Consider the following 57,671-nt stretch of genomic DNA (forward strand, 5'->3'; position numbering starts at 1 on the left):
AACGCATGAAGCAGGTCGGTAACGTGGAGATTCCACAGGAAGCCTTCCTTGCGGTGCTCAGGTTGGATAGTTAGGTCCTATGTCGCTAAATTTCCCGCTGTTGCTGGTCATCGCCGTGTTTGTCTGCGGCCTGTTGGCGTTGATTGATCTGTTGTTCCTGGCGCCTCGGCGCCGGGCGGCCATTGCCTCTTATCAGGGCAGCGTCAGCCAGCCCGATGGTGTGGTGGTCGAGAAACTCAACAAGGAACCGCTGCTGGTCGAATACGGCAAGTCGTTCTTTCCGGTGCTGTTCATCGTGCTGGTGCTGCGTTCGTTCCTGGTGGAACCGTTCCAGATCCCGTCCGGCTCCATGAAGCCGACCCTGGACGTGGGCGATTTCATCCTGGTGAACAAGTTCTCCTACGGAATCCGCCTGCCGGTGATCGACAAGAAGATCATCGAGGTGGGTGATCCGCAACGCGGCGACGTGATGGTGTTCCGCTTTCCCAGCGACCCTAACGTCAACTACATCAAGCGCGTGGTCGGCCTGCCGGGCGACAAGATCCGCTACACCGCCGACAAGCGCTTGTACGTGAATGGCGAGCTGGTGGCTGAGCAGCTGCTTGGCTCCGAGCCGGGCACCCTGGGCAGCGCCGAGCTCTACCAGGAAAAACTCGGCGAGGTCGAGCACCTGATCCGCAAGGAAATGAGCCGCTACCGCGCCACGCCGGACCATTCGTGGACCGTGCCCGCCGAGCACTATTTTATGATGGGCGACAACCGCGACAACTCCAACGACAGCCGGTACTGGGATGATCCGAACATTCCCAAGGACATGCTGGGCATGGTCCCCGACCGAAATATTGTCGGCAAGGCCTTCGCGGTCTGGATGAGCTGGCCGGAGCCCAAACTCGGACACCTGCCGAACTTCTCGCGGGTTGGCCTGATCAAGTAAACACACACGGCGCTGTTGAACACAGCGCCGAATGCATTTCTGGAGCCTGTACAAGGCGCCAACGATAGTCAGGACGTCATTTTTGAACACAGCGTTAATTGTCCCAAGCCAACGGCGCCTTGCCGACCTGGCGGTGGAATCCAGCCACGAACTCAGCGTGGGTAAACCGTGAGCGTTTCTCTAAGCCGCCTCGAGCGCCAGCTCGGCTACACCTTCAAGGACCCGGAGCTGATGCTCCTGGCCCTCACTCACCGCAGTTTTGCCGGGCGCAACAACGAACGCCTGGAATTCCTCGGTGACGCCATCCTCAATTTCGTCGCCGGCGAGGCGTTGTTCGAGCGCTTCCCGCTGGCCCGCGAAGGCCAGTTGTCGCGTTTGCGCGCACGGCTGGTAAAAGGTGAGACCCTGGCCGTACTGGCCCGTGGTTTCGACTTGGGCGATTATCTGCGCCTGGGCTCCGGCGAGTTGAAAAGCGGCGGTTTTCGTCGCGAGTCGATTCTGGCCGATGCCCTGGAAGCCCTGATCGGTGCGATCTACCTGGATTCGGGCATGGAAAAGGCCCGTGAGCGCGTGCTGGCCTGGCTGACCTCCGAAATCGACAGCCTGACGCTGGTGGACACCAACAAGGATCCGAAAACCCGTTTGCAGGAATTCCTGCAATCGCGCAGTTGCGAGCTGCCGCGCTACGAAGTCGTGGATATCCAGGGCGAGCCGCACTGCCGAACCTTCTTCGTCGAATGCGAAGTGGTCCTACTGAATGAAAAAAGCCGTGGCCAGGGCGTGAGCCGTCGTATCGCCGAACAGGTGGCGGCCGCCGCAGCATTGATCGCCCTGGGCGTGGAGAATGGCAATGACTGATACAACCGTTACCCGTTGCGGCTATGTCGCCATCGTTGGCCGGCCGAACGTGGGCAAGTCCACATTGCTGAACCATATCCTCGGCCAGAAACTGGCGATCACCTCGCGCAAGCCCCAGACCACCCGCCACAATATGCTGGGTATCAAGACCGAGGGCGATGTGCAGGCGATCTACGTCGACACCCCGGGCATGCACAAGGGTGGCGAAAAAGCCCTCAACCGCTACATGAACAAGACCGCTTCGGCGGCGTTGAAAGACGTCGATGTGGTGATCTTCGTAGTCGACCGTACCAAGTGGACCGAAGAAGACCAGATGGTCCTCGAACGCGTCCAGTACGTGACCGGCCCGCTGATCGTGGCCCTGAACAAGACCGATCGCATCGAGGACAAGGCTGAGCTGATGCCGCACCTGACCTGGTTGCAGGAACAGCTGCCCAATGCCCAGATCATCCCGATCTCGGCCCAGCACGGCCATAACCTCGATGCGCTGGAGCGGGTGATTGCCGAGCACCTGCCGGAAAACGATCACTTCTTCCCTGAAGACCAGATCACCGACCGCAGCAGCCGCTTCCTCGCCGCTGAACTGGTGCGCGAGAAAATCATGCGCCAGCTGGGCGCCGAGCTGCCGTACCAGATCACCGTGGAAATCGAGGAGTTCAAGCAGCAGGGCAAGACGCTGCACATCCACGCGTTGATCCTCGTCGAACGTGACGGCCAGAAGAAAATCATCATTGGCGACAAGGGCGAGCGCATCAAGCGCATCGGCACCGAGGCGCGCAAGGACATGGAGCTGCTGTTCGACTCCAAGATCATGCTCAACCTGTGGGTCAAGGTGAAGGGCGGCTGGTCGGATGATGAACGGGCGTTGCGTTCGCTGGGTTACGGCGACTTGTAATCCGTCCGGCAGTACACCACGGACCTTGTGGGAGCGGGCTTGGTGGGAGCAAAGCTTGCTCGCGATACAAGCGACTCGGTTTCAAGAAGACCGCGTTGTGTTCATCGCGGGCAAGCCTTGCTCCCACCAGGCTCGCTCCCACAGTGGTTTCTGGTTGTTGGTAATACTGCGTTTCCTTATTGAGAACTGCGACTTCCATGTCCCCCACCCATCCCATCGCCCAAGCCGCCTACGTCCTGCACTCGCGCGCCTACCGCGAAAGCAGTGCCCTGGTGGATTTTCTCACGCCACAAGGACGGTTGCGGGCGGTGTTGCGCGGGGCGCGAGGCAAGGCCGGGACGCTGGCGCGGCCGTTCGTGCCCCTGGAGGTCGAATTCCGGGGGCGGGGCGAGCTGAAGAATGTCGGGCGCATGGAAAGCGACGGGGTCGCGGCCTGGCTCAACGGCGAAGCCTTGTTCAGCGGTCTGTACCTCAACGAACTGCTGATCCGCCTGTTACCCGCCGAAGATCCCCATCCCGCCGTCTTCGATCACTACGCCGCGACGCTGCTGGCCCTGGCCGAAGGGCGGCCGCTGGAGCCCCTGTTGCGATCCTTCGAGTGGCGGCTGCTGGATGACCTGGGCTACGGTTTCGCCCTCGACGCCGACCTGCACGGCGAGCCCATTGCCGCCGATGGCCTGTACCGCTTGCAAGTGGATGCGGGCCTGGAGCGCGTCTACCTGCTGCAGCCCGGTCTGTTCAACGGCGTCGAGCTGCTGGCCATGGCCGAGGCCGACTGGAGCGCGCCGGGTGCCTTATCCGCGGCCAAGCGTCTGATGCGCCAGGCCTTGGCGGTTCACTTGGGCGGCAAGCCGCTGGTCAGTCGCGAGCTGTTTCGCAAGCCCTGATCAACCCGTATGCTGTGGGCCGAATCTCTGTCCATTCAAGGAGCGCTTTTCGTGAGCACCAGCAATCGCATTCTTCTCGGCGTGAACATCGACCATGTCGCCACCCTGCGCCAGGCCCGCGGTACCCGCTACCCGGATCCGGTCAAGGCCGCACTGGACGCCGAGGAGGCGGGCGCCGACGGCATCACCGTGCACCTGCGCGAAGACCGTCGTCATATCCAGGAACGCGATGTGCTACTGCTCAAGGATGTGTTGCAGACCCGCATGAATTTCGAGATGGGCGTGACCGAAGAAATGATGGCATTCGCCGAGCGCATCCGCCCGGCGCACATCTGCCTGGTCCCGGAAACGCGTCAGGAACTGACCACCGAAGGCGGCCTGGACGTGGCAGGGCAGGAAGCGCGGATCAGGGCGGCGGTGGAGCGGCTGTCGAAAACCGGTGCCGAGGTGTCGTTGTTTATCGATGCCGACGAGCGGCAGATCGAAGCCTCCAAGCGGGTCGGTGCCCCAGCCATCGAACTGCACACCGGCCGCTACGCCGATGCCGAAACTCCCACGGATGTGGCCGATGAGCTGCAACGAGTGGCTGACGGTGTCGCCTTCGGCCTGGCCCAAGGCCTGATCGTCAACGCCGGCCATGGCCTGCACTACCACAACGTCGAAGCCGTGGCGGCCATCAAGGGCGTCAACGAGCTGAACATCGGCCATGCGCTGGTGGCCCATGCGTTGTTTGTCGGGTTCAAGTCGGCGGTGGCGGAAATGAAAGCGCTGATCCTGGCGGCCGCCAGGCCCTGATATCACTGTCAGGCCCCTGTGGGAGCAAGGCTTGCCCGCGATGAAGTGGATGCAGTCCTTCTGATAGACGCGGCGCCTGTATCGCGAGCAAGCTTTGCTCCCACAGCAAGTCCCCACATTCGGCTGGTGTGGTGCCGTCAGAGCTGCGGGCTTTCCTGGTTCGGCTTGCTCTTGTCGACGCCCGGCACATGCAGGTTGCCTTCGGCCACCTGGTTGCCTTCGAGCTGCGGCTGCGTGACCCAGGTCAGAATGTCGTAGTAGCGCCGGATGTTGGCGACGAAGTGCACCGGCTCGCCGCCCCGGGCGTAGCCGTAGTGGGTCTTGCTATACCACTGTTTCTGGGACAGGCGCGGCAGGATCTTCTTCACGTCCAGCCACTTGTTCGGATTCAGCCCTTCCTTGGCCGCCAGTTTGCGGGCGTCGTCCAGATGACCGCTGCCGACGTTATAGGCGGCGAGGGCGAACCAGGTGCGATCCGGCTCCTGGATGCTCTCGTCCAATTGATCCTTCATGTAGGCCAGGTACTTGGCGCCGCCCATGATGCTTTGCTTCGGGTCCAGGCGGTTGGACACGCCCATGGCCTGGGCGGTGTTCTGGGTCAGCATCATCAGGCCGCGCACACCGGTCTTGGACGTGACCGCCGGTTGCCACAGCGATTCCTGGTAGCCGATGGCGGCCAACAGGCGCCAATCGATTTTTTCCTGCTTGGCGTAGGCCTTGAAGTGCTGCTCGTACTTGGGCAACCGTTGCTGCAAATGCTGGGCAAAGGTGGTGGCGCCCATGTAGCCGAGGACATCGACGTGTCCGTAATAGCGGTCTTTCAGGCGTTGCAGGGTGCCGTTCTTCTGCACTTTGTCGAGGTAGGCGTTGATTTCGTTGAGCAGGCTGTTGTCTTCCCCAGGCGCCACCGCCCAGCTCTGGCTGCGGGCATCGCCCAGGTCGAAGGCCACGCGGACGTTGGGGAAGTACACCTGGTTCATCGCCACTTCGTTGGAGTCCACCAGGGTCAGGTCGATCTGGCCCTCATCGACCATGCGCAGCAGGTCGACCACTTCAACGGCGTCGGATTCTTCGTATTCGATGCCCGGATACTGCTGTTTCAGTTGCGCCAGTTGCTCGGCGTGGGTGCTGCCCTTGAGCACCATGATCTTCTTGCCGGCCAGGGCTGCCGCGTCGGTGGGCCGTGACTGGCCGTTGCGGTAGATGACCTGGGGCGTGACTTCCAGGTAGGAATGGGAGAACCGTACCTGTTTCTTGCGCGCCTCGCTGCTGACCAGGCCTGCGGCGGCCAGTACCGGGCCGTTGGGTTTGCCGATCTGGCTGAACAGGTCGTCGAGGTTGTCGGCGGTCTCGATTTTCAGTTCCACACCCAAATCGTCGGCGAAACGCTTCACCAGCTCGTATTCGAAGCCGGTTTCACCGTTGCGATCCTCAAAGTAGGTGGCAGGGCTGTTTCGGGTAACCACCCGCAGCACGCCATCCTCCTTTACGCGCTCCAGTGTGTTGGGTTTCTCAACACAACCACTGAGCACCAGGAAGAGTCCGGTTGCGATCAGCCATCTGGCGTACCGCGGACGCAAAGCCGTTGGGGAAAACATCTGCGCAGTATACGCAAACGGCCCTTACCGCCATATCTCGACAGCGAAAGGCCAGTCTGCTAGCGGTTGCAAAACATGTCTGCAACACAAGCCGGCCGGCGTGTGGCGGGTTTTATGCCGATTAAAAATATTGGTGCTGGCACATTGGAACGGACGTTCGACAAGGGGTTTGGCGTAAAGACCGACATTCGGCCAGCATCGCAGATGCCGTTTCGGGTGCCGTTGCCGACGGTTTAGGCTAGAATGCACGGCCTCAAAGCACACCCCCTTCCCGAGGCTGTCCCGAAGATGTTGATCCTGCGCGGCGCTCCTGCCCTTTCTGCCTTTCGCCACAGCAAACTCCTTGAGCAACTGAGCCAGAAAGTTCCGGCTGTCAGCGGCTTGTATGCTGAATTCGCTCACTTCGCCGAAGTCACCGGCGGTTTGACCGGCGACGAACAGCAGGTGCTCGCGCGCCTTCTGAAATACGGTCCCAGCGTTCCCGTCCAGGAGCCGGCCGGTCGCCTGTTCCTGGTACTGCCGCGCTTCGGCACCATTTCGCCGTGGTCGAGCAAGGCCAGCGACATAGCCCGCAACTGCGGCCTGGCGAAAATCCAGCGCCTGGAGCGCGGCATTGCCTTTTATGTCGCCGGTGAGTTCAGCGAGGCCGAAGCCCGACTGATCGCCGACAGCCTGCATGACCGCATGACCCAGGTCGTTCTGGGCAACCTGGAGCAAGCCTCCGGCCTGTTCAGCCACGCCGAGCCGAAGCCGCTGACCGCCATCGACGTGCTGGGCGGTGGCCGTGCCGCGCTGGAAAAAGCCAACGCCGAGCTGGGCCTGGCCCTGGCCGAAGACGAGATCGACTACCTGGTCAACGCCTTCCAGGGCTTGAAGCGCAACCCTCACGACATCGAACTGATGATGTTTGCCCAGGCCAACTCCGAGCACTGCCGCCACAAGATCTTCAACGCCAGTTGGGACATTGACGGCCAGAGCCAGGAAAAAAGCCTGTTCGGCATGATCAAGAACACCTACCAGATGCACAGCGAAGGCGTTCTGTCCGCTTATAAGGACAACGCTTCGGTGATCGTCGGCAGCGTTGCCGGCCGCTTCTTCCCGAATCCCGAGACTCGCCAGTACGGTGCGGTCCAGGAGCCGGTGCACATTCTGATGAAGGTCGAGACCCACAACCACCCGACCGCGATTGCGCCGTTCCCGGGCGCATCCACCGGTTCCGGTGGCGAGATCCGCGACGAAGGTGCCACCGGTCGCGGCGCCAAGCCCAAGGCTGGCCTGACCGGTTTCACCGTGTCGAACCTGCAGATCCCGGGCTTCGAACAACCGTGGGAAAAACCGTATGGCAAGCCTGAGCGCATCGTCAACGCCCTGGACATCATGATCGAAGGCCCGCTGGGTGGCGCCGCGTTCAACAACGAATTCGGCCGTCCGGCCCTGACCGGCTACTTCCGTACCTTCGAACAATCCATCACCACGCCCCGTGGCGAAGAAGTGCGCGGCTACCACAAGCCGATCATGCTCGCCGGCGGTATGGGTAACATTCGCGCCGAACACGTACAAAAAGGCGAGATCGTGGTCGGCTCCAAGCTGATCGTCCTCGGCGGCCCGGCCATGCTGATCGGCCTGGGCGGCGGCGCGGCGTCCTCCATGGCCACCGGCACCAGCTCGGCGGACCTGGATTTCGCGTCGGTCCAGCGGGAAAACCCGGAAATGGAACGCCGTTGCCAGGAAGTCATCGACCGTTGCTGGCAGTTGGGTGACAAGAACCCGATCAGCTTCATCCACGACGTGGGCGCGGGCGGCCTGTCCAACGCCTTCCCGGAACTGGTCAACGACGGTGGCCGTGGTGGCCGCTTCGAGCTGCGCAATATTCCGAACGACGAGCCGGGCATGGCCCCGCATGAAATCTGGAGCAACGAATCCCAGGAACGTTACGTCCTGGCCGTCGGCCCGGCCGATTTCGAGCGCTTCCAGGCCATCTGCGAGCGCGAGCGCTGCCCGTTCGCCGTGGTCGGCGAAGCCACTGCCGAGCCGCAACTGACCGTCACCGACAGCCACTTCGGCAACAGCCCGGTGGACATGCCACTGGAAGTGCTGCTGGGCAAGGCCCCTCGCATGCACCGTTCGGCCGTTCGCGAAACCGAGCTGGGCGACGATTTCGATCCGTCCACCCTCGACATCGCCGATTCCATCGAACGCGTCCTGCACCACCCGGCCGTGGCGAGCAAGAGCTTCCTGATCACCATCGGTGACCGCACCATCACTGGCCTCGTGGCCCGTGACCAGATGGTCGGCCCATGGCAGGTGCCGGTGGCTGATGTCGCCGTGACCGCCACCAGTTTCGATGTCTACACCGGTGAAGCCATGGCCATGGGCGAGCGCACGCCGCTGGCCCTGCTGGACGCCCCGGCGTCGGGCCGCATGGCGATTGGCGAGGCGCTGACCAACCTCGCGGCCTCGCGCATCGGCAAGATTTCCGATATCAAGCTGTCGGCCAACTGGATGTCCGCCGCCGGCCACCCAGGTGAAGACGCTCGGTTGTACGACACCGTCAAGGCCGTCGGCATGGAGCTGTGCCCGGAGCTGGGCATCACTATTCCGGTGGGCAAGGACTCCATGTCCATGGCCACGCGCTGGAACGAAGACGGCGTGGACAAGAGCGTGACTTCGCCGCTGTCGCTGATCGTGACCGGCTTCGCCCCGGTCACCGACATCCGCCAGACCCTGACCCCGCAACTGCGCATGGACAAGGGCACCACCGACCTGATCCTGATCGACCTGGGCCGTGGCCAGAACCGCATGGGCGCCTCGATCCTGGCCCAGGTGCATGGCAAGCTCGGCAAGCAGGCGCCTGACGTCGACGATGCCGAAGACCTGAAGGCGTTCTTCGCCGTCATCCAGGGCCTCAATGCCGACGGTCATCTGCTGGCCTACCACGACCGTTCCGATGGCGGCCTGCTGACCACCGTGATGGAAATGGCCTTCGCCGGCCACTGCGGCCTGAGCCTGACTCTCGACAGCGTGGCGGAATCCGCCGCCGAGATCCCGGCCATCCTGTTCAACGAGGAACTGGGTGCGGTGATCCAGGTTCGCCAGGACGCCACTCCGGACATCCTCGCCCAGTTCAGCGCGGCAGGCCTGGCCGAGTGCGTCTCGGTGATCGGCCAGCCGATCAATAACGCTCACGTCAACATCACCTTCAATGGCGATACCGTCTTCGAAGGCCAGCGTCGCCTGTTGCAGCGCCAGTGGGCTGAAACCAGCTACCAGATCCAGCGCCTGCGGGACAACGCCGATTGCGCCGATCAGGAGTTCGACGTCCTGCTCGAAGAAGACAACCCGGGCCTGAGCGCCAAGCTCAGCTATGACGTCAACCTGGACGTGGCCGCGCCTTACATCAAGAAAGGCATTCGTCCACAAGTGGCGGTACTGCGTGAGCAGGGCGTCAACGGCCAGGTGGAAATGGCGGCGGCGTTCGACCGTGCCGGTTTCAATGCGATCGACGTGCATATGAGCGATATCCTCGCGGGTCGTGTCGACCTGAACGACTTCAAGGGCATGGTGGCCTGTGGCGGCTTCTCCTACGGTGACGTGCTGGGTGCCGGTGAAGGCTGGGCCAAGTCGGCGCTGTTCAACAGCCGCGCCCGCGATGCGTTCCAGGGCTTCTTCGAGCGTACCGACAGTTTCACGCTGGGTGTATGCAACGGTTGCCAGATGATGTCCAACCTCCACGAACTGATCCCGGGCAGCGAGTTCTGGCCGCATTTCGTGCGTAACCGTTCCGAGCAGTTCGAAGCCCGCGTGGCGATGGTCCAGGTGCAGGAATCGAATTCGATCTTCCTGCAGGGCATGGCCGGTTCGCGCATGCCGATCGCCATCGCCCACGGTGAAGGTCATGCGGAATTCGAAAGCGAAGAGGCGTTGCTCGAAGCCGACCTGTCCGGTTGCGTGTCGCTGCGGTTCGTCGACAACCACGGCAAAGTCACCGAAGCCTACCCGGCCAACCCGAACGGCTCGCCACGCGGGATCACTGGCCTGACCAGCCGCGACGGCCGCGTGACGATCATGATGCCGCACCCGGAGCGGGTCTTCCGCGCGGTGCAGAACTCGTGGCGTTCGGACGACTGGAACGAAGACGCGCCATGGATGCGCATGTTCCGCAACGCTCGCGTCTGGGTGAACTAAAGGCGTGTACAAGCTCTGCTTCTTTGTCCCGGCCAGCCATGTGGAAGAGGTCAAAAGCGCCGTATTCGCTGCCGGTGGCGGAAGGATCGGCGACTATGACCACTGCGCCTGGCAAGTGCTGGGCCTGGGCCAGTTTCGTCCCTTGGATGGCAGCCAGCCGTTCATGGGCGAAGTGGGGCAGGTCGAGCAGGTCGAGGAGTGGAAGGTGGAGCTTGTGGTGGCCGATGAGTTGATTCGTGGGGTGGTGGAGGCCTTGAAACAGAGCCATCCCTACGAGACACCGGCGTATGAGGTGTGGCGGTTGGAGGATCTCTGATCCTGCCCGTTGAAATGAGAAACCCGCTGATTGATTCAGCGGGTTTTTTATTGGGCGAACAAATTGTTGCAGTCAGTGCTGGCCCCATCGCGAGCAGGCTCGCTCCCACAGGGTAGGGTGCAGGTCACGACTTCTATGAGCACCGCAAATCCCTTGTGGGAGCGAGCCTGCTCGCGATGACGCCCGACCAGACAATGACGTCCCGACCTGCGGCGACGCCCGGCCCATCTACTGATGCCGATACTCCAGTCGGCAAACTTCCTTCTCGATACCAATGCACTCGACCGGCTCACCTATCCCTTTCTCGAACCGCCGCGCATTCATCAACAGCCCGCCCTTGATACCCCCGATGAACGCGAAGGCGCCTTCACGGTTGCCGGTGTAGCGCCCGGACAGATCCACTGCCACGCTGTTGGGCCTGACTTCATACACCCAGCCCCCGTTTTCCGCTTCCGTGACGGCCCAGATCTTGGCGTCGCTATAGTCGCGGAACGCCATGACGAGTGATCGCGCAAGAGAGGACTCCGGGTGGGACGCCAGGCGCAAATCAGGTGGCAAGGAATTCCAGCTTCGCAAGCCTTGGGCCAGCGCATCTGCACCCTGTACCGGATTGATCTTCACAGAACCCACCGCCCACAGAGGCTGCTTGTTCGTGACCCAGGCCAGCCCTTCGACAGGCACGAGCTTGCTCCAATCTATGGGGGTCGCGGCAATCTCCTGCATCGTCTCGTGGCCAGTGGGTTCATGGTAATCCGGGTTCGCGACGCAGTCGTGCGGGTCGGTTTTCTTGCAGGCCTGCTTGATAAAGCTCCCCTTGACCCCGCCTGGATAGCTGATCTCTTCCTCGGCGGGAATGGGCCCGCCCGATTTCACCTGGTCGATGCCGTGGGGTGCCTTGAACTCGAACACCCACTCCTTGGCGAATTTCTGGGCGATCTCTTGGCTGCGGGTCGTACTGCTGTAGACCGACCGCGGAGCGCCAGCCCCATGAGCGAACCAGTCGTACATCCATGTATTCACGGGGAAGGCGACGGATTTAGGCAGGAGCCCTTGCTGGAACGCTTCCAGCCCTTGGCTGGTGGTGTCGCCCCGATAGAGTGTGTCCATGTCGGTCCGCCAGCGCAGGGAGGGGGTGGTCGCACGGATGTCTACGCTGGCGTCTGCCGTGACCTGAAGCCAGGCCTGGTACCAGGGATCCTCGTTCCGCGCGGAATCCTGGGCAGTTGCCCACGCATAAGGGCCGGGCTGCCAGGCGCTTGTAAGTACCACCGCGACAGTCGCCGCCCGTATGAAAGTGCTTTTCCTAGTCATGATTGAATGCCTCAGCTGGAACGAGGAGCCAGTCGAATCACATACGTCATGACTGCCTATTCTTCGACGTGACGGGGTTGATGATCGATGGCGGTGGGAGGGCGCCGCTGGGCTGCGCCTCGGTCCACCGCGTGAATTCTGAGAATAGATAACGACAGGTTGGTCAGTCGTCTTTTTGGATCCGATCTTGTAACAAGCTTCTCCGGCGGAGATCGCTAGAGGGATTGCGCGCAGGTTTTCCGGTTGTTCAGCATTGCCCTTAGCGCTTCGCTCATTGCAGTGGCCTGATTTCCCACCAATACATGCCAGATGCCGTCTTCCATCTGGCTGACACCCTGGCAACCCAAGGCTTTCAGATCCGCTTCGGATAACCGTCGGGCGTCATCGAGCTGCACCCGCAGCCGCGTCTGGGCGACGCATTCCAAGGCCAGCACATTGTCTTTGCCGCCCAGTGCGTTCAGCCATTGACCGACCTGCTCGGTGCCAAGCGAGGCCGGCTCGGCCTGCACCGGTTCACTCACCGGCTTGTCGATCGAGGCGGTCATAGGCAAGGCCAGGCGGATTTCATCGGCAATGCTATCGGCCATCGGCCCCACCACCACCTGTAGGCTGCCGCCGTTGCCGGGGCGCACCACGGCCATGGCGCCCAGAGCCTTGAGTTGCGCATCGGAGGCCTTGTTGCGATCGACCATGTCCAGTCGCAGGCGCGTGGTGCAGGCGCCGACGGTGATCAGGTTGTCGGCGCCGCCGAGTGCTGCGATATAGGCCCCGGCTCGCTCATTCTGGGTAAAGACCGGTTTGTCTGCGGTCGGGACGTCTTCACGACCGGGAGTCTTCAGGTCGAAGCGGCGGATGCAGAAGTCGAACACGGTGTAGTAGATCACCGCGTAGGCCAGGCCTACCGGCACCACCAGCCAGCCGTTGTTCGATTTGCCCCAGCCCAGGACCATGTCGATGAAGCCGCCGGAGAAAGTAAAGCCCAGACGGATGTTCAGCCAGTCGGTAATCGCCATCGACAGCCCGGTGAGCAAGGCATGCAACAGGAACAGCAGCGGCGCGAGGAACATGAAGGCGAACTCCACCGGCTCGGTGACCCCGGTGAGAAACGACGTCAGCGCCATGGACAACAGGATTCCGCCCATGACTTTGCGCCGCTGGGGCAGGGCGTTGCGGTACATCGCCAGGCACGCGGCGGGCAGGCCGAAGAGCATCACCGGGAACATGCCGGTCATGAACTGGCCGCCGTTGGGGTCGCCGGCAAAATAGCGGGTCAGGTCGCCGGTCACCACCGCACCGGTGTGCGGGTCGGTGAAGCTGCCGAAGATGAACCAGGCCATGTTGTTGAGGATGTGGTGCAGGCCGGTGACGATCAGCAGCCGGTTGAACACCCCGAATACGAATGCCCCCACGCTGCCGCTCTCCATCAACAGCGCACCGAAGCTGTTGATGCCCTGCTGGATCGGCGGCCAGATCAGGCCGAACACCACTCCCAGGCCCACCGCGCTGAAGCCGGTGACGATCGGCACGAAGCGTCGGCCGCCAAAGAACGCCAGGTACTCCGGCAGCTTGATGTCCTTGAATCGGTTGTACAGTGCCCCCGCAAGCAGGCCACTGATGATCCCGGCGAGCATGCCCATGTTGATGCTGGCGTCGAGCACCTTCAGCGTGGCGATCATCACCAGATAACCGATGGCCCCGGCCAACCCCGCCGTACCGTTATTGTCCCGGGCGAAGCCCACGGCGATGCCGATGGCGAAGATCATCGCCAGGTTGGCGAAAATCGCCTGCCCGGCATCATGGATGATGGCGATGTTCAGAAGATCGGTGTCGCCCAGGCGCAGCAACAGGCCGGCGATCGGCAGGATTGCGATGGGCAGCATCAGCGCCCGGCCGAGACGTTGCAGTCCTTCGATGAAATGCTGGTACATGGCGGTTCTCCTTGTTGTTCTTCGACGTACTCAGCCCAGGGGCCAGTGTTGATGACAGGCCTGGCGCACGGCAGCGGCACTGCCCAGGCCCAGCAATTCGGCGCTGAGGCAGGCGCACTTGACGGCATCGAGGTCGCGCACCCGCGCCTTGATCTCGCCGATCTGCGCCGGGCTCACCGACAGTTCGCGCACGCCCAGCCCCACCAGCACCGGCGTCGCCAACGGATCGGAGGCCAGGGCGCCGCACACGCCGATCCAGCGCCCATGCCGGGCCGCGCCGGCGCAGGCCTGGGCGATCAGCCGCAGCAATGCCGGGTGCAGGGCATCGACCCGGGCGGCGAGGCCGGCGTGGTCGCGGTCCATGGCAAGGGTGTACTGCGAGAGGTCGTTGGTGCCGATGGACAGGAAGTCCGCATGCTCGGCCAGTTGTTCGGCCAGCAAGGCGGCGGCCGGCACTTCGATCATCACCCCCAGTTGCGGCCGTTCGCTCAAGCCCAACTCGCTGGCCAATGCATCCAGGCGCTGGCGGATGTGCAGCAGTTCGCCGACTTCGGTGACCATCGGCAACAGGATCCGGCAACGGTCCAGCGGACGGGTTTGCAACAACGCGCGCAGTTGCTGGTCGAGCAATTCCGGGCGCACCTGAGCCAGGCGAATACCCCGCAGGCCCAGCACCGGGTTGGCTTCGCTCGGCAGTGGCAGGTAGTCCAGTTGTTTATCGCCGCCGACATCGATGGTGCGGATGATCACCGGCTTGTCGCCCATGGCGTCGAGCACGGCTTGGTAGCTTTGGCGCTGTTCTGCTTCGTCCGGGGCGGTGTGGCGGTCAACGAAAAGGAATTCGGTGCGCAACAGTCCCACACCGTCGGCGCCGTTAGCCAAGGCCTCGGCCGCATCGGCGCTGGAGGCGACGTTGGCCGCCACTTCGACCGTCACGCCATCAACGGTGCGGGCCGGGGTGTGGGCCAGGGCTTGTTGTTGAGCGCGGCGGGCGGCTCGCTGGGCGTGCGCCTGTTGCACCTGGGTCATGCGCTCGGCGGTGGGGTGTAGTTCGAGACGGCCTTCGTCGGCGTCCAGTACCACCGACTGGCCTTGTTCCTGTTCCAACAGTGCAGCGCCCAGCGCTACCAGGCACGGGATACCTTTGCCTCGGGCCAGGATGGCCACGTGAGAGGTGGCGCCGCCCTCGACCATGCACACACCGGCCACGCCTTGGGCGCTGAGTTGCAGCAGGTCCGACGGGGTCAGTTCCTGGGCCGCGACAATCGCGCCCGCCGGCACGTCGAATTGCCAGGTTTCCCCCAGCAATGCCCGCAGGACCCGCTGGCGCAGGTCACGCAGGTCGTTGGCGCGCTCGGCCAGCAGCGTGCTGCCCAATTGCTCCAGTACCCGGCATTGCGCTTCGATGGATTGGCTCCAGGCGTGGGTCGCGGCGCTGCCCTGTTCGATGCAGAGGTGAGCGGCGTCCAGCAAGACAGGGTCTTCCAACAGCGCCAGATGGGCGCTGAAAATCGCTTCTTCGTCGCTGTTGCGCCGGGCCTTGGCGTGGTTCAGGGTGAGATGGATGTCACAGGTGACGTGCGCCAAGGCACGGCTCAGGTGCTGGCGCTGTTCCTCGACGTCGTGACCGCCCGCATCTTCGGGCAACTGAATGCCATTCAACCGAACCAGCGGCCCGGCCACCAGGCCGGGGGCGGCACATACGCCGTGCAGCACGCCGTCTTCGGCGGGACGAGGCTGTGCTTTGAATGCAGGCGCAGCGGCGTGGGTCTCTTCGGCCAGGGCGGTGGACAGGGTTGTCAGCAATGCTTGCAGCGCCGCTTCGGCATCGTTGCCACGGCAACTGACCTGCACTTCTGCCTGCTCGGTGATTGCCAGGCCCATCATCCCCATCAGGCTGTCGCAGGAGGCCGACTTGCCGCCGAAATGCAGCTGCGAGCGACTCTTGAAACCCTGGGCGGTCTGGCGCACCAGCGCCGCCGGTCGCGCATGCAGGCCACCGCGATGGGCGATGCGGATCTGGCCGAAGACCTCGATGCCGGCCTCTTGATTCTCGTCCGATGACGAGCCAGTAGCCGTGGCGACGATATGCAGCAGCGGCTCGCCGACTTTCACCCCCTTGAGCGTGACGGGGCGCGCCTGGAAGTGCTCGCCATTGGTGATGACCAACAGGCTGACCAGGCTCTTGCAGCGCCGCGCCACTTTGTCCACGTCATAACGCAGCAGGGGCTGGCCGTTACTGACCCGCGCGCCTTCCTTGACCAGCATGGAAAACCCCTCGCCGCGCAGCTCGACGGTGTCCAGCCCCAGGTGCAACAGCAGTTCGGCGCCGTTGTCGGCCCGCAGGGTCACGGCATGGCTGGTGCGGGCGACATGGATCACCTCGCCGTCGCAGGGCGCGTAGAGGGTGTCGTTCAGCGGATCAATGGCGATCCCGTCACCCATGGCGCCGCTGGCGAACACCGCGTCCGGGACATTGGCGAGGGTGAGCACCGGGCCGCTGAGCGGGGCGCTGAGGGTCAACTCTTTATTATTGTTGGGCATGGCGCGCTCTCATCAGGCTGTCATTAATCAGTGCGTACGGGTGACTTTGCTCAGGTGCCGCGGTTGGTCGGGGTTCAGGCCTCGGGCCACGGAGAGGTGGGCGGCCATCCCGTAAAAGCTCTGGATCGCCAGGATCGGGTCCAGGGCCGGGTGTTCGGCGCGGGTCAGGGTCAGGTCGCGTTCGGCGATGTCATCGGGCGCCGCCAGCAAGACCCGGGCGCCACGCTGGCGCATGTCGGCGGCCAGGCTCAACACGCCGGCCTGCTCGGCGCCGCGAGGAGCGAACACCAGCAGCGGGTAGTTTTCATCGATCAGCGCCATCGGCCCGTGACGTACCTCGGCGCTGCTGAAGGCTTCGGCCTGGATCGCCGAGGTTTCCTTGAACTTGAGCGCCGCTTCCTGGGCGATGGCGAACCCGGCGCCACGGCCGATCACCATCAACCGCTGACAGGAGCGCAGGGCCTCGACGGCGGCACTCCAATCCTGACGGACGGCTTCGCGCAAACCTTCGGGCAGGGCGCTGCCGGCCTCCAGTAGTTCGACGTCGTCCTTCCACTGGGCCACCAGCCGTGCGCTGGCGCTGAGGGTGGCGATAAAACTCTTGGTGGCAGCGACGCTGCTTTCGACGCCGGCGCACAGCGGCACGCTGAACTCACATGCTGCCTCCAGGGGCGAATCGAGCGCATTGACCAGGGCCACGCTCAAGGCGCCGCGCTTGCGTAGCAGGCGCAGGCTGTTCACCAGGTCCGGGCTCTGTCCCGACTGGGAAAAACCGAACGCCACCTGACCGCTGACCTTGAGCGGTGCCTGCTGCATGGTCACCACCGACATCGGCAGCGACGCCACCGGCAAGCCCAGTTGCTGCATGGTCAGGTAGGCGAAGTAGCTGGCGGCATGGTCGGAGCTGCCTCGGGCGATGGTCATCGCCACTTGCGGCGGCTGACGGCGCAGGCGTCCGGCGATTTCCTGCAGGGCCGGGTCCAGTTGTTGCAACTGGCGTTCGACGGCTTCACAGGCGGCGAGGGCCTCTTCAAGCATTTTGGAAGTCAATGGCTTCTCCTTCGACCATCACGTCGGTCAGGGTCAGGGAACGGTCAAGGCGCACACAGTCGGCCCAGGCGCCCGGTTGCAGGCGTCCACGCTCGGGCAGGCCGAGGTAGTCGGCAGGGAACTGGGAGAGGCGTTGCGAGGCTTCGGCGATGGGCAGGCCGATCTTCACCAGGTTGCGCAGGGCCTGGTCCATGGTCAGGGTGCTGCCGGCCAGGGTGCCATCGGCCAATCGCACGCCGCCCAGGCATTTGGTCACGGTGTGGCTGCCCAGCTTGTACTCGCCGTCGGGCATGCCGGCGGCGGCGGTGGAGTCGGTGACACAGTACAGGCACGGGATCGCGCGCAAGGCCACGCGCATGGCGCCGGGGTGCACGTGCAGCAGGTCCGGGATCAGCTCGGCATAGCGGGCGTGGGCCAGCGCCGCGCCGACAATCCCCGGCTCGCGGTGATGCAGCGGGCTCATGGCGTTATACAGATGGGTGAAGCTGCTGGCGCCGGCGGCCAGTGCGGCGACGCCTTCTTCGTAGCTGCCCAGGGTATGGCCGATCTGCATGCGCACGCCACGGGCACTGAGGGCGCGGATCAAGGCATCGTGGCCGGCGATTTCCGGGGCGATGGTGATCACCCGGATCGGCGCCAGGGCCAGATAACCTTCCACTTCGGCCATCAACGCGGTGTGGGCGAAGTTCGGTTGCGCGCCGAGTTTGCCGGGGTTGATGTAGGGACCTTCCAGATGCACGCCGAGCATCCGGGCGCTGCCGTGCTGCCGTTGCTCACAGAACTCGCCCAGGGCCTTGAGCACGCGGGTGATCTCTTCGCCCGGTGCGGTCATGGTGGTCGCCAGCAGTGATGTCGTGCCGAAGCGCACGTGGGTGCGGGCGATGGTATCGAACGCCGGGGCGCCTTCCATGATGTCCTTGCCGCCGCCCCCGTGGACATGCAGGTCGATGAAGCCGGGCAGCAGGTAGGGCAAGTCATTGCTCGCTGGATCGCAAGGCTGGCCTTCGACGGACACGACCTTGCCGTGGGCGTGGATCAGCCGGCCGCGAACCCAGCCGTGGGCGGTGAGGATGTTGTCTTCGGACATGGGCAGTCTCTGATGTCTGGGGAGGCAGCGCTGTTAGCGCCGGAGCTCGGCGACAAAGTCGTAGTAATCGTTGCGGCAATAGGTGTCGGTGACCTCGATGGGCGTGTTGTCCTCCAGGTAGCCGACCCGCGTCATCAACAGCATGGCGGTGCCGGGGGCGATGCCCACCAGGGCGGCGAATTCGTCCGAGGCGTTGATGGCCTGGATGTGCTGCAGGGCGCGCACCACCGGTTTGCCGATGCTGTCGAGAAATTCGTAGAGCGAAGCACCAATGGCCTGGGGTTTGGGGATGATGGCGGCGGGCAGGGTGCTCATCTCGATGGCCATGACCGTGTCGTCGGCCTTGCGCAGGCGCTTGAGCCGCGCGACTTTGTCGGTGGGGGACAGGCCCAGGCGGATCAGTTCTTCGTGGGTGGGTGGGGTGATTTCCCGTTCCAGCCACTGGGAACCGGGCACGAAACCCTTGAGCCGCAACATCTCGCTGAACCCGCTGAGGCGTGACAGCGGTTGTTCCAGGCGCGGGGTGATGAACGTGCCCGAGCCTTGGTTGCGGCGGATCAGGCCTTGGTCGAATAACACTTCCAATGCCTTGCGGGCGGTGACCCGGGAAATACCGAGTTGTTCGCTCAAGCTGCGTTCGGACGGCATGGCTTGTTCGGCTTTCCATTGGCCGGCGTGGATCGCGGCTTCCAGGTTGCGGGCCAGTTGCAGGTACAGCGGTGTGGCTTGGGTGTCGTCGGGGCGCAGGGCCAGGATGTCGTTCATGGGGTTTCCGATGCGGTTGTTGGGGTGTTGTCGCTCGGTGATGGGGTGGAAATTAATACCACTTGAATACCACGTCAATGAGGGTGGCCTTTGGGTTTCTGGGATTGTCGGGGGGATTTTTTGGAGTGGATTTCAAGTGGTATTACTTTTGGTCGTTTTGGTGAAAGAGGACCGTAGCTGCTAAGGGGGGCTTTGGGGGAAGTGGTATTTGCGCTTTGGTGATAGGGGCTGGTTGGATTTATTTTTTTATGCCGACCGGCGGTTGGGTTGGGTTGAGGTGTGGTGTGTATATCCGTTGCTGCGGTAACGGCCACTGGTGGTTCCGCCCTTACGGCGGGTTACTTTGGCAAACGCCCCAAAGTAACCAAAGGTCTGTGCCCCACCACTCGGCACCTCGCCTAGGCTCGGTGTGCCCTCACTCCGGCATTGCTCCGTGGGCCCGCCGCGAAGGGCCATCCATGGCCCAGCGCGGCTAACCCGGCATCCATGCCGGGTTGCCCACTACGCAATACCTGCGTTCGGCCAGCGTGGTTAACGGGGCGCGAAGATCAAAAGCAAAAGCAAAGCAAAGCGAAAGCAAGGCGGCCTTGCAGCCGACCTGCTTTTTGAGCACACGCGTTCCCCTGTGGGAGCGAGCCTGCTCGCGATGGCGTCGGTTCATGCAGCACTTTTCAAACTGGCCCACCGCTATCGCGAGCAGGCTCGCTCCCACAATTGATCGGGGACAGCGGAAAAAGATAGGTCGCCTTCGCGAGCAAGCTTTGCTCCCACAAGTGGATTCAGGTACAGCCGGAAAAGTCAGGCCGGCCACTAGGCCGCCTCGCTTTTGCTTTTGCTTTTGCTTTTGCTTTTGCTTTTGCTCTTGATCTTGATCTTAGACGCCCCGTAAACCACAAGGGCCGAACGCAGGCGTTGCGTAGTGGGCAATCCGGCATGGATGCCGGATTAGCCGCGCTGGGCCATGGATGGCCCTTCGCGGCGGGCCCACGGAGCAACGCCGGAGTGAGGGAGCACCTCGCCTTGGCGAGGTGCCCAGTGGTGGGGCAAAGCGCTTTTGGTTACTTTTGGCGCTCTTCCAAAAGTGACCCGCCGTAAGGGCGGAACTGCCAGTGGCCGTTACCGAAGAAACGGATATACACACCTACTGGCATTTGCAGGCGATTGAAATCATCAGCGATCTATCGCGCGGTCTGTCAGACGCACCGAAGTTTCCGACAAGTTTTTCAGGTTGTCCCTCGGAAGCGGTGGCTCTAGCCTGTGGGTGTCGCTGCCAATTCAGCGACCGGATTTGACCGTCCGAGAATCTAGACGCGCCAGCGTTCCAAGACCTAGTTCAGGCGTTTTTCTTCCGTCTGAGGTATCGTGTCGCGGCAGCTGTGCGTGGGACGTCTTCGGACGTGCCGGATTCCTGATTCCCGGTCGGTCAACCCGCGTACAGCTGCCACTTTTTGTTTGACCGCAGAAGGTTGGTAGCTCCACCGAATCAGGAGCTGCACATGATCAAAGAAACCCCAAACCCTCCAAAACCCACCTCCACCTTCCCCTACGGTGACTACGCCCCCGAAAAACTCCAGGAGGCCGGCGACCGTGCGCTGGACTACTACCTCAAGCCTGACGACAGCGACCCAGCCCCCGAACCCACATCGCAGCTGTTCATCGTCGCAGACAGCGTCGACACCGAAGTCCTGCTAGCCAACCTCAGCGAAACCCTGGCCTCGGCCAATGCCATGCTCAGCGACCTGGCCTTCGACCTCGACGGATCGCGGCGGCATGTGGCGCTGGGGGTGGCGCAGATGATTGAGTTGGGCGCGCTGTTGGCGGACAAGGCGCTGGATCGGGTGGAGCTACGGGCTTGATGGCGTAAGGGCCGGCGCCATCGCGAGCAGGCTCAGATGTGTGGCCCCCCTGTGGCGAGGGGATTCATCCCCGCTGGGGCGCGCAGCGGCCCCAAAGCAAGCGACTCAATCTGCCTGACGCACCGGGTTGTTTGGCTTTAGGGCCGCTGCGCAGCTCAGCGGGGATGAATCCCCTCGCCACAAAAGCTTACATGTCGCAACAAGGCTTCCATGCCTCAACAAGCGCTTGCCGCATAAGGGACAGACGCTACGGCCGAATCTCGATCATCGTGCCATCCGGCACCAGGTTCCAGACTTCGCGCATGTCGACGTTGCGCATGGCAATGCAGCCATCGGTCCAGTCCAGGGTGTGGAACAGCTGTTCAGGGGTTTCTTCGGAATCAGGCGTGCCGTGGATCATGATCATGCTCCCAGGTTCTACACCTTCGCGTCGGGCGCGGGCGGCGTCGCTGATGTTGGGGTAGGAGATGTGCATCGACAGGTAGAAACGGTCGCTGACCTTGCGCCAGTCGATCCAATAGAAACCTTCAGGGGTGCGCTTGTCGCCCTGGATCAGTTTGGGGCCTTTCTTGGCGCCCTTGCCGAGGGAAATACGGTAGGTCTTGAGTGGTTTGCCGTCGTTGATCAATTGCAATTGATGGGCGGACTTGAGCACCAGCACTTTTTCGATGACCTTGCCGTCATAGGTTCCCACCGCAGAAGCCTGGGACACAGCAGCGAACGACAAGCAGAACAGCACAAGCAACCAGCGCATTGAAACGGTATCCCTAAAGGTCGTGACGATATGGTTTTTCAGGTCTTGGCAGGCTGAGCCAGTGGCGGGATCGATTCGGATCGCACCGGGTAATGCTCGGTTCGTCGATCAGCATAGAAGTATTCCAGGGTCCGGCCCACTGTGCGAAAAGCCAGTTCGTCCCAGGGAATGTCCGCTTCTTCGAACAGTTTCACTTCCAGGCTCTCGGGGCCGGCGGCGAAGTTCTCATCCACCAGCTCGGCACGGAAGAATACATGCACCTGGCTGATGTGCGGTACGTCGATCAACGTATAGATGCTTAAATTCCGTACCCGGGCGCAGGCTTCCTCGGCGGTTTCGCGTTCGGCGGCCTGTTCGACGGTTTCACCGTTTTCCATGAAGCCCGCCGGCAGCGTCCAGTAGCCGCGTCGCGGCTCGATGGCGCGTCGACACAGCAGCACTTTGCTGCCCCAGGTCGGTACGCAACCGGCCACGATGTTGGGGTTCTGGTAGTGGATGGTGTGGCAGGTGTCGCAGACAAAGCGCAGGCGCGAGTCGCCTTCGGGTATGCGCTGGATCACCGGGTTACCGCACTGGCTGCAGAATTTCATGCTTGGGTTCCTGAATGCTGCGCCTATCTTGGCGTGCGGGACGGGTGTCGGCAAGTTGTCGTTTCGCGACACGACGTGGTCCGGGGGTTGGGCGGCTTGAACGATTGGTGCATGATGCAAGGCAGCGAATGAATCGAGAAGTCTCATGCTGGACGAGCTACTGCATCGAGTAAGCAACCATACCCCGCGTGATCTGCAGGCCGACCGACGTTTCCCTGAAGCCGCGGTGCTGGTGCCGATCACCCGCAGTGACGAGCCGGAACTGGTACTGACCTTGCGCGCCAGCGGGCTCTCGACCCATGGCGGCGAAGTGGCCTTTCCCGGCGGGCGACGTGACCCGGAGGACCCGGACCTGGTGTTCACCGCCCTGCGCGAGGCCGAAGAAGAAATCGGCCTGCCCCCCGGCCTGGTGGAAGTGATCGGCCCCCTCAGCCCGTTGATTTCGTTGCATGGCATCAAGGTCACGCCCTATGTCGGGGTGATTCCGGATTTCGTCGAGTATCAGGCCAACGATGCCGAGATCGCCGCGGTCTTCAATGTACCGCTGGACTTTTTCCGCAAGGATCCCCGCGAACACACCCATCGCATCGATTACCAGGGCTGCAGCTGGTACGTGCCCAGCTACCGTTTTGGCGAGTACAAGATCTGGGGCCTGACGGCGATCATGATCGTCGAGCTGGTGAACCTGCTGTTCGACGCCGGCATTGACCTGCACAAACCACCCAGAAGCTTCATCAATACCTGAGCCCGAGGATCCTCATGAAATACCGCCTGGGCGATGCCCGTGTCGAAACCCACCCACAGAGCTGGGTCGCCCCCAACGCCACGCTGGTGGGCAAGGTCCGCCTCGAAGAAGGCGCCAGTGTCTGGTTCAACGCCGTGCTGCGCGGCGATAACGAGTTGATCCTGATCGGCAAGGACAGCAACGTGCAGGACGGCACGGTGATGCACACCGACATGGGTTTTCCACTGACCATCGGCACCGGTGTGACCATTGGCCATAACGCCATGCTCCACGGTTGCACGGTGGGGGATTACAGCCTCATCGGCATCAATGCGGTGATTCTCAACGGCGCGAAGATCGGCAAGAACTGCATCATCGGCGCCAATGCGTTGATCGGCGAAAACAAGGAAATCCCCGACGGTTCGCTGGTGATGGGCTCACCTGGCAAGGTCGTCCGGGAGTTGACCGAGGCCCAGAAGAAGATGCTCGAGGCCAGTGCGGCGCATTACGTCCACAACGCGCAGCGCTATGCCCGCGACCTGGCCGAGCAGACATCATGAACGCCCCCGAACGCCCGGTGCCTTCGCCCTGCGTGAGCATCTGCTCGCTGGACGATGACGACGTCTGCACCGGCTGCCAGCGCACCGTGTCCGAGATCACCCGTTGGCGCAGCATGGACAACGATGAGCGGCGTAGCGTATTGGCGTTGTGTCATGAGCGGGCGAAGGCCAGTGGGTTGGTGTGGATGTTGCCGGGGAGGTCTTGAGTACAAGTCCTCTGTGGCAGTCTTCTAATACCGCTGCCCCATCCACCGATCCAATCCCACCACTCCCAGCGCAATTCCGACAAACCCCAGCAATATCCCTCCGGCATTGATGAACACCTGTGGATAACCCAGGCTAGCGACGTCGATGAAAGGGTAGGGGTACGCCCCCAGGAAACTCCCCCGCAACAGGACATGGGCGAAGTACACCACGGGGTAAATCACCCAAAGGCCGATATGCCACAGGCGCAGGGTGCCTTTGGGCACGCACCGCCACCAATAGGCGATGAACAGCAGTGGCATCACGTCGTGCAACAATTCGTCGGCGACGAATTGCCAGCCTTCGGGTTGCCAAAGATGGCGCAGCAACAGGTTATAGGCCAGGCCGACCAGGGCGATGCTCACGGCGATACCGCTGCTGACGGCGGGCCGCAGGAACCAGCGCCGGGCGGCCGATTCGCGGCGGGTCACTTCGCACGTCAGCACCACGGCCACCCATGTATTGGTCAACACCGTGAAGAAGCTGAAGGCATTCACCAGGCCGCCCAGCAGGCTCGCGCCCAGTTCCCACCGCCCCAGCAGAATCAGATACAGCTGGATGCTCAATCCCGCCCAGCCCAGCAGCGCCGCCACGGATACGAAGCGCTGTCGAATGTTCATGGTTCAGACCGGCCGCTTGGTACGCATCAGCTTGATATACAACCGCTCGACTTTCTCCCGCGCCCACGGTGTCTTGCGCAGGAAGGTCAGGCTCGACTTGATGCTCGGGTCGCTCTTGAAGCACCGGATATCGATGCGTTCGGCCAGCCCCGACCACTCGTAGTGCTGCACCAGAGCGTTAAGGATCTGCTCCAGCGTCACGCCGTGCAGGGGGTTGTTGTGCTGTTCGGTCATGGAGGTATTTGCGTGAAGAGGAATAAGCCGCGCACCTTATCCGAGGCGCCCATGTGTTGGAAGTCTAGTGGCAACACTGTTACCGGATTCGAAAAGATTCATGTCGGTAAAAGCGCTTTCTCTATCGGAGGCGGGACCTTATTCTTGCGCCCTCTGCTGAAACGGTTTTTCTGGCGTATCAGGATTTTAAAAGATAGCGCTGTCTTGCCTTGTAACCTCATGTGAGAGCGAGCCTGCTCGCGATTGCGGCGTCACTTTCAACATGCCTGTTGGCAGACCCACCGCTATCGCGAGCAGGCTCGCTCCCACAACGGGCTGCCAATAACGGGTCAGCTTTTTACTGAACCATGCCTTCGCAGGATCGTCATCTACAGTGATTACTTGCGCGGGACTCCTTAAATATCACGGAGAATCACACTATGAGCACTGAAGGTGCTTTGAATCGAAGCCGTCTGCTACCGAGTCTGCTCGGCATTCTGCTTCTATTGATGGGCCTGGCCCTGTTGGCCGGCGGGGTCAAGCTGAGCACGCTTGGCGGTTCGTGGTATTACCTGCTGGCCGGTATCGGTCTGGCATTGACCGGCGTGCTGCTGATCATGGCCCGTCACGCGGCCCTGGGGCTGTACGCGCTGGTGCTGTTCGCCAGTACGGTATGGGCCCTGTGGGAAGTGGGCCTGGACTGGTGGCAACTGGTGCCGCGCCTGGCGCTGCTGTTCGCCTTGGGCATTGTCCTGTTGTTGCCATGGTTCCGCCGTCCGCTGCTGACGGCCGATGCGTCCCCCATGGGTACTCGTGCTCTGGGCGCCGCGGTGGTCATCGCCGGTGTCGCGGCACTGGCCAGCCAGTTCACCAACCCGGGTGAAATCAAGGGGCAACTGGACCGTGACAACGTAGCTGGCATGGCCAACACCGCACCGGCAATGCCGGACGGCGACTGGAACTCCTATGGCCGCAGTGCCCATGGCGACCGTTATTCGCCGCTGGCGCAGATCACGCCGCAGAACGTCAGCAAGCTGGTACCGGCCTGGACCTATCGCACCGGCGACCTGCCGGGACCGAACGACCCGGGCGAGACCACCGCTGAAAACACCCCGTTGAAAGTCAACGGCATGCTCTACGTGTGCACCCCTCACAGCCAGGTGATTGCCCTGGAGCCTGAGACCGGCAAGGAAATCTGGCGTTTCGATCCGAAGCTTTCCACGCAGAAGGCGGAAAACTTCAAGGGTTGGGCCCATATGACCTGCCGTGGCGTGAGCTATCACGATGACGCCGCGTACACCTCTGCCGAGCAGAGCCCCACCGGTACTGCCAGCACCACGCCGGCCAGCACCGTGTGCCCGCGCCGGATCTTCCTGCCGACCGCCGACACCCGCCTGATCGCCCTCAATGCCGACACCGGCAAGATGTGCGAAGACTTCGGTGACAAAGGCCAGGTCGACCTGAGCGCCAACATCGGTGGCTTCACCGCGGGTGGTTACTACTCCACCTCGCCTCCGGCCGTCACCCAGAACCTGGTGGTGATCGGCGGTCACGTCACCGACAACGTTTCCACCGACGAGCCCAGCGGTGTTATCCGCGCCTACGACGTGCACACCGGCAAGCTGGTGTGGAACTGGGACAGCGGCAAGCCGGACGACACTACGCCGATTGCCGAGGGCCAGACCTACACCCGCAACTCGCCGAACATGTGGTCCATGTTCAGCGTCGATGAAAAACTCGGCATGCTCTACTTGCCGATGGGCAACCAGACCCCCGACCAGTTCGGTGGCCTGCGTACCCCGGAATCGGAAAAATACTCCGCCGGCCTGACCGCGCTGGACATTGCCACCGGCAAGGTGCGCTGGTACTTCCAGTTTACCCACCACGACTTGTGGGACATGGACGTCGGCGGTCAACCGACCCTGATGGACATGAAAACCGCCGACGGCGTGAAGCCGGCGGTACTGGCTTCGACCAAGCAGGGCAGCATCTACGTGCTGGACCGCAGCAACGGCCAGCCGATCATCCCGATCAAGGAGATCCCGGTGCCGCAAGGCGCGGTGGAAGGTGACCACACCTCGCCGACCCAGCCGATGTCCGACCTGAACTTCGTGCCGCCGGTCCTCAAGGAACGCGACATGTGGGGCGTGACCCCGTTCGACCAGATGCTCTGCCGGATCGACTTCAAGTCGCTGCGCTATGACGGCATGTACACGCCACCGTCGCTGCAGGGTTCCATCGTTTACCCGGGCAACTTCGGGGTGTTCGACTGGGGCGGCATCTCGGTTGACCCGGTGCGCCAGATCGCTTTCGTCAACCCGAGCTACATGGCGTTCAAGTCGAAGCTGGTACCGGCGGCCGACGTGGCCGGTGGTCCGGGTCGCAAGAGCGAAACCGAAGGTGTACAGCCGAACAAGGGCGCGCCCTATGGCGTGATCCTCGAAGCGCTGCTCTCGCCCATGGGACTGCCCTGCCAGGCGCCGGCCTGGGGCTATGTGGCCGCAGTCGACCTGACCAACAACAAAACCCTGTGGAAACACAAGAACGGTACCGTGCGTGACAGCTCGCCGGTGCCGATCCCGCTGAGCATGGGCGTACCGAGCCTGGGCGGCACGTTCACCACCGCCGGGGGCGTGGCGTTCCTGAGCGGTACCCTCGACCAGTACCTGCGTGCCTATGACGTGAAGAACGGCAAGCAACTGTGGGAAGGCCGCCTGCCCGCCGGCGCCCAGACCACGCCGATGACCTACACCGGCAAGGACGGCAAGCAATACGTGCTGGTCGTTGCTGGCGGTCATGGTTCCCTGGGCACCAAGCAGGGTGACTATGTGATCGCGTACAAACTGCCGGATTAAGCCAGACCGGCGTTCATGAAAAAGGCGACACCCTTGCAGGTGTCGCCTTTTTTATTTGATCGTTCCCACGCTCTGCGTGGGAATGCAGCCCGGGACGCTCCGCGTCCCAAAGAGCCGAACGCGGAGCGTCCGCAGAGGCGTTCCCACACGGAGTGTGGGAACGATCAATGCAGCAGGGTAGTCGCCAAGCTTACAGCTCGATCTTCACCGCCTGGGAAGCCCGGGTCGCCTTGGCGCGGGCGGCTTCGATGGACTCGTCGCGGGCCAGGGCCACGCCCAGGCGGCGTTGGCCGTTGACTTCCGGTTTGCCAAACAGACGCAGCGCGGTATCCGGCTCACTCAGGGCGACGCCCAGGTTGGCGAAAGCGGTCTGGGTCGACTGACCTTCCACCAGGATCACCGCCGATGCCGACGGGCCGAACTGACGGATCAGCGGGATCGGCAGGCCGAGAATGGCGCGAGCGTGCAGGGCGAACTGCGACAGGTCTTGGGAAATCAGCGTCACCAGCCCGGTGTCGTGTGGGCGCGGAGAAACTTCGCTGAACCACACCTGATCGCCCTTGATGAACAGCTCGACGCCGAACATCCCACGCCCTCCCAGGGCCTCGGTCACCGCCTTGGCGACGCGCTCGGATTCGGCCAGTGCCGCCGGGCTCATGGCCTGGGGCTGCCAGGATTCCTGGTAATCGCCTTTTTCCTGGCGGTGACCGACCGGCGCGCAGAAGGTGGTGCCGCCGACATGACGCACGGTCAGCAAGGTGATTTCGTAATCGAAATCGATAAAGCCTTCAATGATCACCCGGCCTTTGCCGGCGCGGCCGCCTTCCTGGGCGTAGTCCCAGGCTTTCTGCACGTCGTCGCTGCCGCGCAGCAGACTCTGGCCCTTGCCCGACGAGCTCATCACTGGCTTGACCACGCACGGGAAACCCAGGGTTTCAACGGCCTTGCGGTAGTCTTCCACGGTGTCGGCGAAGAAGTACGGCGAGGTCGGCAGGCCCAGCTCTTCGGCGGCCAGGCGACGGATGCCTTCGCGGTTCATGGTCAGCTGCGCGGCGCGGGCGGTGGGGATCACGGTGAAGCCTTCGGCTTCCAGTTCCACCAGGGTAGCGGTGGCGATGGCTTCGATTTCCGGCACGATGAAGTGCGGCTTCTCGGCCTCGATCACGGCACGCAGGGCGGCGCCGTCGAGCATGTTGATCACATGGCTGCGATGGGCCACTTGCATGGCGGGTGCATTGGCGTAGCGATCCACGGCGATCACTTCCACGCCCAGGCGCTGCAATTCGATTACCACTTCCTTGCCCAGTTCACCGCTGCCACACAACAAAACGCGGGTCGCGGTGGGCGACAAGGGAGTTCCGATACGGGTCATCTGAAGGTCCTCAAACAGGAGCGGATCATCGAGGGTTGCACGCCGGGCGAGCTTCCCATAGGGAGAAAGCGCGGCATTTTACATGAACCACGGGGTTTGGCTTCAGCCGGCGACGGCCTGCTTGCGCAAACGCCAGGCCATGATCAGCCAGACCGCGGTGACCCCGGCGAATTTCGAGGCCAGGGCGGTGATCACCACCGGTGGGGTCAGCGCGTCGATCAGGCCGAAGAAGATGAACGTATCCAGGGGAATGCTCAGCGCCGAGCTGATCCACAACCGATCATGCAACGGACGCTTGGTGATCGTGAACACCAGCCAGTCGATGCACTCGGACACCGCGAACGCCGTGGCGCTGGCCAGGGCGATGGTCGGGTCCGAAGTGACATAGGACAACACCAGTGCTGCCAGCATCGCCGCGATGGCGCCATGGCCGAACCGGGTCTGCACCATGTCCCGCAGGACAAACACCAGGCCACCCCAGGCCGACCAGATGATGTCCAGGTGCGGTGCGGCGGAAAAAGCGTAATTGATCAGCACGACGCTGGCGATGTAGGCGATCAGGAAAAGCATAAATAGGAAATACCTGATGAATTTCGGGCAACGATACACCTGTGGCGAGGGGATAAATCCCCTCGCCACAGATAAATCTGCCTTGCCCTGGCAGGCTGGGTTTGTCAGGGGATTAGTCCTCCTCGCTACCATCCGCCTTCCAATAACCCACTGCCTTTACGAAGTCCTGATCCAACCCTTTCTCCTCCAGCAACACCTTGCGAATCTGCCGCGACACCTTGCTTTCGGTGGCGACCCAGGCGTACAGCTTGCCGCCAGGCACTTCCAGTTGGCGGACGGTGGTCAGCAGGCTGTCCTGGCGACCTTCGCGCAGCACCCAGATCACGTGGACCTGGGCCGGACTTTGCAAAACCTGCTGCTCGGCACCGTTCTCCACTTCCACGACCACCAGCGCTCGCCGGTTGGGCGCCAGGCCTTCGAGGCGGCGGGCGATGGCGGGGAGTGCGGTTTCGTCGCCGATCAGCAGGTAGCTGTCGAAGATGTCCGGCACGATCATCGATCCCCGTGGCCCACCGATGTAGAGGGCCTGCCCAGGCTTGGCCTGGGCAGCCCAGGTCGAGGCAGGGCCGTCTCCATGGAGCACGAAATCGAGGTCCAGCTCCAGGGTTTCCAGGTCGTAGCGGCGCGGGGTGTAGTCGCGCATTTCCGGCAGCGAGCCCTGGGCCTTGCCGGCGCTGGGGTCGAAGGTGTCCAGGGCGGCCCGTTCCTCGGCGTTCTGTGGGAAAAACAGTTTTACATGATCATCCGTGCCCAGGCTGACGAACCCGGCCAGTTCCGGCCCACCGACGGTGATGCGGCGCATGCGCGGGGTCAGGTCCACCACCCGCAGGACTTGCAGGCGACGGCGTTTGATCTCGTGGCTGACACGGTGAATGGTGTTTGGATCGATTTCAGTCATCGCTTGACTCCGAAACAGGTGGACGGGCCGGGCCGTCGATGATGGCTTTGGCGGTGTCGTTGAGTAGATCGCGTATCCGCTGGATTTCTTCCGGGTTCCAGCGGTCCTGGTGTCTTTGCAGGGCGCGACGCAGGTTGCCCACCGCTTCGTGGATTTCAGCCGGTCGATCCTGCTCGCGCAGGATGCGCTTGCTGGCTTCTATGCGTATCCGCACGCCCTCCAGCGCCTCGGCCTGGTCCTGGAGGAATAGACGTCCGACCTCGGTCGCGCTGTAGCATTTTTTCCCGCCCTCGGCGTCTCCGCTGACCATCTTACTCATTTCCAGGTGAGTCAGGGTGGGGTAGATCACGCCGGGGCTGGGGGTATAGGCACCGTCGAACATGGCCTCGATCTGGCGAATCAGCTCATAACCGTGACAGGGTTTTTCGGCGATCAGTGCCAACAACAGCAACTTCAGGTCGCCGGCAGCGAACACCCGTGGACCGCGCCCACCGCGCTCACGACCGGGCAGGCGCCGTTCGAAACCATCGCGATGGTCTTGTTCGCGAGCGGGGGGGTAATAAGGAACTGTCATCTATCTACTCTCTGTTCTGCATAAATAGAACCGAGATATATCTTTGACTTCAGATATATCTTCGACTATAGATATATCTTTGTTAAAAGATATATCTCGGTTGCGTCATACTTGAAGTGAAACAAGACCTTACCTGAATCCCTTATGGGTGCGGGACGAAACCGGATGGGCGTCTGGGTGTTTTAACCGCAACTAGTGAGAATGTCGGAAGTCTCTTACATTCAAAGTTACGATTTATCGAAAATTGCGTATTTTTCGTTGTTTTGCATGCGCGCTTTACTACATGAGTCTACGAACTTTCCTGCTTATTTTTAATTAAAGAGCGACGATCATGCACCGGCGTTGAAGGGGCACGCCAAGCTGTATTGGTGTGCAACTTCGGCCCTTCTCTCTTTATTGCTATGAACAGGTGTTAACAATGCTCATGAAAATCGTAACTGCCGCTTCCCTGACCGCCGCGGCCCTGAGTTCTTCGCTGGCCTTCGCTCTCGATGACGCACGTTCGTCCATCCACATCACCGCGAACATCCCGACCCAGCAGTTCCATGTGCAGCCACGCGACGGGGACTGGGGTAAGGATGAGACCATGTCCTACAACACGGTCAGCGGCACTCTGACGTCGCTGCGTCAGACCTACGACGTGAAGAACACCGACGGTTCGGTCAATGCCTACATCGAAGGTGGCCCGGCTTCGCTGTACAACGGCAGCGATGCCATCGCCCTGACCACGACCTTCAATGGCGTCACCCTGACCGCCATGTCCCAGGAAGTGGTCGACGACGCAACTTCCACCCCGGGCACCCAGGCCGAGATGACCATCGTTCCGGCCAAGCCGCTCGCGACCCAGAACGGCCTGTACACCGCCGACATGACCGTCATCTTCGACGCCGTGCCGCGTCCGTAAGGCTGTTCGTTACCCGGTGAGCCTCACCTCGCCAGCACCAGGCCGACCGGCTCTCCCCAGCCGGTCGGCCTGAACCTGAAACACCCCGAAAGCTCGCTGATTATGAGAGTCCGTTGATGTTACCGATGACACCCATCGCGGGTGCGCTCGCGCTGTTATTGTGCGCGAGCGCATTGGCCGCGCCGACTGCCCCCGGTACCACGCCGAGTAGCCTGCTGTCCCAGGCCAAGGGCCTGCCGGCGGAGTTTGAAGCGCACTTTTTCGATGTGCCACTGGCCGTTCGTATTGAGCTCAATCAACAGTACCTCGGTGAAGCCATGGTGGTCTTGACGCGGGATGATCGCATTACGCTGCTCGAGTTCACCGACACCCACGACAGCACGATCAAGGCCGCCGAGCGGGACCAATGGGAACAGACACTCAAACAGGGACAACTGTTAGGTGCCTGTGAAAAGAACTGCACCGCCGGGCTGCTTGCAGTGCACTACAGTCTTGAAAACTCACTGGTGTCGATCCTCACTCGGGATGTCGAGCGCGGTACCGAAACCCAGCGTTATCACGACCAGCCTCAGGGCGGCAGCCTCGGCCTGATCTTCAACAACCAACTCAACCTCAACGGTGGCCAGGAACAGGACACCGGTGGCCGCTATGGCCTCAACGCCAGTTCCAGCGTGGGCAACTGGAGCCAGTCCATGGATCTCCAGCTCTCGCGCCTGGGTGGGCCGGACGACAAGCTCTACCACGCCGTTTATGAGCTGTTCACCCAACGTGAACTGGAAGGGCATTTTTTCCGCCTGGGGTATTTCACCCCCAGCTCCGATGGCTTGAACCGCCAGATCCGTTCGTTCGGCGCCAATCCGGACACTGCCTTGGGCGTGATGTACGGCAGCTCGGACAGCCTGGTCATCGAAAACCCCAAGCCCAGCGTCTACCCCATTTACGTCACCGCCAGCCGTCAGGCTTCGGTAGAGATTTATCGCAGCGGCCTGCTGATCAATACCCAGGCCGTCAGCGCAGGCCTGCAGAGCCTGGACACCCGCCCGTTGCCCGGCGGCATCTATGAAGTGGAAGTGCGGCTGATCGAGGACGGACAGACCACTGCCACCAGTCAGGAACTGGTCTACAAACCGAACAATTGGAGCAGCACCGAGGAGCGCTGGCGCTACAACCTGTTCGCCGGTCGCGAAACCCGGCTCTGGAGCAATTGGGAAGACCAGCCCTCGGGATTCACGACGGCGGGGTTTGGCGTCAACTACCTGCTGCACCCCAGGGTCATCGTCGGCGGTTCCACGCGCCAGGTGCAGGACAGACTGCAACTCGGCACGTCGGTGGACTGGACGCTGGCTTCCCACACCAGTCTGTATGCCAACGTCTATCACACCGAGCAGTATGGCAACGGCATGGACGTGCAAGCCCTGTACAGCTACGGCCAGGGCAGCCTCGTCGCCAGCCACAACCGCAGCTGGCTGGACACCCGCAATACCTACGAGATCCTGCCGGATGGCACCCGCATCCGGCAACGCAACGTGTTCGTCGGCCAGACCAGCAACTCATCGCTGTCGGTCAATCATCGCTTGAACAACAAGTCCTCCATCAACGGACGGCTGGCCTATAGCGAAGGCAATGTCCAGGGCGCGGGCCTGGACCTGGGGTGGACCCAGCGCGGCAAGTTGCGTGGCAGCGATGCCAACTGGCGGCTGTCGGTGTTCGATCGTCCCGGCACCTCGAGTACCAGCGACCGGCGCAATCGTGGCGTGGACCTGAGCTTCAGCGTGGCCTTGGGCGGACCGGGCGAATACTGGTCGGGCAGCATCGGCACGCGCACTTCTCGCGAAGGTGACCGGGACAACAATGCGTCGCTGACCTATCGCCGCGACCTCCAGGATCACGTGCTGCAAAGCGTCTCCGGCACGGCGCTGGCCGATACCTATGGCGTGGGCATGTCCGGCATTGCCAGCTTCAGCACTGAGTCGGTCTATGGCGACGGCTTCCTCCAGCGCTCGTCCTATAACGACAACCTCACCGGCGGCCTGAACCTCAGCAGCACCGTGGCCGTTGGCGGCCAGAAAGCCGTCTTCACCGGCGTGCCCCAGGGCCGTGGCGCAGGGATGATCGTCGATGTGGAAACCGACCTGGACGACATCGTCCTGCGCGCCGACGACCTGACCGGCGGCAGTACCACTTTGCATCCGGGCCGTAACTTCGTGCCGATCACCGCCTACCGCAACAGCATGGTCACCTTCGACTTCGAGGGCGTGCATCCACCGGCGGCGAGCATCGAGCCGGCACGCACCCGTTATCACCTGAACAAAGGCGGCGTGGACTACCGCAAGGTCAGCGTGATGAAAACCGTGACCGTGCTCGGGCGCCTGCTGGACGAACAGGGGCAACCGCTCAAGGGCCACCACGTGATCAACCACGCCAGCCGCGGCGTCAGCGAGGCGGACGGATTCTTCTCCATGGAGATGAATGCCGCGTCCCCGACCCTGGAGGTGCGCTACGGCAACGAGTTGTTCTGCCGCTTCCGCCTCGACCCGGAAACCGCCAGCGACGAAGGCGATGTGTTGATGATCGGCGATTTGCATTGCACGCCGGACAGCCTGGCCGATAGCTCGCTGGCCGCGGCCGACCCGGTCAAGCAGCGTTCATGAGTTGTGGGAGCAAGGCTTGCCCGCGATGAACGATAACGCCGTTCGCGTGAAGACCGAGGCGCCTGCATCGCGGGCAAGCCTTGCTCCCACTGTGAAATTTTCTCCCAAAAACTTGCAGGGATTTGCTTTGACGTATGAGGTTGTATAAATGAAATTCTTATCGGTAGCCGTGAGCAGCGTGGTCTCGATGCTGTTGCTTGCCTGCGTGCCTGCTGCCAATGCCGTGAACCAGAATATCAGCGCGATATTCAGGCCCGATGCTTCGAAGCCAAACCTGAATCAATTTACCAATACCACCCCGGTCAGTGGCTATTGCACCTTCTATCCGGCGGATTGCGCGGCCACCAAGATATTCAGTATTCAGTTGCCTGTCCGCTTCAGTTCGGTCGCCCCTATTCAGGCGAATCACACTGACTACCGGCAAGGAGCGACGTTCAAGGTACCCGCCAACTGGCGTACCGCCCAGGTGACTCATGTCGGTACCGGTGAAACTGAAACCGTTGAAGTACGCTTTTCGGGAATCGGCTCGAGATACCGTCTTCCAATGAACGTGCTCGACCTGATAGGTAATCCAAACATAGACCTTACGTTGGCACACAACCGGTTATGGGGCGGTTATGGGCACAGTTGGGTGAACCCCCCTTCACCTTGCGGATATACCGGTCACGGAGGTTTGAACGCAACGACTTACCGGTTTTTCTGGAAGACCCGGGTCGAAGCGGCTTGCTCCAAAAAGAGTAGTTTTCTGATCCCCAGCCTGGTCTACGACTATCTGGACTTCGCCTACGAATTGCGCACCCCGAACCCGCTGAAAATGTCGAGTGGTTTGTACACGGGTTCTTTGACCTACAACATTGGGCCGGGCCAGGATCTGGACATGGGCGACATCATGATCCCCTCCGATCCGATACTCACGTTCGATTTCAAGCTGACTGTCGAGCACACCCTCAAGGTCGAAGTCCCCCCCGGCGGCAATCGTGTGGAGCTGGTGCCCCAGGAAGGCTGGCAATCCTGGCTCAACAGCGGACGCAAGCCCACACGGCTGTTCCGTGACCAGCGCTTTCATATTTCCGCCTCATCCCGTTTCAAGATGGCGCTCGAATGCCAGTACATCAGTGGCAACACCTGCGCGATCGCCGAAACCGACACCGGGCATACCGTGCCGGTGGATGTCGCCGTGACCCTTCCCGATGGCTTGACGGACGGCGCCGGGCAACCGGTCAACCGCCGGCGACTGCTGCGTGATGGCAGTGGCACCGAATTGTTCCAGCCCGGCTTATACGTCGACCGCCGACTCGGGATGCTGCATTTCGAAGTAGGCCGCAGCAGCGTCGAAGCGATGCTTGACACGGGCGCCACGCGTTACGCCGGCGATGTCACGGTGATCTGGGATTCGGAAGTTTAAAGGGCATGGATTGGCCAGCCTGAGGCGAAAGGAAGGTGAGGGATTGATGAAAGGTCTACCAGTAGCAGTGCGTAGTGTGGTTTCGGTGATGTTATTGGCCGGCGCATCGACGGCCCATGCCGTGAGCAAGGAGATCACCGCAGTCTTCAGGCCCGACCCTTCGAAGCCCAACGAGAATACCTTTCGCAATACCACGCCGGTCTCGGGTTATTGCGCCTTTTACCCAGCCGACTGTGAAAGGGAGAACATGTCCAGCCTTCAGTGGAACATCAACTCGTATTCCAACGCGCCCATCCAGGCCAATCATGCGGATCTGCGGCAAGGGGCGATATTCCATGTGCCTGCCAATTGGCGTCTGGCGCAGGTCACCCATACCGGCACGGGCGAGACTGAAATCGTCCAGGTGCGCATCGCCGGCATCGGCTCCATGTACGACCTTGGGGTCAGCGCTATTGACTTGGTCGGAGGTGGCGTGGACATGGGGACCGCCCATGCGATGTTGTGGGGATCTACCTGGAAGTACGCCCCCGCACCTTGTCGATCCAGCAGTCAATCGAGTCTGAGCGACCGTACCTACATCTTCTTCTGGAAAACCCCGGTCGAAGGAAGCTGTGCCAAAAGGGCCCGGTACCTGATCCCGGGCATGGAGTACACCTCCATGAACTTCGCCTACGAACTGCGCACTCCCAACCCGTTGAAGATGTCGTCCGGCCAGTACACCGGCTCCCTGGTCTATGGTCTCGGCCCGAGGCAGGACTTCGACTTCGGTGATGTGATGATCCCCAATGAATCGGTGATCACCCTCAATTTCAAACTGGACGTCGAACACAATCTCAAGGTGGAGGTGCCTCCCGGCGGCAACCGGGTGGAACTGGTGCCGCAGGAAGGTTGGCAAGCCTGGCTGAACAGCGGACGCAAACCGACGCGGCTGTTTCGTGACCAGCGCTTCCATATCTCGACTTCTTCGCGTTTCAAGATGGGGCTCGAATGCCAATACATCAGTGGCAATACCTGCGCGATCACTGAAACCGGCACCGGCCATGCCGTGCCGGTGGGCATCAAGGTGACGCTGCCCGAAGGCCTGACCGACGCCGCCGGGCAACCGGTCAGTCAGCGTCCGTTGCGGCTTGACGGCAGCGGAACCGAGCTGTTCCAGCCGGGATTCTATGTCGACCGCAGGTTGGGAATGCTGCACTTCGAAGTGGCCCAGGGCAGCGTCGAGCAGATGCTGGACACCGGCGCCAAGGCTTACTCCGGCAGCGTCACGGTGATCTGGGATTCGGAAGTCTAGTGGCCTGCCGGCCAAATTTCTAATGAGTTGCGTTTAATGCATGAGGTTAAGCAAGTGATGAAACAGCTATGGGCATGGGTTGGTTTTTCCCTGTTTTGCGGCGTGGCCCACGCCGGTCCGCAGATTGGTGTCGGGGTGGTTTACGACTACCTGGACGGCAACAAGACCACGTACATGAAACGGGTGTTCAACGGCGGCACGTCGACGGCTTTCGTCAAGGTGAACATCCTGGAAATCATCTACAACGAAGACGGCACCTACAGCGAGGTGCCCCTGCAGAACCAGGCCAGTGCCCAAGCCAAGGATGGCCTGATGGCCAGCCCGGCGCGCCTGATCGTGCCGGCCAACGGTGTGCAAGGCACGCGGTTGCTGTTCATGGGCAACCGCGACAAGGAGCGTTACTTCCGTGTGCGTTTCGTGCCGGTGGTGCCGGAAGCGGAGGACGAATTCGCCGTCAGCGCGGAGGAGCGCGAAGCGTATAAAAAAGAGCGCGTGGCGGCCGGGGTCAAGGTCCTGGCGGGGTACGGCACGGTGTTCTTCGTGCGGCCCAAGGACACCCGCTTCGACACCGTGATCGATAACAACGCCAATCGCTACGTGCTGCGCAACAACGGCAACAGCGTGGTGGTGGTCGATGAGTTCAAGGACTGCGAAGCGAAGAAAGAGAACGAGTGCCGGCCGACCACCAAGCACCACGTCATGACCGGCCGCACGTTCTCGTTCGACAAGGAGGCGGGGCGTGAATATCGCTTCACCCTGATCGAAGGCGGCAAGACCCAGAACGTCGAGATCAAGGGCTGACGGTGACCGTCGTCGAACCGTCGTTGACGCAAGAGGTAAATCAAACATGATCAAGACACGGCTACGTCCCCTCGCATTGACGGCCCTGCTGATGCCCTGGACCTCGGTCTGGGGGGCGGTCGAGCGGGAAACCTTCGAACTCTACGTGACCATCCCGACGGCCGACTTTTATGTGTTGCCCCTCGACCCGCAGTTGGTCCAGCGGGAACAGCGGCTGCCGTTCAGCACCATCACCTCGGACTTGAGCCCGTTGCGGGCCACTTACGAGGTGAAGAACAGCAACGGCTCCATTGGTGCCCGCCTCGGGGAGGAGGCGTACTTGTCCAATGGCCGTGATCGCATCGACCTGCGCGTGCGCTTCAACGGCGTGGTACTGACCCTGGATTCCGCCCAGGTGGTCACGGCCGCCGAGGCGCGGCCGGGCCGACAGGTGCCGCTGGAAATCGCCGCCATCAAGCCCGATGACGACTATAAGCCCGGCGACTACTACGGCACGGTGCACATGGTGTTCGACGCCACGGCGCCGTAGGGCACTCGGCCCCTGTGCCCGGCGCCACAGGTTCTGTGTCTGGACAGTGATTGCGGAGCACTGGCGTTACTTCTCCGCTTTTCAAATACAAAATAAAAGGATGTTAAGCATGTTCAAGCAATTCGTATCCGTTACTGCTCTGGTCACTGCGGCCTTGAGTCCTTCGCTGGCATGGGGGGCTGATGATGCACGTTCAGCCATCCATATCAGCGCGAACATTCCGACCCAGCAGTTTCATGTGCAGCCACGGGATCCGGAATTCGGTAAGGACGAATACATGTATTACGATCCGATCAAGAATACTCTGAGCACCCTGCGCCAGACCTACGACGTGAAAAATACCGACGGGTCGATCCATGCGTACCTGCCCGAGGATCAGCCTGACTTGAGCAACGGTGCCCAAGCTATTCCCCTGCGCGTCCTGTTCAATAATGTGCGCCTGAGCGCCGTGCCGGTTGAAGTGGTGGACGATGCTTCGTCAACGCCAGGTACGCAGGCCGAGATGGTCATCAGACCTGATGCCATGCCTACAAACCTTCAGGGAGGCTTATACACAGTAGGCTTTACCGTGATCTTCGACGCGGTGCCTCGGGTGACGCCGTAATCCGCACGTTCCTTACTGGCGCGCCACCAACGGCGTGCACTGGGTGTGACTGCCCGGCTGCAAGTACGGCATGAGAAATGGCGCCATCCCTTTGAGCACCTGCACCGGCAAGGCCGAGGTGAACTTGAAGTTCTGCGCCGAGGCCCCCGGTACATAGGCGGTGAGGGTGCCGAAATGGCTGTCGCCGATGTAGAACACGAAGGTGGCCGTGCGGTTGATCGACTTGGAGCTGAGGATGCGCCCACCGGCGCCGATGGCTTCGATACGGTTGTCGCCAGTGCCGGTCTTGCCGCCCATGGCCAACGGCGTACCGTCGGCCAGTTTGAAACTGCCGGCCACCCGTTTCGCGGTGCCGGCATCCACCACCTGGGACAACGCACCGCGCAGGGCCTGGGCCACTTCCGCCGGCATCACGCGTTTGCCTTTATCCGGGTCGTTGATCAGTTGCGTTTCGTAGGGGGTGTCGACGGCAAAGTGCAGGCTGTCGACCCGCAGTGCCGGTTGACGGATACCGTCGTTGAGAATGGTGCCCACCAGCTCCGCCAGTGCGGCGGGGCGGTCACCGGAGCTGCCGATGGCCGTGGCCAGCGAAGGCACGAGATGGTCGAACGGGTAGCCGACTTTTTGCCAACGCTGGTGGATATCCAGGAACGCTTCGATCTCGAGCATGGTGCGGATACGACTATCACGGGCGCTCTTGTGCCGGCTCTTGAACAGCCAGCTGTAGACTTCCTGGCGTTCGAACTCACTGGCCTTGACGATCTGGCTGAACTTGGCGTCCGGGTTGTTCAGCAGGTAACCCATCAACCATAGATCGAGCGGGTGGACCTTGGCGATAAAGCCCTGGTCCGGCAGGTCATAGGCGCCGGGACCGTAGCTCTGGTAGAGCCGCTCCAGGCGTTCGTCGGTGAGTTTCTCGGCGTTCTTGGCTGATTGCAGATGCGAACGCACGAAGCGGTTGAAGCTGTCCTGGCTGTCGTTGGGAAAGAAATAGCGGTGCACGGCGGCCAGGCGGATCGCCGTGGGGTGCATGCTGTCGAGAAAGGTTTCGAGGCGCTGGCTGGTGTCCTTCTTCTGATACTTCTTCCAGAACCTGAGCAGAAACGAGGTGCCTTCGCGGTCAGCGAATTGGGCCAGGTATTCCTGGCGCCGTGGGTCACTGTCGTCCTTGAGCAATTCGGCGCTGCTGTTGGGCCCGGCATAAGTGGCGTAGCGCACCAGGTCGCGCATCAGGCGGATGAACGGCAGGTTGATCGACTCGCGCAGGGCATCGCGCAAGGTGGGGTTGCGGCCGTTGTCCTCGCTGCGGAAGTTGTGGAAGGTGTGCAGCCCGCCGCCGGTAAAGAACGCCTCGCCAGGGCTGGCGGAATAGGTCCGATCCAACGCCGCCTCGAGCATCTTCGGCAGGCTGCGGTCGCTGTTCTGGATCAGGTAGTCGACAGCCCAGCGGGACAGGCGATCCTGTTCGGCGACCTCGACTTTTTTCAGCGCCGCCGGGGTTTCAGCACCATAGCGGTCGTGCAGCTCGGCGATGATCTGCAAATAGGTGGTGAGTACCCGCAACTTGGCGGTGGAACCGAGTTCGAGTTTGCTGCCTTCGTTGATGTCGAAAGGCTGGTCGGTGCTATCGGTCTGCACCCGCACGCGCGAACCGTCCGGCGTCAGTTCCAGCAGGGTAAAGCTGTAGCGCACCTGGGTGGTGCTGGTGGGGGTGAGCAGGCGTTCTCCCATCAGGCCGATCTCGGTCGCGAAGGCCGGGTCGGCCAGGCGCTTGAGGTACTCGGTGGCCTGGGTCTGCAGATCGTTCTGCAAGGTGCTGGTGGCGGACAGGTCCAGGCGATCGAGGTCATACAACGGCCGGTCGAGCAGCGTGGCGAGTCGACTGCGGGCGGCGCTGATGCCTTTGTTGGTTTCGTTGGGCTGGATCGTCGGTTGCTGCACCCAATCGCGATAACTGACCTGGCTCGCCAGGGCGGCATCGGCCAGGGCGCCGTCGATCACACCGTTCTGGGCCAGCAGCCGGATGTGGCTGTCCGTCAGGCTCGCCAGTTCGTCGTGCCCCTTGGACAGGTAATGGGAAGGGCGGCGCTGGGCGATCATCAACGACAGCATCTGCCGCAAGGCCAGGCCCTTTTCCGCCAGGCTCCGCGGATCGGTGGCGGTGCTGAACAACTGCTCATTGGCCCGGTTGAAGTCGGCGCCGTACCAGACCCGCAAACCTTCGGCCATGCCATGGACCTCTCCATGCCCCGGCACGGCGGACAGCGGCACGCTGTTGAGGTAATCGCGCACAATCCGCTGCCGCGCCTCGAGGGTCTGCGGACCGGTCCGATAAGCGCGCACGCTGGCGGAAATCATCTGGCGGATTTTCTCACCCCCCGAGACCGTCAGGCCATCGGGGGAGTGGCGGTACTTTTCCAATTGCGTCGCCAGGGTGCTGCCCCCGGCGGACTGTCCCGGCAAGCTCAACAGCTTGGCCACCTGCGACCACGCCGCCATGCCGAAGCGCGGCCAATCCACCGCCGGGTTGGCCTGGGGCTGGCGGGGATCGAGCAGGAAGCGGTTTTCGATGAACAGCAGGCTTTGCACCACCACGGGGGGGATGGCGTCGAAACTCGCATACAGCTGTTGTGGGTACTTGAACTGATACAGCGGCGCGGCACGGCAATCGGTGATGGTCAGGCCGGCCTGGATCTTTTCCGTATAGGGCACGAACAGGCCTTTTCCGATGTAGTCCATCAAGGCCGGCGAAAACCGCGTCTGGGTCTGGATCACGTAGTTGCGCTTGAGCAGTCGCGGCAGGAACTCCCCCAGCGAGCTGTAGCCCAGCCGCCGATCGAATGGGCCAGCACCGGGATAGACAATGGCATCGCTGGGCCCCGGTTGCAGCGAGTAGCTCAGGGAGGCCGCGTACTTGCTGATCTCCCTGGCCTGAAACCTGGAGGTACGCATTTCCTTGGCCACCGCGAACCCGACCACCACGACGATAATCAGCAGCAACAACCAGAACGCCCGCCAGCCATGCCGCGCGCGGCGTTTTTTTGGGGTGATAGGCGCTTCTTCCATACGTTCAGTCGGGACCATAGGTTTGTTCGAATCGGTTTGCCATAGAGCGCCCATAGTCGACTGATCCATTCACGCAGATTGATCGGACTTGCTTGAAGCTTAGACGGTGGTTTGCGTGGGGGAGGGGAAAATTGTGGACAGGCCGGCACCCTGAAATCCTGTAGACACCATGAAACCCCTGTGGCGAGGGGATTTATCCCCGCTGGGGCGCGAAGCGGCCCTAAAACAGTCGATTAGATCTGCCTGATGTATCGAGGTAGTCTGGTTTTAGGGCCGCTGCGCAGCCCAGCGGGGATAAATCCCCTCGCCACAGCTTCAGAGCCATATGGCGTCCCACAACGGGTAATCGCCAATACGATCCACCAGCCCTGCACGAAGCGGGTTGGCAATGATGTAGCGGGCGAAGGGCAGCAGGTCTTCGTTGTCGCGGATCGCACGGTCGTGGAAGCCGCTTTGCCAGAGCGGGCCGGACGCCCCGGTCCGACTGTTGACGCTGTGTGTGCATCGAGCTTTTGTGGCACCAATGACTCGACTCAGAGGGGTATTGTTGATTTGAACCAGCCAATGGAAATGATCCGGCATCACCACCCAGGCCAAGGACTTGACCTGGCCCGAGTCATGGGCTCGTTTAAATTCAGCGACTAACAATCTTCCAACGTTCCAGTCAGCGAATATTGGGCGTCGTCGATGAATGACAGCCGTTACCAGGTAGCCGCGCCCTTGCTCCGAACAGCGACCTTGGCGCAAGCGATGGGAATTGGGGCGTGGATGCATTCCTTGCTTCCCTGTGAGAGAGGTGTCAATGCAGCCTAGCCGTGCAAGTGTTTCCACGAGGCTGAGACGTGTGAATGAAAATTCCGAAATCTGCGTAGTCCCCTGTGGCGAGGGGATTTATCCCCGCTGGGCTGCGCAGCGGCCCCATCCCCAAAGCACTCAATCTGTCTGACACACCGAATCAGCAGGTTTCAGGGCTGCTACGCAGCCCAACGGGGATAAATCCCCTCGCCACAGGGGGGGCGGTGCTCATAAACCCCTTGTAAACCCAGTCAATACATCTCCAAAAAGCCCACTTTTGCTGCGGCTTATCCCTGAATTTCCAAAGTTTTACAGTGAAACTCTCTATCCTTGGCTTTTTATACTGCACGACCCACCGATCTTGACGTTCTGGTTTGCGGGACGGTCTGTCCACGAGGCAGGCCCGGTTTCGGCAAGGTGGCAGGCTTATCGGCCTGTGGCCTTGGGAACCCGGTGGATAATCCAATAACAAAACGGAGTTGTATCCCTATGCCTGTCGGCAATCATCTGCCCCCTGGCGAGACCGCTCAGGGCGGTCCGCTCAAACGTGAACTCGGCGAACGGCATATCCGCCTGATGGCGCTCGGCGCCTGCATCGGGGTCGGGCTGTTTCTCGGTTCGGCCAAGGCCATCGAAATGGCCGGTCCGGCGATCATGCTGTCCTACATCATCGGCGGCCTGGCGATCCTGGTGATCATGCGCGCCCTCGGCGAGATGGCCGTGCACAATCCGGTGGCCGGCTCGTTCAGCCGTTATGCCCAGGATTACCTCGGCCCGCTGGCAGGTTTTCTGACCGGCTGGAACTACTGGTTCCTGTGGCTGGTGACCTGCGTGGCGGAAATCACCGCGGTGGCGGTGTACATGGGCATCTGGTTCCCCGACGTGCCCCGCTGGATCTGGGCCCTGGCCGCACTGGTCAGCATGGGCTCGATCAACCTGATCGCGGTCAAGGCCTTCGGCGAGTTCGAATTCTGGTTCGCCCTGATCAAGATCGTGACCATCATCGCCATGGTCATCGGCGGCGTCGGCATCATCGCCTTCGGATTCGGCAACGACGGCGTGGCCCTGGGTATTTCCAACCTCTGGACCCATGGTGGGTTCATGCCCAACGGGGTGCAGGGTGTATTGATGTCCCTGCAGATGGTGATGTTCGCCTACCTGGGCGTGGAGATGATCGGCCTGACCGCCGGTGAGGCGAAGAACCCTCAGAAAACCATCCCCAACGCCATCGGTTCGGTGTTCTGGCGGATCCTGCTGTTCTATGTCGGCGCGTTGTTCGTGATCCTGTCGATCTACCCGTGGAACGAGATCGGCACCCAGGGCAGCCCCTTCGTGATGACGTTCGAGCGCCTGGGCATCAAGACCGCCGCCGGCATCATCAACTTCGTGGTGATCACCGCTGCGCTGTCGTCCTGTAACGGCGGCATCTTCAGCACCGGGCGGATGCTCTACAGCCTGGCGCAGAACGGCCAGGCCCCGGCCGGTTTTGCCAGGACCTCGGCCAACGGCGTACCGCGCCGGGCGTTGCTGCTGTCCATTGCCGCGTTGCTGCTGGGCGTGTTGCTCAATTACCTGGTGCCGGAAAAAGTCTTCGTCTGGGTGACCTCCATCGCCACCTTCGGGGCGATCTGGACCTGGGTGATGATCCTGCTGGCCCAGCTCAAATTCCGCAAAGGCCTCAGCGCTTCCGAGCGTGCCGCCCTGAAATACCGCATGTGGCTTTACCCGGTCAGCTCGTACCTGGCGCTGGCCTTCCTGGTGCTGGTGGTGGGGCTGATGGCGTACTTCCCGGATACACGGGTGGCGCTGTATGTGGGGCCGGCGTTTCTGGTGCTGTTGACGGTATTGTTCTACACCTTCAAGTTGCAGCCGACGGGTGAGGCGCAAGGTGCGGTGAGTTCGGTTCAGTGAGGTGATAGATCCGGCGAGGCTATTGTCAGGCTTGACGGTAGCCTCGCTCGATTCCGAATGATCGAGCGCTAACGCAATGACGTCTCCCGCAGCCACCGTGGAATGGCCGAGCGTTGTTCGTTCAGGTGTGTCCCTGATGTCACTTCGAAACTGGCCTGGTTATCAGTGGCGGAGCTACCTCCGACGTATACCGTGAATGTCCCGGACTCGACAACCGGTAGATAATCGGTATCGAGCGACGCGAAGTCGTCTTGATCGAGCGTGAACCCTACGGTTTTTGTTTCCCCTGGCGCCTTGGAGAAACCACGTAGCGTGCGGACGGGCCGTGTGACGCTCGCGACATTCTGGCGCAAATACAACTGCACCGTTTCGTCACCGCCTCGTTGACCGCTGTTGCGAACGTTCACCTGTACGTTCAGCGTTTCATTGAAGGCCAACCGCTGTTTACTGAGGATCGGGGTTTCATAGGTGAACGTGGTGTAGCTCAGGCCGTGGCCGAATGGATAGAGTGGTGTCCACTGTTCATCCAGGTATCCGGAGGCATACGGGTTGGTTATGCTCGGTGGCCGTCCGGTATTTTTATGGGCGTGGTAAATCGGAATCTGTCCCACCGATCGTGGGAATGTGATGGGAAGCTTGCCGCTGGGGTTAATATCGCCAAACAGCACGTCGGCAACCGCGTGGCCCGTCTCCGAACCCAGAAACCAGGTTTCGAGAATCGCAGGCGCTTGTTCGTCCACGGCGGGGAGGGTCAGTGGCCGGCCATTCATGAGTATGACCACCACAGGTTTGCCCGTGTTGGTCAGTTCCCCGAGTAACGCATTCTGCGTTCCAGGCAAGCCGAGGGAGGTGCGACTGCGGGCTTCACCGCTCATGTCTCCGGTTTCGCCAAGCACGGCGACGATCACGTCGGCGTCGCTCGTCACCTGTTCAATTTCCTTCATGACTGGAATGTCGCTGTTCTCAGGAGAACCCATGGGCAGGTAGTTAATCTCCGTTGCGGGTGATACAGCGCGCTTTATACCCTCCAGGACGGTGATCGAATCTTCGGCATGTCCATCTCCGTACCAGGGGCCCAATGTCGATTGCGCATCGTTTGCCAGGGGGCCGACGACGACGAGCTTGCGCAGATTTTTAGACAGCGGCAGCAACGCTCGGTCGTTTTTCAGCAACACAATGGATTTTTGCGCGGCTTCCCGTGCCAGCGCACGGGTGTGAGAGGTCAGAAGTAGAGCCCGCTCTCGGGCCGGATCGCTATAGCGATAAGGATCTTCGAATAACCCCAGCCGCTGTTTTGCCAGTAGCACCCGTCGTACTGCATCGTTCAACCGCTCCTCTGGAACCTGACCGCTACGTATCAAAGCCGGTAATTGGGAAACGTAGTCGACACCGACCATGTCCACATCGACTGTCGCATTGAAGGCCCGCAGGGCGGCCGCTTGGGACGTCGAAGCGACGCCGTGCTGGATCAGTTCATGGATACCGGCGAAATCGCCGACGACGAGCCCTTGGAACCCCCACTCCTTGCGCAGTTTATCCTTCAGCAATCGTTGGCTGGCGTGCATGGGGGTACCGTTTACCTCGTTGAATCCCGGCATGATCGCATCGACGCCAGCCTGTACCGCGGCACGAAACGGCGTGAGATAGACCTCCTCGAGCGTACGTTCGGATATATCGGAAGTGTTGTAGTCACGCCCACCTTCCGCGGCACCGTAACCGACGAAATGTTTGGCGGTAGAAAGCATCTTCTCCGTATTGGGAGCGTCCTCACCGCGAAAGCCGCGGACGCGTGAAGCCGCCAGCGCTGAGGCCAGAAATGGATCTTCACCGGCACCTTCGACCACTCGCCCCCAACGGGGGTCCCGGGTGATGTCCACCATGGGGGCGTAGGTCCAATGCACACCTGCGGCCGTTGCTTCTACGGCGGCTGCCCTTGCGGTACGTCGCGACAGGTCCGGATCCCAGGCCGATGCCTCGGCCAACGGCACGGGGAAGACGGTGCGGAATCCATGGATCACATCGAAGGAAAACAACAGTGGAATATGCAGACGCGAGCCTTGCACGGCCTGCTGCTGTACTTTTCGGGTGTTTTCCGCGCCATACACTCCGAGCACCGAACCAACATCCGCGACGTCAGGGAGGCGCAGGCCTTTGGTGTCGATCATCGGGCCAGTGGCCGTGAGTTGCATGCCCAGTTGAGTCAATTGGCCGGCTTTTTCTTCGAGCGTCATCTGCCCAATCAACTGTTCGATAAAGACCCTCTTATTTCTATCCGGGTCGTTATCGCCGCTTGTGGGTTCCAATCCGATCATGACAAGCAGTGTACCAACCAGGGTGGCTATAAAAAGATGGTTCATGGTGTCGGACCCTTCGCAGGCGACGTCAGGTGGGCACCGGATACATCTTCTTCGCGGCTGATGGAGGTTCGGTGGTGTGGTACTGGTAAAGCCAGGTTTCGGTAAGCGTCTCGCCTTCGAGGCTCAGATACAGGCGCATTTCGACCGGCTCGCCCGGCTCGACACTCAAATCGAATTGCGCGTACCAGCGACCGGCTCGTCCGTCTGGGACTATTCCCGAAAAAATATTCGAAAACGTCCCTCTGGAGGCCCAGAGCACGGCTTCGGGTCTTTCGCTCGGGGAGAGTTTTTCCAGCGGCGCGCCTGAGAATTCGACGAAGAACTTGCGTACGCCCTTGGGTCGCGGCCGGCCCGCCAGGCCTCCATTCCCCAGGCGTGTTGCCACGCAGCGTGCGAGGCTGGAGGGATAGGGTTCTTCGGACAGCCAATGCAGCCGATATTTGAAACGGTATTGATTACCAGCCTCGGCGGGCTCTTTGGGGACCCACATTGCGACGATATTGTCGTGAATCTCATCGTCAGTCGGGATTTCCACCAACTGTACGCTGCCGGCTCCCCAGTCCCCCAATGGCTCGACCCACAAGCTGGGACGGCGTTCATAGTGCACCCCGTCCAAGTAATGGTCGAAAGAGCGATCTCGCTGGAGCAGCCCGAAACCTCGGGGATTATTATCGGAAAATGCGGAGGCCATGGTGCGCGAGGGGTTGTTAAGCGGTCGCCAGATATGTTCACCCGCTCCTGTCCATAGCGCCAATCCGTCAGAGTCGTGCACTTCAGGACGCCAGTCGAGAGCGGCGGGCTTGGTCGTTTCGCCGAACCAATACATTGATGTCAGCGGTGCGATACCGAACCGATCGATATTCTGGCGTAGAAACAGCGCCGCCTCGACGTCCATCAGCACACCCTTGGTGCGGTTCAACACAAAGCGATAGGCACCACACAGACTGGGGCCTTCAAGCAACCCATACAGCGTCATGTTGGCTTGGCGATCGTCGGTGGGTGTCTCGATCCAGAATTGGGTGAAGTCCGGGAATTCTTCGGCCATGCCCGCCTGTGCGACATTCAGCGCTATTCCCCGTGCTGAAAGACCGTATTGGTACTGCTCTCCAATGGCCCGAAAATAGGAGGCTCCGACGAACGCCGCCCAATCGTTCTGCTTCCAATCAAGATCCTTTTGCTTGCCCAGACGGCTTTCCTGAAAACGCAAACCGGCAAATCCTATATTGGAGGCCAGTGCCTGGGCCGGGCTGTCGGTGGGCATATCGAAGAGTGATTTGTTGTAAGGGATTTCAAGGGCGACGCCGCCGGCGACGACGTGTATTTTGACCGGAATACGAAAGAACTCTCCGAGATGGAAGAAGGTGATGGGGTACAGGCCGGGCCCGTTGGCAAAAAGCGCACGTGTGCTGTCGAATCGAATCTTCTCCAACGCCTCGTAATCGATGTTCGACAGTAGGTGCTCGGGGATGGCGGTCGACTTGACATAGGGTTTGAGCGCCGTTGCTTCGGCGAGCAGGATCAATGTGTCGAAGCTGAAGGGAGTCGAGGTGTCGGGCGTCACGTCGCTGGCAAACGCGGGGGTAGGCAGGGGCAACGAGGCCAATGCTGCACAGAGCGAGGTGAAGCTCACGAGATCACGGCGGGTCAACACGGTATCGTCCCTGCAATTGAACATCTGAGGGGATGTTCAATTGCAGGGACGCAGCCGTCTACTGTCAGAGTTGACAGGTGGAGAGGTCCGAAACCTCGGCTGATAGAGGCATGGGGGGGCTAATGCCAGTCAGTTAAGTCACAAACTGTGGGAGCACAGCTTGCTCGCGATGGCGGTAAATCAGTCAGCAACAATGTTGACTGGCCTGTCGCTATCGCGAGCAAGCTTTGCTCCCACAGACTTTGCGCCGTTTGATCCTTAACTGACTGGTATTAGCCTGGGGGCTCCGTTAACGGTTACGCAACCCCCACCTCCAAAGGCTCAAAACTGTCCGCCCGCGCCATCTGCCACATCCGCGAATAAAACGCGCCATTGACCTCGCCCGTCAGCAACTCCCCCGGTTTGAGAAACACATGCAACTGGGAAAACAGCTTGATCTCGGTCGCGGACATCCGTCGAACCAGGTGCTTGGGTTGCAACTGCGAAGGGTGTTCGAGGCCGGCGGCGGCGAGCATTTCCGCCAGGGCCTTGAGGGTGTTGCGGTGGAAGCTGTAGACCCGCTGGGCCTTGTCCGGGACGACCAGGGCGCGCTGGCGCAAGGTGTCCTGGGTGGCGACGCCGGTGGGGCATTTGTTGGTGTGGCAGCTTTGCGACTGGATGCAGCCGATGGCGAACATGAAGCCCCGGGCGGCGTTGGCCCAGTCGGCACCGATGGCCAGTACGCTGGCGATGTCGAAGGCGCTGACGATCTTGCCGCTGGCGCCGAGCTTGATCTTGTCCCGCAGGTTCAGCCCCACCAGAGTGTTGTGAACGAACAGCAGGCCCTCGCGCAGCGGCGCGCCGATGTGGTCGGTGAACTCGACCGGTGCGGCGCCCGTGCCGCCTTCCTTGCCGTCCACCACGATGAAGTCGGGCAGGATGCCGGTTTCCAGCATGGCCTTGGCGATCCCCATGAACTCCCAAGGATGACCCAGGCAGAACTTGAAGCCCACCGGTTTTCCACCGGACAACTCACGCAACTGCTGTACGAACCGCATCAACTCGATGGGGGTGGAGAACGCACTGTGGCAGGACGGTGAAATGCAATCCTCACCCATGCGGATGCCGCGGGTCTCGGCGATTTCCCGGGTGACCTTGTGCTTGGGCAGAATCCCGCCGTGGCCGGGTTTGGCGCCCTGGCTCATCTTGATCTCAATCATCCGTACTTGTGGGGTGCGGGCCTGGGCGGCGAAACGCTCCGGGTCGAAGTGGCCGTCCGGTGTGCGGCAGCCGAAGTAGCCGCTGCCCAGCTCCCAGGTCAGGTCGCCACCGTGTTCACGGTGGTAGGGGCTGATGCTGCCTTCGCCGGTGTCGTGGGCGAAGTTGCCGAGCTTCGCCCCTTGGTTCAATGCCCGGATGGCGTTGGCGCTCAGGGAACCGAAGCTCATGGCGGAGATGTTGAACACCGAGGCCGAGTACGGCTGGGTGCACTGCGGGCCGCCGACGGTTACGCGAAAACCGCTGGGGTCGCTCAGCGGAGCCGGGCGCATGGAATGGCCGATGAATTCGAAACCGGCCTGGTAGACGTCGATCAGGGTGCCGAAGGGTTTGTCGGCGCTTTCGTTCTTGGCCCGGGAATACACCAGTGAGCGCTGGGCGCGGGAGAAGGGCAGGGCGTCGCTGTCGGATTCGAGCAGGTATTGGCGGATCTCCGGGCGAATGCCTTCGACCAGGTAGCGGATATTGCCCAGGATCGGATAGTTGCGTCGCACAGCGTGGCGTTTTTGCAGCAGGTCGAACAACCCCAGCAGGCTCAGCAGGCCTGTCACCAGCGCGATCGGCCAGAGCCAGTCATGCGCAAGGAACGGCAGGCTGGCGAGGGTGAACAGCACACAGCCGGCAAAGAAGGCGTAACGGCTCAGTAGAGACAGGCTCATGCAGTTTCCTTGGGGTAGGGGCGAAGGGCTGTGGCGAGGGAGCTTGCTCCCGCTGGATTGCGAAGCGATCCCGAAGGCGGCTGCTTCGCACCCGAGCGGGAGCAAGCTCCCTCGCCACGGGGATCGGGGCATTTTGCGCTGGTGGCGAAACGCTGGGCAACCGGTGATGAGAGGATTTCATGTGCTGAGGGCTTATCTGTGGCGAGGGGATGAATCCCCTCGCCACACGGTCACTCTTTCACAGATAAATCGATGTCACCCCGCCAACTTCATCTGCCGCACCGGCAACTCGACCCGGAACGTCGTGCCCACCCCCACTTCGCTGCGCACGGTGATCTCGCCGTTGTGTTTCTTCACGATGCCATAGGACAACGACAGTCCAAGCCCCGTGCCCTGGCCGATGGGTTTGGTGGTAAAGAACGGGTCGAAGATTTTTTGCAGGGTTTCCGGCGGGATGCCCGAGCCGTTGTCGGCGACTTCGATCCATACGGTGTCGCCGTCGACGCCATTGCGCAGGGTGATGGTGCCGCGTTCGGGGCCAATGGCCTGGGCGGCGTTGACGATCAGGTTCATGATCACCTGATTGATTTGCGACGGCAGGCATTCGACTTCTGGCAGCGGGCTGTACTCCTTGACCACATCGGCCTTGTACTTGATTTCGTTGGCCACGATGTTCAGCGTCGAATCGATGCCCTGCTGCAGGTTCGCCATCTGCCATTCCTGGTTGGAGTCCACGCGGGAGAAGTCCTTCAGGTCCTTGACGATCTGTCCGACCCGGGCGATGCCGTCCTTGGATTCCTTGATCAGCAGCGGAATGTCCTCGACCAGAAAGTCCAGCTCCACCTGCTCGCGCAGCTTGGTCAGGTACAACACCAGCTCCGGCGAGGCGATGGCTTCCTCGGCGTTGCCGTAGGCCAGGAGCATTTCCTCCAACTTGTTGAAGTAGCCGTCCAGCGCGCCCAGGTTGGAAGAAATGAAACCGATGGGGTTGTTGATTTCGTGGGCCACGCCGGCTGCCAGTTGCCCCAGCGACGCGAGTTTTTCCGATTGCACCAGTTGGGTTTCCAGCATCTTGCGCTCGTCGATTTCCATCTGCAGCAAGGTACTGGCCTGTTTGAAGGCCTGGGTGCGTTGCTGCACCAGTTCTTCGAGTTTGTTCATTTTCAGTTGCGCGCGGGAGGTCATTTCCCATTTGGTGGTGAGGGTGTTGGCCATCTGCTGGACTTCGATGTTATCGAAGGGCTTTTTCAGGATCAGCAGGCGGTCGTGGCCGTTCAGTCGATCCAGCAGTTCGTCCCAGGAATAATCCGAGTAGGCCGTGCACACCACCACCTGCAACTGCGGGTCGCACTTCCACAGTTCCTCGATGGTCTTGGCACCGTCCCAGCCCTCGGGCATGCGCATGTCTACGAAAGCCAGGGCATACGGGCGGTCTTTAGCCAGCGCCGCCTGCAATTTGCTCAGGCCTTCCTGGCCGCCATAGGCCGAGTCGAGCTCGAATACCGTGCCGACCGGTTTCGGTGCTTCGCCAAACAGCGCGCTTTCCATGTCCTGCAGGTCGGCGTTGCTGTCGTCCTCGGGGGTGAGAATCTTGCGAAAATCCTCATGAATGGCGGGCGTATCGTCGATCAACAGGATGCGCCGGTTACTTAAATTGTTCATGAATCGTCTTCCGCGAGTTTCAGGGGTACGTGCAGCACAAACGTCGCTCCCTTGCCGGGTCCCTCACTGTGGGCAGTGAGGCGGCCGTTCATTTCGATGGCAGCCGTTGCACAGCTGTGCAGGCCGAACCCGTGGCCTTCCTTGCGTGTGGTAAAACCGTGGGCAAAGATACGTGTCATGTTTTCTTCCGGGATACCTTCACCCTCGTCCTTGACGCTGATCTGCAACGTTTCGTCATTTACGACCGCCGCACTCAGGGTCATGTTCCGCGCATGATTCGAGACCCCGGCCATGGCGTATTTGGCGTTGCTGATCAGGTTGATCAGGATCAGCAACAAGCGGTGCTTGTCGCCCATGATCCGCGGCAAGTTGCCGTACTCCTTGATCACCGTCACATGGTGCCGGGTCAGGGCGCCGGAGTTCATGCGCAGGGCATCTTCAAGCAGTTCGCTGACCACCAGCGGTTCCACCAGGCTGTTGGCTCCAGCATAGGATTGCTGCGTGGAGACGATGTCCTTGATGTGGTCCACGCTCTTGCTCAACTGGGTCAATTCATCGATCAGGCTCTGCTGCTCGACCGCGATGGCCTCCACCAACTGGTTGAGATAACCGGGCAGCAGCTTGCCTTTCTCGTCTTCGCTGAGGAAGTGCCCCAGGTCATGGGCGTGGTCGTTGATCAGGCTCATTGCCTTGCCCAACCCCAGGGACTTGCTGCTACGCAACTTGCGACTGACCAGGTCAGCGGAGATGTTCACGCTGTTGAGCACATTGCCGACGTTGTGCAGCACGTTGGTGGCGATTTCCGCCATGCCGGCCTGGCGGGCGGTGTCCATCAACTCGCTCTGGGTATCCTTGAGCTGGCGGGTGCGCTCTTCGACCCGTTGTTCCAGTTCGTCGTTGGCGGTTTGCAGGGCTTTGTTGACGCGCTTGATCTCGGCAAAGCTGCGTATCAGCCGGATGGCCAGCCAGATCAATATCAACACCAGGAGGGTGGCGAACACCAGCAGGTACACGTGATTGCGCTGATACTTGCTGGCGGCTATTTCCTGGTCCTTCTCGATCAGTTGGGTGATGGTGTCCAGATGATCGGAGACGGGAACAGCTTCGATGCCCTCCAGCAACTCGTTGACCCGCGGCTGCTCTCGCAGGATCAGGGCGATGTGCCGGCTCAGGATGTCGATGGAGTCATGCAGGCCCACCGGCAGGCGCTCCTTGTTGACATCGAGGCGGTTCAGGCCAAGCAGGACCTCGGCGGCCATTTCGCGGGTGGTGAGCAGCGAGAACTCCATGCTGCTGAGCAGCAGGTCGTAGGTGTCGATGGCGACACTCTGCAACTGCAGTTTGTCCTCGTCGGACAGCTGGGCGAACTCAGCCTGGATGTCGTCCTCGGCGGTGGGCAGGAACGCCAGGGAATTGCGCAGCACCGCATTGTGGGACTTGAACTGTTCCACCAGGCGGGTCTTTTCCTTGATAGCCTTGAGGTAGTCGTCGCGCTGGGTCTCCCAGAGCGAGGGCGCATGGCGACCCGGCTCCGATTCAATGGCGTCGAGGCGTTGCCAAAGACGTGACATTTCATGCAGCGGGGAAACCAGCGGGTCGTAGTTGTGGCTCAGGGCGACCCGGGATTTGAGCACTTCGTTGTCCCAGATGGCGTCCTGCTGCTTGAGCAGGCGGATCAGGTCCCGGGACTCGATGTACGAAGCAGCCTGCTGGGCACTGGAATTGACGTACATGAACAGCAGGACCGAGGCGAGCAGGGCGCCGATGACGAACAGGCCGAAGCGGCGAAGGGCCTTCATAGTGGCTTGCCCTCGTGTTCGCCGGTCAGGGTCTTGAGGAATTCGACGATCAGCTCCGTATCGTTCTTCAAGGGCTCACGGCCCAACTGGTATTTGAACATCACTTCCACCGCGCGCTCGAGGGTCGGTGCGGACCCGTCGTGGAAATACGGCGCGGTGACGGCCACGTTACGCAGGCTGGGAACCTTGAAAACCTGACGGTCGGCATCGTCGCCGGTGACGTTGAAGCGACCCTCATCGACATGGGTGGGGTTGCCCCGGTCCCCGATGTAGTCGCCCATGACGCCGAACTTCTGGAACATGTTGCCGCCAATGTTCACGCCTTGATGGCAAGCGATGCAGCCATATTCCTTGAAGCGCTGGTAACCGAACTTTTCCCGAGGGCTGAGAATGTCGGTGTTGCCCAGCAGGTATTGGTCGAAGCGCGAGTTGGGCGTCAGCAGGGTGCGCTCGAAATCGGCCAGGGCACCCTGGATGTTAGGCTGGGTGACGCCGTCTGGATAGGCGCTGGCGAAATCCTTGGCATAGCCCGGATCCTCGGCGATACGCTTGACCACCGCTTCCCAGGTATTGCCCATTTCGGTGGGGCTGATCACTACGGCGTGCACCTGGTCTTCCAGGGTATCGACGCGGCCGTCCCAGAACTGGTGGAAGTTCAGGCTGGCATTGAACACGGTGGGCGTATTGACTTCCACCGGTTTGCCATCGAACCCCAGGGAAAACCGTTTGTCGTCGGCGCCGCTTTTGTCCAGGTGATGGCAACTGGCGCAGGACAGGGTGTTGTTGACCGACAGCCGTGGGTCAAAGAACAACCGTTGGCCCAGCTGGACGCGCTTGGGGTCCAGGGCCGGCACGGGGGGCAGCGGTTTGAGCGGCTCGTCCAGTGGAGCGGCGTGAGCAGCCACGCCCAAGCCCATGAGCAGGCCGAGAGCGAGTAACAGTCCAGATGACGCCATCGGATGCTTCCTTGAATCTTTTGATTGATGGGTGTTTCACGAAAACGGATTCGGACGTCGCTCCCACTCGGCCATCCACTGGACAAAGGCCAGCGGTTCCACTGCCTTGCTGAAATAGTAGCCTTGGGCCTCCTCGCACTGGTGGGCCTGGAGAAACTCCAGCTGCTCAAGGGTTTCCACACCTTCGGCGATGATGTGCAGGTTCAGCCCCTTGCCGAGGTTGATGATGGTGCTCACCAGCTTGGCGTCATTACTGTCGATACTCAGGTCGCCGACGAATGACTGGTCGATCTTCAGCACATCCACCGGAAATTTCTGCAGGTAGCTCAAGCTCGAATAGCCGGTGCCAAAGTCGTCGATGGCCAGCCGGATCCCCTGTTGCTTGATGGCCTTGAGGATGGCGACGGTGGTATCGATGTTCTGCATCAACACGCTTTCAGTGATCTCCAGTTCTAACTGTGTCGGATCCAGTCCGGTTTCCTTGAGGGTGCGGGCGATGCCTTCGACGAAGCCGCGTTGACGAAAGTCGATGGCCGAGACGTTGACCGACAGGTACAGCGGCCGCATGCCTTGGGCCTGCCAGGTGCAGGCTTGCTGGCAGGCTTCCTGGAGCACCCATTGGCTCAATGGCACGATCAGTCCGCTGTCCTCGGCCACCGGGATGAAATCCGATGGAGGGACCAGTCCCTGACCCGGCCGGTTCCAGCGCACCAGAGCCTCGACGCCGACCACCTTGCCACTGCGCAGGTCCAGCTTGGGCTGGTAATGCAGCACGAACTCCTTGCGTTGCAGGGCCAGTCGCAAACCGGATTCGATGGTCTGTTGCTGTCGGGCCCGACGGTTCATGTCTTCGGTGAAAAAACGGTAGTCGTTGGGGCCGGTTTCCTTGACGTTGCGCATCGCCGTCTCGGCTTTCTTGATCAGCGCCACGGCGTCGAAGCCGTCGGCCGGATACACGCTGACTCCCAGGCTTGCAGTGACGCTCAGGTCATGGCCATCGATGGGTTGGGGCGAGTTGATGGCTGCCAGCAGTTTTTCCGCCACGCCCTTGATCTGCTGTGGGTCGGCGATGTCCCCCAGCACCACCACGAACTCATCGGAACCGTAGCGAAACACTGAGTCGGATTCACGCACCACCGTCGCCAGCGTACGGGCCACGCGCTTGAGCATTTCATCACCCACCGGATGGCCGAGGGCATTGTTGATGCGCTTGAAGCGATCCAGGCCGATGAACATCACCGCCAGTTGCCGGTCATGGCGCCGGCACTGGGCCATGGCCTGGGTCAGGCGATCACCGAGCAACATGCTGTTGGGCAGTTCGGTGAGCACGTCGTATTGCAGCAGGTGGGACACCTTGAGCAATTCCTGGACCCGCTCCTCGATCGTGCGCTCCAGGCTGCGCATTTTTCTCGCCGCATCCTGGGCCAGTTGCCATTTCCAGGTCATGGCGCTGGCCATCTGGCGGATTTCCAGGGTGTCGAAGGGTTTTTTCAGGATCAGCAGTTGATCGTCGAACTCGATGCGTTCGGCCATGGTTTCCCAGGTGTAATCCGAGAAGGCCGTGCACAGGGCGATTTGCAAGCGCGGGTCGGCTTGCCACAAGCGCTCGATGGTTTGCAGGCCGTCCCAGCCCGGCGGCATGCGCATATCGGCGAACACCAGCGCGTAGGGCTGGCCTTCGGCCTGGGCGCGCTTGACCAGCTCCAGGGCTTCTTCACCCTGATAGGCCGAGTCGATCTGAAATTGCAGTCGGCTGACCTGGGGCGTTCCGAACAACAGGCTCTCGGTATCGTCCAGCGAATCATCGCCGCCGTTGCCGGGGCTGAGGATCTTGCGAAAGTCCTGATGGATGGCCGGTGTATCGTCCACCACCAGGATCCGCCGGTTGGCAGGTACCGACATGGGGTTCATGGGTTGCTCTCCGATAGCTGGCTCGCCGGCCGGGTCCAGTGATCCACCACGGGAACGATGGTACCGGCCTTGAGCAGTTCGGCGGCCTGGCCGCTGTCCACCGCCGTGCTGAAGTAATGCCCCTGGGCTTGCATCGCTCCGCCGGTGGACATCAATGTGGTGCGTTGTTCCTGGGTCTCGACGCCCTCGGCGATGATGCCGATGCCCACGTCCCGGGCAAAGTTGATGATCGCCCGCAGGGTCATGGCGTTGTCAGGGTCGTCGTTGGCGCTGTCGAGCAGGCGCTGGGCGAGCTTGAGATGATTGACCCGGTAGGTCTTGAGGTAATCGAACGAGGAGTACTCGGTGCCGAAATCATCGATGGCCACCTGAACCCCCAGCTCACACAGGCGCGGCAGTACGTCGTTGTGGGTCCATTTGGTCTGGGCGAGGGTGGCTTCGGTGACATCGAAGCGCAGGTCCCAGGGGGCCAGCTCCCAG

General features: G+C 61.5%; 46 protein-coding genes (2 of these 46 cut by a window edge). 21 read left to right on the forward strand and 25 right to left on the reverse strand.

Translation table 11 applies throughout. The features are described from left to right. From lepA to pdxJ, 6 genes are all read left to right on the forward strand, one after another. Positions 1–74: the 3' end of a translation elongation factor 4 gene (lepA, locus tag CGA22_RS23215; RefSeq protein ID WP_041022963.1), read on the forward strand. Its footprint begins 1,726 nt before the window's first position; only the last 74 of its 1,800 coding nucleotides appear in the window; the start codon falls outside the window, past its left edge; it ends in the stop codon at positions 72–74. Positions 75–79: 5 nt separating this feature from the next. Beyond that, positions 80–934: a signal peptidase I gene (gene lepB, locus CGA22_RS23220; protein ID WP_041022962.1), complete on the forward strand. Its 855-nt coding sequence runs from the start codon at positions 80–82 to the stop codon at positions 932–934. 168 nt (positions 935–1,102) lie between these two features. Beyond that, positions 1,103–1,792, forward strand: a complete 690-nt coding sequence (gene rnc, locus CGA22_RS23225; RefSeq protein WP_041022961.1) for a ribonuclease III — start codon at positions 1,103–1,105, stop codon at positions 1,790–1,792. Then, the gene (era, locus tag CGA22_RS23230) at positions 1,785–2,687 is read left to right on the forward strand and encodes a GTPase Era (protein WP_024777649.1); all 903 of its coding nucleotides are present in this window, start codon (positions 1,785–1,787) and stop codon (positions 2,685–2,687) included. The genes rnc and era overlap by 8 nt, the downstream gene beginning before the upstream one ends. 197 nt (positions 2,688–2,884) lie before the next feature. After that, positions 2,885–3,574 (forward strand): DNA repair protein RecO, encoded by a 690-nt coding sequence (gene recO, locus CGA22_RS23235; RefSeq protein ID WP_041022960.1) that lies wholly within the window; start codon positions 2,885–2,887, stop codon positions 3,572–3,574. A gap of 9 nt (positions 3,575–3,583) precedes the next feature. Next, on the forward strand, positions 3,584–4,369 hold the full coding sequence (pdxJ, locus tag CGA22_RS23240) for a pyridoxine 5'-phosphate synthase (RefSeq protein WP_217510207.1): 786 nt from the start codon (positions 3,584–3,586) through the stop codon (positions 4,367–4,369). Between the two features lie 137 nt (positions 4,370–4,506). Here the strand turns inward: pdxJ and mltF are convergent, their stop codons facing one another. After that, positions 4,507–5,967, reverse strand: coding sequence for a membrane-bound lytic murein transglycosylase MltF (gene mltF / locus CGA22_RS23245; protein ID WP_084213775.1), 1,461 nt, complete (start codon positions 5,965–5,967; stop codon positions 4,507–4,509). Positions 5,968–6,255: 288 nt separating this feature from the next. Here mltF and purL point away from each other — a divergent pair, with 288 nt between their 5' ends. Together purL and CGA22_RS23255 are read left to right on the forward strand one after the other, a co-directional pair. Further along, positions 6,256–10,152, forward strand: a complete 3,897-nt coding sequence (gene purL, locus CGA22_RS23250; RefSeq protein WP_041022958.1) for a phosphoribosylformylglycinamidine synthase — start codon at positions 6,256–6,258, stop codon at positions 10,150–10,152. Between the two features lie 4 nt (positions 10,153–10,156). Continuing rightward, on the forward strand, positions 10,157–10,468 hold the full coding sequence (locus CGA22_RS23255; protein WP_041022957.1) for a YqfO family protein: 312 nt from the start codon (positions 10,157–10,159) through the stop codon (positions 10,466–10,468). 228 nt (positions 10,469–10,696) lie between these two features. Here CGA22_RS23255 and CGA22_RS23260 read toward each other — a convergent pair whose 3' ends face one another. From CGA22_RS23260 to CGA22_RS23285, 6 genes are all read right to left on the reverse strand, one after another. Beyond that, on the reverse strand, positions 10,697–11,575 hold the full coding sequence (locus tag CGA22_RS23260; RefSeq protein ID WP_156996935.1) for a hypothetical protein: 879 nt from the start codon (positions 11,573–11,575) through the stop codon (positions 10,697–10,699). 419 nt (positions 11,576–11,994) lie between these two features. Beyond that, positions 11,995–13,707 (reverse strand): N-acetylglucosamine-specific PTS transporter subunit IIBC, encoded by a 1,713-nt coding sequence (gene nagE, locus CGA22_RS23265; RefSeq protein WP_041022955.1) that lies wholly within the window; start codon positions 13,705–13,707, stop codon positions 11,995–11,997. Between the two features lie 30 nt (positions 13,708–13,737). Further along, positions 13,738–16,251, reverse strand: coding sequence for a phosphoenolpyruvate--protein phosphotransferase (gene ptsP, locus CGA22_RS23270; RefSeq protein WP_041022954.1), 2,514 nt, complete (start codon positions 16,249–16,251; stop codon positions 13,738–13,740). Between the two features lie 27 nt (positions 16,252–16,278). Continuing rightward, positions 16,279–17,301: an SIS domain-containing protein gene (locus CGA22_RS23275; RefSeq protein ID WP_156996933.1), complete on the reverse strand. Its 1,023-nt coding sequence runs from the start codon at positions 17,299–17,301 to the stop codon at positions 16,279–16,281. Then, positions 17,282–18,388 (reverse strand): N-acetylglucosamine-6-phosphate deacetylase, encoded by a 1,107-nt coding sequence (gene nagA / locus CGA22_RS23280; RefSeq protein ID WP_041022952.1) that lies wholly within the window; start codon positions 18,386–18,388, stop codon positions 17,282–17,284. Before nagA ends, CGA22_RS23275 begins: the two co-directional genes overlap by 20 nt. A gap of 33 nt (positions 18,389–18,421) precedes the next feature. Further along, on the reverse strand, positions 18,422–19,153 hold the full coding sequence (locus CGA22_RS23285; protein ID WP_041022951.1) for a GntR family transcriptional regulator: 732 nt from the start codon (positions 19,151–19,153) through the stop codon (positions 18,422–18,424). Between the two features lie 1,496 nt (positions 19,154–20,649). Between CGA22_RS23285 and CGA22_RS23290 the strand changes: the two genes are divergently transcribed. Continuing rightward, positions 20,650–21,009 (forward strand): DUF6124 family protein, encoded by a 360-nt coding sequence (locus CGA22_RS23290; protein WP_041023014.1) that lies wholly within the window; start codon positions 20,650–20,652, stop codon positions 21,007–21,009. 247 nt (positions 21,010–21,256) lie between these two features. Here the strand turns inward: CGA22_RS23290 and CGA22_RS23295 are convergent, their stop codons facing one another. Then, positions 21,257–21,763, reverse strand: coding sequence for a murein L,D-transpeptidase family protein (locus tag CGA22_RS23295; protein ID WP_041023013.1), 507 nt, complete (start codon positions 21,761–21,763; stop codon positions 21,257–21,259). Positions 21,764–21,801: 38 nt separating this feature from the next. Then, a complete protein-coding gene (locus CGA22_RS23300; protein ID WP_041023012.1) occupies positions 21,802–22,353 on the reverse strand; it encodes an NUDIX hydrolase in 552 nt (183 codons plus the stop codon). A 145-nt stretch (positions 22,354–22,498) separates the two neighbouring features. Between CGA22_RS23300 and CGA22_RS23305 the strand changes: the two genes are divergently transcribed. From CGA22_RS23305 to CGA22_RS23315, 3 genes are read left to right on the forward strand one after another with little or no spacing between them, the layout of a single operon-like run. Next, the gene (locus CGA22_RS23305) at positions 22,499–23,098 is read left to right on the forward strand and encodes a CoA pyrophosphatase (RefSeq protein WP_041023011.1); all 600 of its coding nucleotides are present in this window, start codon (positions 22,499–22,501) and stop codon (positions 23,096–23,098) included. A 14-nt stretch (positions 23,099–23,112) separates the two neighbouring features. Further along, positions 23,113–23,637 (forward strand): gamma carbonic anhydrase family protein, encoded by a 525-nt coding sequence (locus tag CGA22_RS23310; protein WP_041023010.1) that lies wholly within the window; start codon positions 23,113–23,115, stop codon positions 23,635–23,637. Next, positions 23,634–23,843, forward strand: a complete 210-nt coding sequence (locus tag CGA22_RS23315; protein ID WP_041023009.1) for a DUF1289 domain-containing protein — start codon at positions 23,634–23,636, stop codon at positions 23,841–23,843. The genes CGA22_RS23310 and CGA22_RS23315 overlap by 4 nt, the downstream gene beginning before the upstream one ends. A gap of 24 nt (positions 23,844–23,867) precedes the next feature. On the opposite strand, the gene CGA22_RS23320 is transcribed toward CGA22_RS23315, so the two are convergent. Then, positions 23,868–24,500 (reverse strand): Pr6Pr family membrane protein, encoded by a 633-nt coding sequence (locus tag CGA22_RS23320; protein ID WP_041023008.1) that lies wholly within the window; start codon positions 24,498–24,500, stop codon positions 23,868–23,870. A 3-nt stretch (positions 24,501–24,503) separates the two neighbouring features. Further along, positions 24,504–24,734, reverse strand: a complete 231-nt coding sequence (locus tag CGA22_RS23325; protein WP_024780901.1) for a VF530 family DNA-binding protein — start codon at positions 24,732–24,734, stop codon at positions 24,504–24,506. A 419-nt stretch (positions 24,735–25,153) separates the two neighbouring features. Here CGA22_RS23325 and CGA22_RS23330 point away from each other — a divergent pair, with 419 nt between their 5' ends. Continuing rightward, positions 25,154–27,568, forward strand: a complete 2,415-nt coding sequence (locus tag CGA22_RS23330; protein WP_041023007.1) for a glucose/quinate/shikimate family membrane-bound PQQ-dependent dehydrogenase — start codon at positions 25,154–25,156, stop codon at positions 27,566–27,568. A gap of 190 nt (positions 27,569–27,758) precedes the next feature. Here CGA22_RS23330 and purT read toward each other — a convergent pair whose 3' ends face one another. From purT to CGA22_RS23350, 4 genes are all read right to left on the reverse strand, one after another. Continuing rightward, positions 27,759–28,940: a formate-dependent phosphoribosylglycinamide formyltransferase gene (gene purT / locus CGA22_RS23335; protein WP_041023006.1), complete on the reverse strand. Its 1,182-nt coding sequence runs from the start codon at positions 28,938–28,940 to the stop codon at positions 27,759–27,761. Positions 28,941–29,042: 102 nt separating this feature from the next. Beyond that, on the reverse strand, positions 29,043–29,510 hold the full coding sequence (locus CGA22_RS23340; protein WP_041023005.1) for a preQ0 transporter: 468 nt from the start codon (positions 29,508–29,510) through the stop codon (positions 29,043–29,045). 112 nt (positions 29,511–29,622) lie between these two features. Continuing rightward, positions 29,623–30,408, reverse strand: coding sequence for a siderophore-interacting protein (locus CGA22_RS23345; RefSeq protein WP_041023004.1), 786 nt, complete (start codon positions 30,406–30,408; stop codon positions 29,623–29,625). Beyond that, the gene (locus tag CGA22_RS23350; protein WP_041023003.1) at positions 30,401–30,982 is read right to left on the reverse strand and encodes a PadR family transcriptional regulator; all 582 of its coding nucleotides are present in this window, start codon (positions 30,980–30,982) and stop codon (positions 30,401–30,403) included. The genes CGA22_RS23345 and CGA22_RS23350 overlap by 8 nt, the downstream gene beginning before the upstream one ends. A 418-nt stretch (positions 30,983–31,400) precedes the next feature. Here CGA22_RS23350 and CGA22_RS23355 point away from each other — a divergent pair, with 418 nt between their 5' ends. From CGA22_RS23355 to CGA22_RS23385, 7 genes are all read left to right on the forward strand, one after another. Next, a complete protein-coding gene (locus CGA22_RS23355) occupies positions 31,401–31,886 on the forward strand; it encodes a CS1 type fimbrial major subunit (RefSeq protein ID WP_041023002.1) in 486 nt (161 codons plus the stop codon). Between the two features lie 116 nt (positions 31,887–32,002). After that, positions 32,003–34,537 (forward strand): CS1-pili formation C-terminal domain-containing protein, encoded by a 2,535-nt coding sequence (locus CGA22_RS23360; RefSeq protein WP_041023001.1) that lies wholly within the window; start codon positions 32,003–32,005, stop codon positions 34,535–34,537. 148 nt (positions 34,538–34,685) lie between these two features. After that, positions 34,686–35,942 carry a hypothetical protein gene (locus tag CGA22_RS23365; RefSeq protein ID WP_041023000.1) on the forward strand — a complete coding sequence of 419 codons (1,257 nt, stop codon included), beginning with the start codon at positions 34,686–34,688 and terminating at the stop codon, positions 35,940–35,942. Positions 35,943–35,988: 46 nt separating this feature from the next. Then, positions 35,989–37,233, forward strand: coding sequence for a hypothetical protein (locus CGA22_RS23370; protein ID WP_041022999.1), 1,245 nt, complete (start codon positions 35,989–35,991; stop codon positions 37,231–37,233). Positions 37,234–37,290: 57 nt separating this feature from the next. Beyond that, positions 37,291–38,034, forward strand: a complete 744-nt coding sequence (locus CGA22_RS23375) for a pilus assembly protein (protein WP_041023015.1) — start codon at positions 37,291–37,293, stop codon at positions 38,032–38,034. A 46-nt stretch (positions 38,035–38,080) separates the two neighbouring features. Beyond that, complete coding sequence (locus tag CGA22_RS23380; RefSeq protein ID WP_041022998.1) at positions 38,081–38,563, forward strand: CS1 type fimbrial major subunit; 483 nt, start codon at positions 38,081–38,083, stop codon at positions 38,561–38,563. Between the two features lie 109 nt (positions 38,564–38,672). Then, the gene (locus CGA22_RS23385; protein WP_041022997.1) at positions 38,673–39,167 is read left to right on the forward strand and encodes a CS1 type fimbrial major subunit; all 495 of its coding nucleotides are present in this window, start codon (positions 38,673–38,675) and stop codon (positions 39,165–39,167) included. Between the two features lie 12 nt (positions 39,168–39,179). On the opposite strand, the gene CGA22_RS23390 is transcribed toward CGA22_RS23385, so the two are convergent. Together CGA22_RS23390 and CGA22_RS23395 are read right to left on the reverse strand one after the other, a co-directional pair. Next, complete coding sequence (locus CGA22_RS23390) at positions 39,180–42,287, reverse strand: transglycosylase domain-containing protein (protein ID WP_188258718.1); 3,108 nt, start codon at positions 42,285–42,287, stop codon at positions 39,180–39,182. 261 nt (positions 42,288–42,548) lie between these two features. Then, positions 42,549–43,007 (reverse strand): REP-associated tyrosine transposase, encoded by a 459-nt coding sequence (locus CGA22_RS23395; RefSeq protein WP_041022704.1) that lies wholly within the window; start codon positions 43,005–43,007, stop codon positions 42,549–42,551. 510 nt (positions 43,008–43,517) lie between these two features. Here CGA22_RS23395 and CGA22_RS23400 point away from each other — a divergent pair. Next, the gene (locus CGA22_RS23400) at positions 43,518–44,939 is read left to right on the forward strand and encodes an amino acid permease (protein WP_041022703.1); all 1,422 of its coding nucleotides are present in this window, start codon (positions 43,518–43,520) and stop codon (positions 44,937–44,939) included. A gap of 68 nt (positions 44,940–45,007) precedes the next feature. On the opposite strand, the gene CGA22_RS23405 is transcribed toward CGA22_RS23400, so the two are convergent. The 8 genes from CGA22_RS23405 to CGA22_RS23440 all read right to left on the reverse strand — a co-directional run. Continuing rightward, positions 45,008–47,296 carry a glycoside hydrolase family 3 N-terminal domain-containing protein gene (locus tag CGA22_RS23405; protein ID WP_223194901.1) on the reverse strand — a complete coding sequence of 763 codons (2,289 nt, stop codon included), beginning with the start codon at positions 47,294–47,296 and terminating at the stop codon, positions 45,008–45,010. A 25-nt stretch (positions 47,297–47,321) separates the two neighbouring features. Further along, positions 47,322–48,890 carry a glucan biosynthesis protein gene (locus CGA22_RS23410; RefSeq protein WP_223194908.1) on the reverse strand — a complete coding sequence of 523 codons (1,569 nt, stop codon included), beginning with the start codon at positions 48,888–48,890 and terminating at the stop codon, positions 47,322–47,324. A gap of 353 nt (positions 48,891–49,243) precedes the next feature. Then, positions 49,244–50,863, reverse strand: coding sequence for an FMN-binding glutamate synthase family protein (locus CGA22_RS23415; RefSeq protein ID WP_041022702.1), 1,620 nt, complete (start codon positions 50,861–50,863; stop codon positions 49,244–49,246). Between the two features lie 255 nt (positions 50,864–51,118). After that, positions 51,119–52,525: an ATP-binding protein gene (locus tag CGA22_RS23420; protein WP_041022701.1), complete on the reverse strand. Its 1,407-nt coding sequence runs from the start codon at positions 52,523–52,525 to the stop codon at positions 51,119–51,121. After that, positions 52,522–54,324, reverse strand: coding sequence for a DAHL domain-containing protein (locus tag CGA22_RS23425; protein ID WP_041022700.1), 1,803 nt, complete (start codon positions 54,322–54,324; stop codon positions 52,522–52,524). The genes CGA22_RS23420 and CGA22_RS23425 overlap by 4 nt, the downstream gene beginning before the upstream one ends. Continuing rightward, on the reverse strand, positions 54,321–55,280 hold the full coding sequence (locus CGA22_RS23430) for a cytochrome-c peroxidase (protein WP_041022699.1): 960 nt from the start codon (positions 55,278–55,280) through the stop codon (positions 54,321–54,323). Before CGA22_RS23430 ends, CGA22_RS23425 begins: the two co-directional genes overlap by 4 nt. A 36-nt stretch (positions 55,281–55,316) precedes the next feature. Continuing rightward, positions 55,317–57,191, reverse strand: a complete 1,875-nt coding sequence (locus tag CGA22_RS23435) for a putative bifunctional diguanylate cyclase/phosphodiesterase (RefSeq protein ID WP_041022698.1) — start codon at positions 57,189–57,191, stop codon at positions 55,317–55,319. Beyond that, positions 57,188–57,671, reverse strand: partial view of an EAL domain-containing protein gene (locus tag CGA22_RS23440; RefSeq protein ID WP_041022697.1) — the 3' end only. The gene runs 1,808 nt beyond the window's last position; the window shows 484 of its 2,292 coding nt (coding positions 1,809–2,292); its start codon lies off the right edge, out of view — the gene reads right to left on this strand; it ends in the stop codon at positions 57,188–57,190. Before CGA22_RS23440 ends, CGA22_RS23435 begins: the two co-directional genes overlap by 4 nt.

Source organism: Pseudomonas sp. PSB18, from assembly GCF_014596565.1.
Taxonomy (GTDB): domain Bacteria; phylum Pseudomonadota; class Gammaproteobacteria; order Pseudomonadales; family Pseudomonadaceae; genus Aquipseudomonas.

Coding starts and splice junctions, on each gene's coding strand:
- CGA22_RS23375 (WP_041023015.1), top strand. CDS start 37,291: ATGAAACAGCTATGGGCATGGGTTGGTTTTTCCCTGTTTTGCGGCGTG.
- CGA22_RS23430 (WP_041022699.1), bottom strand. CDS start 55,280: ATGGCGTCATCTGGACTGTTACTCGCTCTCGGCCTGCTCATGGGCTTG.
- nagE (WP_041022955.1), bottom strand. CDS start 13,707: ATGTACCAGCATTTCATCGAAGGACTGCAACGTCTCGGCCGGGCGCTG.
- pdxJ (WP_217510207.1), top strand. CDS start 3,584: ATGCTGTGGGCCGAATCTCTGTCCATTCAAGGAGCGCTTTTCGTGAGC.
- CGA22_RS23435 (WP_041022698.1), bottom strand. CDS start 57,191: ATGAACCCCATGTCGGTACCTGCCAACCGGCGGATCCTGGTGGTGGAC.
- CGA22_RS23400 (WP_041022703.1), top strand. CDS start 43,518: ATGCCTGTCGGCAATCATCTGCCCCCTGGCGAGACCGCTCAGGGCGGT.
- purT (WP_041023006.1), bottom strand. CDS start 28,940: ATGACCCGTATCGGAACTCCCTTGTCGCCCACCGCGACCCGCGTTTTG.
- nagA (WP_041022952.1), bottom strand. CDS start 18,388: ATGTCCGAAGACAACATCCTCACCGCCCACGGCTGGGTTCGCGGCCGG.
- CGA22_RS23260 (WP_156996935.1), bottom strand. CDS start 11,575: ATGGACACACTCTATCGGGGCGACACCACCAGCCAAGGGCTGGAAGCG.
- recO (WP_041022960.1), top strand. CDS start 2,885: ATGTCCCCCACCCATCCCATCGCCCAAGCCGCCTACGTCCTGCACTCG.
- CGA22_RS23310 (WP_041023010.1), top strand. CDS start 23,113: ATGAAATACCGCCTGGGCGATGCCCGTGTCGAAACCCACCCACAGAGC.
- CGA22_RS23325 (WP_024780901.1), bottom strand. CDS start 24,734: ATGACCGAACAGCACAACAACCCCCTGCACGGCGTGACGCTGGAGCAG.
- CGA22_RS23350 (WP_041023003.1), bottom strand. CDS start 30,982: ATGACAGTTCCTTATTACCCCCCCGCTCGCGAACAAGACCATCGCGAT.
- CGA22_RS23385 (WP_041022997.1), top strand. CDS start 38,673: ATGTTCAAGCAATTCGTATCCGTTACTGCTCTGGTCACTGCGGCCTTG.
- CGA22_RS23305 (WP_041023011.1), top strand. CDS start 22,499: ATGCTGGACGAGCTACTGCATCGAGTAAGCAACCATACCCCGCGTGAT.
- CGA22_RS23405 (WP_223194901.1), bottom strand. CDS start 47,296: ATGAACCATCTTTTTATAGCCACCCTGGTTGGTACACTGCTTGTCATG.
- ptsP (WP_041022954.1), bottom strand. CDS start 16,251: ATGCCCAACAATAATAAAGAGTTGACCCTCAGCGCCCCGCTCAGCGGC.
- CGA22_RS23380 (WP_041022998.1), top strand. CDS start 38,081: ATGATCAAGACACGGCTACGTCCCCTCGCATTGACGGCCCTGCTGATG.
- CGA22_RS23300 (WP_041023012.1), bottom strand. CDS start 22,353: ATGAAATTCTGCAGCCAGTGCGGTAACCCGGTGATCCAGCGCATACCC.
- CGA22_RS23345 (WP_041023004.1), bottom strand. CDS start 30,408: ATGACTGAAATCGATCCAAACACCATTCACCGTGTCAGCCACGAGATC.
- CGA22_RS23425 (WP_041022700.1), bottom strand. CDS start 54,324: ATGAAGGCCCTTCGCCGCTTCGGCCTGTTCGTCATCGGCGCCCTGCTC.
- CGA22_RS23340 (WP_041023005.1), bottom strand. CDS start 29,510: ATGCTTTTCCTGATCGCCTACATCGCCAGCGTCGTGCTGATCAATTAC.
- mltF (WP_084213775.1), bottom strand. CDS start 5,967: ATGTTTTCCCCAACGGCTTTGCGTCCGCGGTACGCCAGATGGCTGATC.
- lepB (WP_041022962.1), top strand. CDS start 80: ATGTCGCTAAATTTCCCGCTGTTGCTGGTCATCGCCGTGTTTGTCTGC.
- CGA22_RS23330 (WP_041023007.1), top strand. CDS start 25,154: ATGAGCACTGAAGGTGCTTTGAATCGAAGCCGTCTGCTACCGAGTCTG.
- CGA22_RS23420 (WP_041022701.1), bottom strand. CDS start 52,525: ATGAACAATTTAAGTAACCGGCGCATCCTGTTGATCGACGATACGCCC.
- CGA22_RS23295 (WP_041023013.1), bottom strand. CDS start 21,763: ATGCGCTGGTTGCTTGTGCTGTTCTGCTTGTCGTTCGCTGCTGTGTCC.
- purL (WP_041022958.1), top strand. CDS start 6,256: ATGTTGATCCTGCGCGGCGCTCCTGCCCTTTCTGCCTTTCGCCACAGC.
- CGA22_RS23285 (WP_041022951.1), bottom strand. CDS start 19,153: ATGAACGACATCCTGGCCCTGCGCCCCGACGACACCCAAGCCACACCG.
- CGA22_RS23290 (WP_041023014.1), top strand. CDS start 20,650: ATGATCAAAGAAACCCCAAACCCTCCAAAACCCACCTCCACCTTCCCC.
- CGA22_RS23390 (WP_188258718.1), bottom strand. CDS start 42,287: ATGGGCGCTCTATGGCAAACCGATTCGAACAAACCTATGGTCCCGACT.
- CGA22_RS23360 (WP_041023001.1), top strand. CDS start 32,003: ATGTTACCGATGACACCCATCGCGGGTGCGCTCGCGCTGTTATTGTGC.
- era (WP_024777649.1), top strand. CDS start 1,785: ATGACTGATACAACCGTTACCCGTTGCGGCTATGTCGCCATCGTTGGC.
- CGA22_RS23395 (WP_041022704.1), bottom strand. CDS start 43,007: ATGCATCCACGCCCCAATTCCCATCGCTTGCGCCAAGGTCGCTGTTCG.
- CGA22_RS23315 (WP_041023009.1), top strand. CDS start 23,634: ATGAACGCCCCCGAACGCCCGGTGCCTTCGCCCTGCGTGAGCATCTGC.
- CGA22_RS23415 (WP_041022702.1), bottom strand. CDS start 50,863: ATGAGCCTGTCTCTACTGAGCCGTTACGCCTTCTTTGCCGGCTGTGTG.
- CGA22_RS23365 (WP_041023000.1), top strand. CDS start 34,686: ATGAAATTCTTATCGGTAGCCGTGAGCAGCGTGGTCTCGATGCTGTTG.
- CGA22_RS23355 (WP_041023002.1), top strand. CDS start 31,401: ATGCTCATGAAAATCGTAACTGCCGCTTCCCTGACCGCCGCGGCCCTG.
- CGA22_RS23320 (WP_041023008.1), bottom strand. CDS start 24,500: ATGAACATTCGACAGCGCTTCGTATCCGTGGCGGCGCTGCTGGGCTGG.
- CGA22_RS23370 (WP_041022999.1), top strand. CDS start 35,989: ATGAAAGGTCTACCAGTAGCAGTGCGTAGTGTGGTTTCGGTGATGTTA.